General features: G+C 67.8%; 59 protein-coding genes and 2 tRNA genes (2 of these 61 running past the window's edge). 46 read left to right on the top strand and 15 right to left on the bottom strand.

Annotated features, from left to right (window positions below; translation table 11 throughout):
* The 5 genes from dusA to SNE34_RS09360 all read left to right on the top strand — a co-directional run.
* On the top strand, positions 1-619 hold the 3' portion of the coding sequence (gene dusA, locus SNE34_RS09380; RefSeq protein ID WP_332616721.1) for a tRNA dihydrouridine(20/20a) synthase DusA. Its footprint begins 410 nt before the window's first position; 619 of the gene's 1,029 nt are visible here — the last part of the coding sequence; its start codon lies off the left edge, out of view; the stop codon is at positions 617-619.
* A 34-nt stretch (positions 620-653) separates the two neighbouring features.
* Positions 654-1,565 (top strand): arginine deiminase-related protein, encoded by a 912-nt coding sequence (locus SNE34_RS09375; protein WP_332616720.1) that lies wholly within the window; start codon positions 654-656, stop codon positions 1,563-1,565.
* Between the two features lie 150 nt (positions 1,566-1,715).
* Positions 1,716-2,096 (top strand): PepSY domain-containing protein, encoded by a 381-nt coding sequence (locus SNE34_RS09370; RefSeq protein WP_332616719.1) that lies wholly within the window; start codon positions 1,716-1,718, stop codon positions 2,094-2,096.
* 76 nt (positions 2,097-2,172) lie between these two features.
* Complete coding sequence (locus SNE34_RS09365) at positions 2,173-2,856, top strand: response regulator transcription factor (RefSeq protein ID WP_332616718.1); 684 nt, start codon at positions 2,173-2,175, stop codon at positions 2,854-2,856.
* A gap of 33 nt (positions 2,857-2,889) precedes the next feature.
* Entirely contained in the window at positions 2,890-4,287 is a 1,398-nt protein-coding gene (locus SNE34_RS09360) for an ATP-binding protein (protein WP_332616717.1), read from the top strand.
* Positions 4,288-4,382: 95 nt separating this feature from the next.
* Here the strand turns inward: SNE34_RS09360 and SNE34_RS09355 are convergent, their stop codons facing one another.
* Both SNE34_RS09355 and SNE34_RS09350 read right to left on the bottom strand, forming a co-directional pair.
* Positions 4,383-5,144: a M90 family metallopeptidase gene (locus SNE34_RS09355; RefSeq protein WP_332616716.1), complete on the bottom strand. Its 762-nt coding sequence runs from the start codon at positions 5,142-5,144 to the stop codon at positions 4,383-4,385.
* Positions 5,145-5,157: 13 nt separating this feature from the next.
* Positions 5,158-5,415, bottom strand: a complete 258-nt coding sequence (locus SNE34_RS09350; RefSeq protein WP_332616715.1) for a hypothetical protein — start codon at positions 5,413-5,415, stop codon at positions 5,158-5,160.
* Between the two features lie 147 nt (positions 5,416-5,562).
* Between SNE34_RS09350 and birA the strand changes: the two genes are divergently transcribed.
* From birA to SNE34_RS09305, 9 genes are all read left to right on the top strand, one after another.
* Positions 5,563-6,573 carry a bifunctional biotin--[acetyl-CoA-carboxylase] ligase/biotin operon repressor BirA gene (gene birA, locus SNE34_RS09345; protein WP_332616714.1) on the top strand — a complete coding sequence of 337 codons (1,011 nt, stop codon included), beginning with the start codon at positions 5,563-5,565 and terminating at the stop codon, positions 6,571-6,573.
* Entirely contained in the window at positions 6,570-7,325 is a 756-nt protein-coding gene (locus tag SNE34_RS09340; protein ID WP_332616713.1) for a type III pantothenate kinase, read from the top strand. Before birA ends, SNE34_RS09340 begins: the two co-directional genes overlap by 4 nt.
* A 21-nt stretch (positions 7,326-7,346) precedes the next feature.
* Positions 7,347-8,024: an SPOR domain-containing protein gene (locus SNE34_RS09335; protein ID WP_332616712.1), complete on the top strand. Its 678-nt coding sequence runs from the start codon at positions 7,347-7,349 to the stop codon at positions 8,022-8,024.
* 12 nt (positions 8,025-8,036) lie between these two features.
* A tRNA-Thr gene (locus tag SNE34_RS09330) sits at positions 8,037-8,112 on the top strand.
* Positions 8,113-8,128: 16 nt separating this feature from the next.
* A complete protein-coding gene (gene rocF / locus SNE34_RS09325) occupies positions 8,129-9,052 on the top strand; it encodes an arginase (protein WP_332616711.1) in 924 nt (307 codons plus the stop codon).
* Between the two features lie 197 nt (positions 9,053-9,249).
* Positions 9,250-9,414, top strand: a complete 165-nt coding sequence (locus SNE34_RS09320) for an entericidin A/B family lipoprotein (RefSeq protein WP_332616710.1) — start codon at positions 9,250-9,252, stop codon at positions 9,412-9,414.
* 185 nt (positions 9,415-9,599) lie between these two features.
* Entirely contained in the window at positions 9,600-9,800 is a 201-nt protein-coding gene (locus SNE34_RS09315) for a CsbD family protein (RefSeq protein WP_332616709.1), read from the top strand.
* Positions 9,801-9,922: 122 nt separating this feature from the next.
* Complete coding sequence (locus SNE34_RS09310) at positions 9,923-11,254, top strand: tryptophan--tRNA ligase (RefSeq protein ID WP_425604495.1); 1,332 nt, start codon at positions 9,923-9,925, stop codon at positions 11,252-11,254.
* Between the two features lie 112 nt (positions 11,255-11,366).
* Complete coding sequence (locus SNE34_RS09305; protein WP_332616707.1) at positions 11,367-12,437, top strand: GGDEF domain-containing protein; 1,071 nt, start codon at positions 11,367-11,369, stop codon at positions 12,435-12,437.
* A 25-nt stretch (positions 12,438-12,462) separates the two neighbouring features.
* Here the strand turns inward: SNE34_RS09305 and SNE34_RS09300 are convergent, their stop codons facing one another.
* The 4 genes from SNE34_RS09300 to pdhA all read right to left on the bottom strand — a co-directional run bounded on the left by SNE34_RS09300 (position 12,463) and on the right by pdhA (position 16,470).
* On the bottom strand, positions 12,463-12,846 hold the full coding sequence (locus tag SNE34_RS09300; protein WP_332616706.1) for a VOC family protein: 384 nt from the start codon (positions 12,844-12,846) through the stop codon (positions 12,463-12,465).
* A gap of 48 nt (positions 12,847-12,894) precedes the next feature.
* A complete protein-coding gene (locus SNE34_RS09295) occupies positions 12,895-14,298 on the bottom strand; it encodes a dihydrolipoamide acetyltransferase family protein (RefSeq protein ID WP_332616705.1) in 1,404 nt (467 codons plus the stop codon).
* A gap of 67 nt (positions 14,299-14,365) precedes the next feature.
* Positions 14,366-15,400 (bottom strand): alpha-ketoacid dehydrogenase subunit beta, encoded by a 1,035-nt coding sequence (locus tag SNE34_RS09290; protein ID WP_332616704.1) that lies wholly within the window; start codon positions 15,398-15,400, stop codon positions 14,366-14,368.
* On the bottom strand, positions 15,397-16,470 hold the full coding sequence (gene pdhA, locus SNE34_RS09285; RefSeq protein ID WP_332616703.1) for a pyruvate dehydrogenase (acetyl-transferring) E1 component subunit alpha: 1,074 nt from the start codon (positions 16,468-16,470) through the stop codon (positions 15,397-15,399). Before pdhA ends, SNE34_RS09290 begins: the two co-directional genes overlap by 4 nt.
* A gap of 158 nt (positions 16,471-16,628) precedes the next feature.
* Here pdhA and SNE34_RS09280 point away from each other — a divergent pair, with 158 nt between their 5' ends.
* Together SNE34_RS09280 and SNE34_RS09275 are read left to right on the top strand one after the other, a co-directional pair.
* On the top strand, positions 16,629-17,492 hold the full coding sequence (locus tag SNE34_RS09280) for a tryptophan 2,3-dioxygenase (RefSeq protein ID WP_332616702.1): 864 nt from the start codon (positions 16,629-16,631) through the stop codon (positions 17,490-17,492).
* Between the two features lie 195 nt (positions 17,493-17,687).
* Complete coding sequence (locus SNE34_RS09275) at positions 17,688-19,283, top strand: peptide MFS transporter (protein WP_332616701.1); 1,596 nt, start codon at positions 17,688-17,690, stop codon at positions 19,281-19,283.
* Positions 19,284-19,371: 88 nt separating this feature from the next.
* On the opposite strand, the gene SNE34_RS09270 is transcribed toward SNE34_RS09275, so the two are convergent.
* Positions 19,372-19,854, bottom strand: coding sequence for a MarR family winged helix-turn-helix transcriptional regulator (locus tag SNE34_RS09270; protein ID WP_332616699.1), 483 nt, complete (start codon positions 19,852-19,854; stop codon positions 19,372-19,374).
* Positions 19,855-19,955: 101 nt separating this feature from the next.
* Here SNE34_RS09270 and hppD point away from each other — a divergent pair, with 101 nt between their 5' ends.
* The 6 genes from hppD (at position 19,956) to SNE34_RS09240 (ending at position 26,458) form a co-directional block, all read left to right on the top strand.
* Positions 19,956-21,065, top strand: a complete 1,110-nt coding sequence (hppD, locus tag SNE34_RS09265; RefSeq protein WP_425604494.1) for a 4-hydroxyphenylpyruvate dioxygenase — start codon at positions 19,956-19,958, stop codon at positions 21,063-21,065.
* Between the two features lie 26 nt (positions 21,066-21,091).
* Complete coding sequence (hmgA, locus tag SNE34_RS09260; protein ID WP_332616698.1) at positions 21,092-22,396, top strand: homogentisate 1,2-dioxygenase; 1,305 nt, start codon at positions 21,092-21,094, stop codon at positions 22,394-22,396.
* Positions 22,397-22,467: 71 nt separating this feature from the next.
* Positions 22,468-23,130, top strand: coding sequence for a lectin (locus tag SNE34_RS09255; RefSeq protein WP_332616697.1), 663 nt, complete (start codon positions 22,468-22,470; stop codon positions 23,128-23,130).
* Positions 23,131-23,217: 87 nt separating this feature from the next.
* Positions 23,218-24,195, top strand: coding sequence for a calcium/sodium antiporter (locus SNE34_RS09250; protein ID WP_332616696.1), 978 nt, complete (start codon positions 23,218-23,220; stop codon positions 24,193-24,195).
* Between the two features lie 147 nt (positions 24,196-24,342).
* A complete protein-coding gene (gene nhaA, locus SNE34_RS09245; RefSeq protein ID WP_332616695.1) occupies positions 24,343-25,584 on the top strand; it encodes a Na+/H+ antiporter NhaA in 1,242 nt (413 codons plus the stop codon).
* A gap of 1 nt (position 25,585) precedes the next feature.
* Positions 25,586-26,458 (top strand): NAD-dependent epimerase/dehydratase family protein, encoded by an 873-nt coding sequence (locus tag SNE34_RS09240; protein ID WP_332616694.1) that lies wholly within the window; start codon positions 25,586-25,588, stop codon positions 26,456-26,458.
* Here the strand turns inward: SNE34_RS09240 and SNE34_RS09235 are convergent.
* The 3 genes from SNE34_RS09235 to SNE34_RS09225 all read right to left on the bottom strand — a co-directional run bounded on the left by SNE34_RS09235 (position 26,455) and on the right by SNE34_RS09225 (position 28,936).
* Positions 26,455-27,342 (bottom strand): DMT family transporter, encoded by an 888-nt coding sequence (locus tag SNE34_RS09235; protein ID WP_332616693.1) that lies wholly within the window; start codon positions 27,340-27,342, stop codon positions 26,455-26,457. The two genes, SNE34_RS09240 and SNE34_RS09235, sit on opposite strands and share 4 nt — an antisense overlap.
* Positions 27,343-27,819 carry an Mpo1 family 2-hydroxy fatty acid dioxygenase gene (locus SNE34_RS09230; RefSeq protein ID WP_332616692.1) on the bottom strand — a complete coding sequence of 159 codons (477 nt, stop codon included), beginning with the start codon at positions 27,817-27,819 and terminating at the stop codon, positions 27,343-27,345. It abuts the gene before it with no gap.
* Positions 27,820-27,946: 127 nt separating this feature from the next.
* Complete coding sequence (locus SNE34_RS09225; RefSeq protein WP_425604493.1) at positions 27,947-28,936, bottom strand: phosphoribosylaminoimidazolesuccinocarboxamide synthase; 990 nt, start codon at positions 28,934-28,936, stop codon at positions 27,947-27,949.
* 148 nt (positions 28,937-29,084) lie between these two features.
* Between SNE34_RS09225 and SNE34_RS09220 the strand changes: the two genes are divergently transcribed.
* Positions 29,085-29,462, top strand: coding sequence for a J domain-containing protein (locus SNE34_RS09220; protein WP_332616691.1), 378 nt, complete (start codon positions 29,085-29,087; stop codon positions 29,460-29,462).
* Positions 29,463-29,511: 49 nt separating this feature from the next.
* Here SNE34_RS09220 and SNE34_RS09215 read toward each other — a convergent pair whose 3' ends face one another.
* The gene (locus tag SNE34_RS09215; RefSeq protein WP_332616690.1) at positions 29,512-30,360 is read right to left on the bottom strand and encodes an outer membrane protein; all 849 of its coding nucleotides are present in this window, start codon (positions 30,358-30,360) and stop codon (positions 29,512-29,514) included.
* Positions 30,361-30,606: 246 nt separating this feature from the next.
* Between SNE34_RS09215 and rpe the strand changes: the two genes are divergently transcribed.
* The 8 genes from rpe to SNE34_RS09175 all read left to right on the top strand — a co-directional run bounded on the left by rpe (position 30,607) and on the right by SNE34_RS09175 (position 38,376).
* Positions 30,607-31,281 (top strand): ribulose-phosphate 3-epimerase, encoded by a 675-nt coding sequence (gene rpe, locus SNE34_RS09210; RefSeq protein WP_332616689.1) that lies wholly within the window; start codon positions 30,607-30,609, stop codon positions 31,279-31,281.
* Between the two features lie 222 nt (positions 31,282-31,503).
* Positions 31,504-32,532, top strand: coding sequence for a lipid kinase YegS (gene yegS / locus SNE34_RS09205; RefSeq protein ID WP_332616688.1), 1,029 nt, complete (start codon positions 31,504-31,506; stop codon positions 32,530-32,532).
* A 208-nt stretch (positions 32,533-32,740) separates the two neighbouring features.
* Positions 32,741-34,177, top strand: coding sequence for an anthranilate synthase component I (gene trpE, locus SNE34_RS09200; RefSeq protein WP_332616846.1), 1,437 nt, complete (start codon positions 32,741-32,743; stop codon positions 34,175-34,177).
* A gap of 111 nt (positions 34,178-34,288) precedes the next feature.
* Entirely contained in the window at positions 34,289-34,987 is a 699-nt protein-coding gene (locus tag SNE34_RS09195; protein WP_332616687.1) for a hypothetical protein, read from the top strand.
* A 194-nt stretch (positions 34,988-35,181) separates the two neighbouring features.
* Positions 35,182-35,760 carry an anthranilate synthase component II gene (locus SNE34_RS09190; RefSeq protein ID WP_332616686.1) on the top strand — a complete coding sequence of 193 codons (579 nt, stop codon included), beginning with the start codon at positions 35,182-35,184 and terminating at the stop codon, positions 35,758-35,760.
* Between the two features lie 5 nt (positions 35,761-35,765).
* Positions 35,766-36,818, top strand: a complete 1,053-nt coding sequence (gene trpD / locus SNE34_RS09185) for an anthranilate phosphoribosyltransferase (RefSeq protein ID WP_332616685.1) — start codon at positions 35,766-35,768, stop codon at positions 36,816-36,818.
* Positions 36,815-37,606: an indole-3-glycerol phosphate synthase TrpC gene (gene trpC / locus SNE34_RS09180; protein ID WP_332616684.1), complete on the top strand. Its 792-nt coding sequence runs from the start codon at positions 36,815-36,817 to the stop codon at positions 37,604-37,606. The genes trpD and trpC overlap by 4 nt, the downstream gene beginning before the upstream one ends.
* Positions 37,603-38,376 carry a haloacid dehalogenase-like hydrolase gene (locus tag SNE34_RS09175; protein ID WP_332616683.1) on the top strand — a complete coding sequence of 258 codons (774 nt, stop codon included), beginning with the start codon at positions 37,603-37,605 and terminating at the stop codon, positions 38,374-38,376. The genes trpC and SNE34_RS09175 overlap by 4 nt, the downstream gene beginning before the upstream one ends.
* A gap of 157 nt (positions 38,377-38,533) precedes the next feature.
* On the opposite strand, the gene crp is transcribed toward SNE34_RS09175, so the two are convergent.
* Positions 38,534-39,223: a cAMP-activated global transcriptional regulator CRP gene (gene crp / locus SNE34_RS09170; protein WP_425604492.1), complete on the bottom strand. Its 690-nt coding sequence runs from the start codon at positions 39,221-39,223 to the stop codon at positions 38,534-38,536.
* A 166-nt stretch (positions 39,224-39,389) separates the two neighbouring features.
* Here crp and speD point away from each other — a divergent pair, with 166 nt between their 5' ends.
* Positions 39,390-40,181: an adenosylmethionine decarboxylase gene (speD, locus tag SNE34_RS09165; RefSeq protein ID WP_332616682.1), complete on the top strand. Its 792-nt coding sequence runs from the start codon at positions 39,390-39,392 to the stop codon at positions 40,179-40,181.
* Between the two features lie 590 nt (positions 40,182-40,771).
* Here speD and coq7 read toward each other — a convergent pair.
* A complete protein-coding gene (gene coq7 / locus SNE34_RS09160) occupies positions 40,772-41,413 on the bottom strand; it encodes a 2-polyprenyl-3-methyl-6-methoxy-1,4-benzoquinone monooxygenase (RefSeq protein ID WP_332616681.1) in 642 nt (213 codons plus the stop codon).
* A complete protein-coding gene (locus tag SNE34_RS09155) occupies positions 41,410-42,591 on the bottom strand; it encodes a (Fe-S)-binding protein (RefSeq protein WP_332616680.1) in 1,182 nt (393 codons plus the stop codon). Before SNE34_RS09155 ends, coq7 begins: the two co-directional genes overlap by 4 nt.
* A 169-nt stretch (positions 42,592-42,760) precedes the next feature.
* Here SNE34_RS09155 and rplM point away from each other — a divergent pair, with 169 nt between their 5' ends.
* From rplM to maiA, 5 genes are all read left to right on the top strand, one after another.
* Positions 42,761-43,189, top strand: a complete 429-nt coding sequence (gene rplM / locus SNE34_RS09150; RefSeq protein ID WP_332616679.1) for a 50S ribosomal protein L13 — start codon at positions 42,761-42,763, stop codon at positions 43,187-43,189.
* Between the two features lie 13 nt (positions 43,190-43,202).
* Positions 43,203-43,595, top strand: a complete 393-nt coding sequence (rpsI, locus tag SNE34_RS09145; RefSeq protein WP_332616678.1) for a 30S ribosomal protein S9 — start codon at positions 43,203-43,205, stop codon at positions 43,593-43,595.
* A 21-nt stretch (positions 43,596-43,616) separates the two neighbouring features.
* Positions 43,617-43,691 (top strand) — tRNA-Gln (locus SNE34_RS09140).
* A gap of 223 nt (positions 43,692-43,914) precedes the next feature.
* Positions 43,915-44,901 (top strand): fumarylacetoacetate hydrolase family protein, encoded by a 987-nt coding sequence (locus tag SNE34_RS09135; RefSeq protein ID WP_332616676.1) that lies wholly within the window; start codon positions 43,915-43,917, stop codon positions 44,899-44,901.
* A gap of 96 nt (positions 44,902-44,997) precedes the next feature.
* Entirely contained in the window at positions 44,998-45,660 is a 663-nt protein-coding gene (gene maiA / locus SNE34_RS09130; RefSeq protein ID WP_332616674.1) for a maleylacetoacetate isomerase, read from the top strand.
* A 4-nt stretch (positions 45,661-45,664) separates the two neighbouring features.
* Here the strand turns inward: maiA and SNE34_RS09125 are convergent, their stop codons facing one another.
* Positions 45,665-46,774, bottom strand: coding sequence for a PilT/PilU family type 4a pilus ATPase (locus SNE34_RS09125; protein WP_332616673.1), 1,110 nt, complete (start codon positions 46,772-46,774; stop codon positions 45,665-45,667).
* On the opposite strand from SNE34_RS09125, the gene SNE34_RS09120 reads away from it, so the two are divergent.
* The 9 genes from SNE34_RS09120 to wecC all read left to right on the top strand — a co-directional run.
* Entirely contained in the window at positions 46,767-47,255 is a 489-nt protein-coding gene (locus tag SNE34_RS09120) for a DUF4398 domain-containing protein (RefSeq protein ID WP_332616672.1), read from the top strand. The two genes, SNE34_RS09125 and SNE34_RS09120, sit on opposite strands and share 8 nt — an antisense overlap.
* Positions 47,252-47,869, top strand: coding sequence for a hypothetical protein (locus SNE34_RS09115; RefSeq protein WP_332616671.1), 618 nt, complete (start codon positions 47,252-47,254; stop codon positions 47,867-47,869). Before SNE34_RS09120 ends, SNE34_RS09115 begins: the two co-directional genes overlap by 4 nt.
* A 429-nt stretch (positions 47,870-48,298) precedes the next feature.
* On the top strand, positions 48,299-48,517 hold the full coding sequence (locus SNE34_RS09110; protein WP_332616670.1) for an HP1242/YdcH family protein: 219 nt from the start codon (positions 48,299-48,301) through the stop codon (positions 48,515-48,517).
* Positions 48,518-48,764: 247 nt separating this feature from the next.
* Positions 48,765-50,141, top strand: coding sequence for a pyridoxal-phosphate dependent enzyme (locus tag SNE34_RS09105; RefSeq protein ID WP_332616669.1), 1,377 nt, complete (start codon positions 48,765-48,767; stop codon positions 50,139-50,141).
* A complete protein-coding gene (locus tag SNE34_RS09100; RefSeq protein WP_332616668.1) occupies positions 50,138-51,487 on the top strand; it encodes a glycosyltransferase in 1,350 nt (449 codons plus the stop codon). The genes SNE34_RS09105 and SNE34_RS09100 overlap by 4 nt, the downstream gene beginning before the upstream one ends.
* A 91-nt stretch (positions 51,488-51,578) precedes the next feature.
* Entirely contained in the window at positions 51,579-52,757 is a 1,179-nt protein-coding gene (locus SNE34_RS09095; protein WP_332616667.1) for a cystathionine gamma-synthase, read from the top strand.
* Positions 52,758-52,815: 58 nt separating this feature from the next.
* The gene (locus SNE34_RS09090; protein ID WP_332616666.1) at positions 52,816-53,604 is read left to right on the top strand and encodes an ABC transporter permease; all 789 of its coding nucleotides are present in this window, start codon (positions 52,816-52,818) and stop codon (positions 53,602-53,604) included.
* A gap of 16 nt (positions 53,605-53,620) precedes the next feature.
* On the top strand, positions 53,621-54,364 hold the full coding sequence (locus SNE34_RS09085) for an ABC transporter ATP-binding protein (RefSeq protein ID WP_332616665.1): 744 nt from the start codon (positions 53,621-53,623) through the stop codon (positions 54,362-54,364).
* A gap of 69 nt (positions 54,365-54,433) precedes the next feature.
* Positions 54,434-54,976: the start of a UDP-N-acetyl-D-mannosamine dehydrogenase gene (gene wecC, locus SNE34_RS09080; protein WP_332616664.1), read on the top strand. Its footprint extends 720 nt past the window's final position; the window shows 543 of its 1,263 coding nt (coding positions 1-543); its start codon is at positions 54,434-54,436; the stop codon falls past the right edge of the window.

The following is a 54,976-nucleotide window of genomic DNA, read 5'->3' as shown; positions in this document are numbered from 1 at the left end:
CGGCGACGTGCCGGTCACGGTCAAGTGTCGGCTCGGGGTCGACGACGACCACGATTACGACCGCTTCTGCGCCTTCATCGACGAGGTCGCCGATGCCGGCTGCCGGATGTTCGTGGTCCACGCGCGTAACGCCTGGTTGCAGGGGCTGTCGCCGAAGGAGAACCGCGAGGTGCCGCCGCTGCGCTACGACTGGGCGTACCGGCTCAAGCGCGAGCGGCCGGACCTGCAAGTGATCGTCAACGGGGGCATCAACGACGCCAACGAGGCGACGACGCACCTGGGCCACGTCGACGGCGCGATGCTCGGCCGCGCGGCGTACCACGACCCCTACCTGCTGCATCGCCTCGATGCGCAATGGTTCGGCGGGGTGCAGCGCCCGCGCGCCGAGTTGTTGCGCGCCCTGCGCCCCTACGTCGAGGCGCAGCTCGAGCGCGGCGTGTTCCTCAAGCACATCACCCGCCACCTGCTCGGCCTGTTCGCCAACCAGCGCGGCGGCCGCGCGTTCCGCCAGGTACTCAGCGAGGGCGCGCACAAGCCCGGCGCCGATTGGGGCCTGGTCGAGCGCGCGCTGGCGGTCACCGAATCGTTCCAGTCCGACGTCGCCCCGGCGTCGCCCTGACCCTTCCCGCAATCCGGACCCGCAAGGACTGCACATGCTGACCCGCGACACCGCCACCTTCCTCGACCACGCCCGCCGCATCGACACCGACTTCGGCCCCGCGACCGCGCGCGCCGCCTTCATGGTCGCGCCCGACGGTTTCCGCCTGGCCGAGCAGTCCGCCGCCGACAACCGCTACATGGCGGAGGCCGGCAGCTTCGATGCCGCCCGCGCCTCGGCCCAGCATCGCGAGCTGCAACGCGCGTTCGCCGAGGTTATTCCGACGATCTGCTTCGCCGGCGACCCGGCAACCCCCGACGCGCTTTTCCCCAACAATGTGTTCGCCACCGCGGCCGGCCGCTACGTGGTCGGCCGCATGCGCCACCCGGTGCGCCAGCGCGAGGCGGCGCGCGACGACATCCGCGGCTTCTTCGGCGGCGTGCTCGACTACGCCGAGATCGACCTGTCGACCCAGCCGCACCCGTGCGAACTGACCGGCGCACTGGTGATCGACCGTGCCCGCGGCCTCGGCTTCGCCGGTCTGTCCGAGCGCTGCGACGAGGAAGGTGCGCGCCTGATGCACGAGGCCCTGGGCTTGCGCGCGACCCTGCTGTTCGACCTTGCCGAAGGCGAGTACCACACCAACGTGGTGCTGGCGGTGCTCGCCGGCCGCGCCGCGCTGGTCTGCACGAAGGGGTTCGCCGATCCGAAGGTGGTCGATACGATCGCCGCGCTGTATGCGCCGCACGCCGTGCTGTTGTCGCCGGCCGAGCACGCCGCGTTCGCCGGCAATGCGATCGCGCTGTCGGACGATGTGGTCTGGATGAGCGCGCACGCCGGTCGGTCGCTGACCGCGACTAGCCGCGAGGCGCTGGCCGCGGCGGGTTTCCAGGTCCGCACGGTCGAACTGGATGCGATCGAGGCCGGCGGTGGCTCGCTGCGTTGTTGCGTCGGCGAGATCTATTGAGCGGGATCCATTGAGTCGCGGGCAACGCGTTCGCGGCTGAATGGCGGCCACCGTGTGAAGAAAAAGTTCAGATCGGATTCACCGCCTGGCTCCAACAATGCCTCATCACATCGCTGACCGGCGATGCTGTCCCCGTACCTGTGAGGGCGCATGTCGACCCGCTCCACCAACCTGGCCGCGCTGATCCTGTTGGCTGCCACCGCCGCGACGGCGGGCGATGCCCTGGCCCAGCGCACCCGCGCCGACGCGCGCGAATCCAATCGCGCGCTGGCCGATCGCTCGGCCGACCGCAGCCATGCAGGGCATCGCGACGAACGTGGCGATGACCACCGCGCCTTGTCCGCCGCGGTCCGCCGGGTCGAACGACGTACCGGCGGCCAGGTGCTGAGTGCCGAGCGGGTGCCGTACGACGGCCGCGACATCAACCGGATCAAGGTGGTCGACGCCAGCGGCCGGGTCCGCGTCTATGTCGACGATCCACGCGCCCGCGCCCCGCAGGGCCGGGTGCGTACACGCGGCGACGACAACTGAACCGCCACTCTATTAGTCTGAACGACCTGAACGCTCCCCGTTCAGGGTCTGCGACCGACTCGCAATAGGAGAACCCATGCGCATCCTGCTGGTGGAAGATGAAGCCCCGCTGCGAGAGACCCTTGCCGCGCGACTGAAGCGCGAGGGCTTCGCGGTGGACGCCGCGCAAGACGGCGAGGAAGGCCTCTACATGGGCCGCGAGGTGCCATTCGACCTCGGCATCATCGACCTCGGCCTGCCGAAGATGTCCGGCATGGAACTGATCAAGGCGCTGCGCGAGGAAGGCAAGAAATTCCCGGTGCTGATCCTGACCGCGCGCTCGAGCTGGCAGGACAAGGTCGAGGGCCTGAAGCAGGGCGCCGACGACTACCTGGTCAAGCCGTTCCATGTCGAGGAACTGCTGGCCCGGCTCAACGCGCTGGTCCGCCGCGCCGCCGGCTGGAGCAAGCCGACCCTGGAATGCGGTCCGGTGATGCTCGACCTCGCCGCGCAGACCGTCAGCGTCAGCGACAGCAACGTCGACCTCACCAGCTACGAGTACAAGGTGCTCGAGTACCTGATGATGCATGCCGGCGAACTGGTGTCGAAGGCCGACCTCACCGAGCACATCTACCAGCAGGATTTCGATCGCGACTCCAACGTGCTGGAAGTGTTCATCGGCCGCCTGCGCAAGAAGCTCGACCCCGACGGCACCCTCAAGCCGATCGAGACCGTGCGTGGACGGGGGTATCGGTTTGCCATCCCGCGCAGCGGGGACTGACCCCGCCCGCCCGGTAGCAGGCAGCCGCGCGTCGTGAGTTGGGGCCAGCCGCGCTCGTTGCAGGCGCGCCAGTTGCTCGCCGCCAGCCTCGGCCTGGTCGCGTTCCTGGCGCTGGCCGGCTATGCGCTCGACCGCGCATTCCTGGAAACCGCCGAGAGCAACCTCTACCAGCGCATGCGCAGCTACGCGCTGGCGTATGCCGACGCCGACTTCGCTCGCGACGGCACGTTCATCCCGCCCTATACCCCGCCGGACCCGCGCTTCGATCGTCCCGGCAGCGGCCTGTACGCCGAAGTCGTGTTGCCCAACGGCCATTGGGACTCGGGTTCGTCGATCGGACCGGTGCTGCCGGAGTCCGAACTGTTGCCGGCCATGGTCGAGACGTTCGAGGGTCCGTTGCCGATCACCGAGATCGACGGCGAGGTCGGCCAGGCCTACCGCTATGGCCGCGGCCTGATCTGGGACCCGGACCAGAACAGCGACGTCGACGAATTCCCGTACACGATCTACATCCTCGAGGACACCACCGCGCTGAGCCGCCAGGTCGAGGTGTTCCGCGAAGCCCTGTGGCGCTACCTCGGTGGCGCCGGGCTGATCCTGCTGCTGCTGCAGGGCTTGATCCTGCGCTGGAGCCTGCGCCCGCTGCGGCGCGTGATCGACGAGCTCAAGCGGGTCCAGCGCGGCGTCATCTCGCGCATGAGCGAGCGCCACCCGCGCGAACTGGCGCCGCTGGCCGAGAGCATCAACGCCTTCATCGAGATCGAGCGCGAGAACCTCGACCAGCAACGCAATACCTTGGCCGACCTCGCCCACAGCCTGAAGACGCCGTTGGCGGTCCTGCGCGCGCGACTCGACGACGACGCCCCGGAGAATGAACTTCGCGAGGACGTCGACCTGCAGCTGCGGCGGATGAACGACCTGGTCTCGTACCAGCTCGCGCGCGCCGCCTCCAGCGGCCATGCGCTGTTCTCGGCCCCGATCGACATCGAGCCGCACGCCGAGCAACTGGTGCGCAGCCTCGAAAAGGTCTACGCCGGCAAGGGCGTGCTGTGCGAGTTCGATGTCGCCGAAGGCTCGCAATTCCTTGGCGAGCCGGGCGATCTGCAGGAGCTGCTCGGCAACCTGCTGGAGAACGCGTTCAAGTGGGCGCGCTCGCGGGTCCTGCTGACGGTCAAGCCCGGCGAGACTGCGCCGAACCGGCGGCCAGGACTGCTGCTCGCGGTCGACGACGACGGTCCCGGGGTCCCGCCGGAGAAAGTCGCGCTGATCCTGCAGCGCGGCGTGCGCGGCGACGAGCGCGTGCAGGGCCACGGCATCGGCCTGGCGATCGTGCAGGACATCGTGCGCGCCTACCGCGGGGTGCTCGACGTGCGCGCCTCCGACGAACTGGGCGGCGCGCGCTTCGAGGTGCAACTGCCGCCGCGGCTGTAACGCCGCGAGGTCCTTCGGGCTCTTGTAGGAGCGGCTTCAGCCGCGATCTGGAATCGGTGCGGGCGAACGATCTTCCGATCGCGGCTGAAGCCGCTCTACAGGAGCGGGTCCGCGAACGGGGGGTCGCCGTAGAAGCGCACCAGATGCGCCGCCACCTTCGGCATCGCCGCCCGCAACGTCGCCGGATCGCTGAAGTGGTATTCGGTCGCCACCGCGAAGAATTCCTCCGGCGCCTCGGCCGCGTACGCATCGATCGCGGTGTCGACGCCGCGGTCGACCTGCGCCGCCAGCGCATCGAAGGCCTGCTGGAAATCCCGCGCCCATTCGCGCTGCCAGGCGCGCGGCAGCGGCGGGGTGCCGTCGAGCACGCCATCGAGGACGTCGAGCTTGTGCGCGATCTCGTGCGCCGCCACGCAGAAGCCCGCGCGCGGATCCGCGCAATCGGTTTGCACGTCCGCCCACGACAGGATCACCGGCCCCGCGTCCCAGGCTTCGCCGATCAGGTCGTCGCTGCCTTCGTGCAACACGCCGGCGGCGTCGACGTGGCTGCGCTGCACCCGGAACGCGCCGGGATAGACGATCAGCTCCGACCAGCCGTGCAGGCCCTGCTCGCCGAACTCCAGCAGCGGCAGGCAGCACAGCGCGGCGAGCTGGCAACGTTGTCGTTGATCAAGCTGCAGGTCGCCAACCGGGGTAATGGTCTTGCCGTGCAGGAAGCGCGCGGTCAGCGCCTGCAGGCGGGCGTCACGCGCGGCGTCGAGCGCGGCCAGCCATGGCACCGCGGCACGGGCATCGCGCCACAGCGTGGGGTCGATCGGGTCGGGCGGACGTCGCCAGCGGCGCAGCAGGTCGAGCAAGCGCGCTGGCGCCTCAGCGGAACATGCCCGGCAGGAAGCTGTGCCAGCGCGGTGAGCCCAACCGGTTCGGCACGTCGCTGTGCACGCTCGGCTTGATCTTGGTCTCGCGCGGGGCGGTCGGGCGCGCGGCGGGCGCCGCGACCTCGACCACGTCGGCGCTGGCATGGGCATCGGGACAGGCGCCGCTGTTGGGCGAGCTCATCTTGACCTCGCGCGCAGCCACGGTCGCGCTCGTGAGGGCGAATAGCAGGCACAGGGAGAGTCGCAACATGGGACACCTCGCGCACCGGGACGGAGTCCCGGTCAACTGCCAGACTATAACGTGAAAACCGGGCGAACAAACCAGGTGAATCGGGCCATCTGCATGCTGCGACGCAACAGGGCCGGGACGGCCGAATGGCTCCCGCATAATGCGTCGATGGACGAACGCTCGCTGCTGGCCCGGCTGATCGAAGGACCCGTTTCCGGCGACGCGCTGGCGCGTTCCGATGGCACCAGCCGAGCGGCGGTGTGGAAGCGGATCGAGGCGCTGCGCGAGGCCGGCGTACCGATCGTCGCGCGTCCGGGTCGCGGCTACGCGCTGGCGCACCCGTTCAACCTGCTCGACAGCGAGGTGATCGCCGCCGGCCTGCCGCCGCCGGCCCGCGCCCGCGTGGCCAGCCTCGATGTCGCCTGGACCATCGATTCGACCAACAGCGAGTTGTTGCGCCGGCCGGCCGCGGCCGATGGCGTCGCCACCGTGCTGCTGGCCGAGCGCCAGACCGGCGGCCGTGGTCGGCGCGGGCGCGAATGGGCATCGCCACTGGCCGCGCATCTGTACCTGTCGTTGTCGCGCGGTTTCGCTGGCGGACTGGCGCGGCTTGGCGGGCTGAGCCTGGTGGCCGGCATCGCCAGCGTCGAGGCCCTGCATTCGCTGGGGTTCACCGCGGTGCGCTTGAAGTGGCCCAACGACCTGGTGGTGGCAGACGGCGACGGCGGGCTGCGCAAGCTCGGCGGCCTGCTGGTCGAGGGCGGCGGAGAGCACGCCGGGCCGGTGCGCGCGGTGCTGGGCCTGGGCCTCAACGTGCGGATGCCGGAGGGGTTCGCGGCGCGGATCGACCAGCCGTGGTGCGACCTGGCCATGCTGGCGATGGAGGCCGGCGTGGCGTTGCCGACGCGCAATGAGCTGGCCGCGACGCTGCTGGCGTGCTGGCTGCCGGCGCTGGACACGTTCGACGCCGAGGGTCTGGTTCCGTTGCTGCCGCGTTATGCCGCGCTCGATGCCCTCGCCGGACAGGCAGTCACCGTGCATGGCGCCCGTGCCGACTGCATCGGCACCGCGCTCGGCCTGGCCGCGGACGGCGCGCTGCAGATGCGCATGGATGACGGCGAGGTCCAGCAGTTCCACGCCGGCGAGGTCAGCGTACGGCGCATTGGGGCGAAGGCGTGAGCCGCTGGCTGTTCGACCTCGGCAACACCCGGCTCAAGGCCGCGCCGATCGACGACGACGGCCGGATCGGCGAGGTCGTGGCAGTCACCCATTGGAAAGCCGCCGATCACGATGCCGGGCTCGTCGCCGGACTCGCGCGGCACCTGCCTCTGCGGTTCGAGGTCGGCTATCTCGCCAGCGTTGCCGACCCGGCCTTGCGCGGCGCTGTGTTGCAATCGCTGGCGAGCCGGTGTCGGCGCATCTGCGTTGCCCGCACCAGCCGTCGCTGGAGCGGCCTGCACATTGCCTACGACGAGCCCTCGCGACTCGGCGTCGATCGCTTCCTGGCAATGTTGGCGGTGCAGGCCCGTGGTGACGGCGCCGCGCTGGTTTGCGGCGTCGGCACCGCGTTGACGGTCGACCTGGTCGAGGCCGATGGTCGTCACCGCGGCGGCCGGATCGCGCCGTCGCCGACCTTGATGCGCGAGGCACTGCACCACCGCGCCGCGCAGTTACCGGTCGCCGACGGCGAGTATCGAGAATTCGCCGACGACACCATTGACGCCCTCGCATCCGGTTGCGAGGGCGCCGCGCTCGGGCTGATCGAGCGCAGCTTCGCCCATGCCGAAGTCGAACTCGGCAGCGCCCCCGGGCTTGTCCTGCATGGCGGCGGCGCGGCCGCGTTGGCGGCGCACCTGCCACGGGCGCGGCTGGCGCCGGATCTGGTGCTGGAGGGGCTGGCCGAATGGGCGGCGCTCGACTGGCGCCGGTGAGTCGCGACTACAATCGCCCGCATGCTGATCCGCGCACTCATCGTCCTGCTGCTGGTGCTCAACCTTGGCGTCGCCCTGTGGTGGATCTCGCGCCCGTCGCCGACGCCGCCGGCCGTGCAGGCTGACTCCACGCCGGGCGTCGCGCGCCTGCAACTGCTGTCGGAAACCGCGTCCGCTCCACCGCAGGTCGCGTCGGCCGCGGCCGCGCCGGTGGTCAGCCAATGCTTCGCATTCGGGCCATTCGACGATGCTTCCATGGCCGCGCAGGCGCAATCCAGGCTGAGCGCGCAAGTCGTGCAGTTGCAGCCGCGTCGCGAATACGCCGGCACTCCGCGCAGCTGGAAAGTGATGCTGCCGCCGGCAGCCAGCATGGACGCCGCCGAAGCTGCGGCGCAGCGGGTGGCCGACGCCGGCTTCAAGGATTATTTCCTGGTCCGCGACGGTGACGACGCGCGCGCGGTGGCGCTGGGCCTGTATCGCAGCGAGACCACCGCCCGTGAACGCGTGGCCACGCTGGCCACGGCCGGCTTCGAGGCGATGCTGGAACCGGTCGGTGCCGGCCCGGCCGAACATTGGCTGGATGTCGGCGCGCCGGCGGGTTTCAACCCGGCCGCCGCGCAGGCGCTGGTCGCCGCAGCGCAAGTCGAGCCGATCGACTGCGGACGCCTATCGCCTGCCGCCACCGACGCCGCACGTTAGAATGGGCGTTTCGCCGGCTTAGCTCAGTTGGTAGAGCAACCGCCTTGTAAGCGGTAGGTCATCCGTTCAAATCGGATAGCCGGCACCAAGTCAAGGAGACGCCCATGAGCCGCATCCACCCACCTGTCTCGATCATCGGCGCACCGACCGACATCGGTGCCGGGGACCGCGGGGCGCGGCTCGGGCCGGAAGCTCTTCGCATCGCCGGGCTCGGCGAAGCACTCGCCGCCCGCGGCGTCGACGTTCTCGACCGCGGCAACCTGGAAGGCCCGCGCAATCCGTGGCAACCGCCGGTCGACGGCTACCGCCACCTGCCCGAAGTCACCGAGTGGAACCGGGTGGTGATGGAGGCGATGCACGCCGAACTGGCCGGCGGCCGGATGCCGATACTGCTCGGCGGCGACCACTGCCTCGGTCTGGGTTCGATCACCGGCGTCGCCCGTTACTGCCGCGAGGCCGGCAAGACCCTGCGCGTGCTGTGGCTCGACGCCCACGCCGACTTCAACACCAGCGACGTCACCCCCTCGGGCAACATCCACGGCATGCCGGTCTCCTGCCTGTGCGGGCTGGGTCCGCGCGAACTCACCCACCTCGGCGGCGACGCCCCGGCGATCAGCCCCGACGTGGTCCGGCAGATCGGCATCCGCTCGGTCGACGAGGGCGAGAAGAAGCTGGTCAAGCAGCACGGCCTCGACGTCTACGACATGCGCTACATCGACGAGGTCGGCATGAAGCGGGTGATGGAGGAGGCGCTGGAGGGCATGGACGACAACACCCACCTGCACGTCAGCTTCGACGTCGACTTCCTCGACCCGTCCGTCGCCCCGGGTGTCGGCACCACGGTGCCGGGCGGTCCGAACTACCGCGAGGCGCAGCTGTGCATGGAGATGATCGCCGACAGTGGGCGCATGGCCTCGCTCGACATCATGGAGCTCAACCCGATCCTCGACCGCGACAATGCCACCGCACTGGTCGCGATCGACCTGGTCGAGAGCCTGTTCGGCAAGTCGACGCTGATGCGCGACTGACTCAGGCCCGCAGCCGGGATTGCCGGCTGCTGCTGCAGGGCGCGTTAACGCGGGCGCAACGAAAGCCGGCCCGTGGGTGGCGGATGCACACGGGCTTCACGCGCCTGCACGCGATGATGCGTCCACGGTTGCGCAAGCCGCACATCGCGCAACCAACGCCGCAAGTCCCCGCGAAGTCCATGCCCAAGGAGAAACCCATGAAGCGATTGGCCTATTTGCTGCTGCTGTCCCTGTTTTCGATGGGCACCCTGACTGCCTGCAACACCATGGCCGGTGCCGGCGAAGACGTGCAGGAGGCCGGCGAAGCGCTAGAAGATGAGGCCGAAGGCCACATCGACTGCGATACGTCGGACGAGTGCTGACAGGGGCGGAGACACCGCCACGCTGTTGACGAAAGGCCGGAGCGATCCGGCCTTTTTGTTTTTCCGCGGTTTACCGAAGTCAAACTCGACTAACGCAATCGTGACCCAACTTGAATGCATCGACTGCAAGACTGGCTTCACGGTGAAACGCCGTGACTCCCCCCGTCAGAAAAGAGGATGCATAGATGAACAAGGACACCATTGCCGGCAAGTGGAACCAGGTAAAGGGCAAGGCCCAGGCCAAATGGGGCGATCTGACTGACGACGATTTCGACGTCGCCGAAGGCAACGCCGAGTACCTCTCGGGCAAGTTGCAGGAACGTTATGGCTGGAACCGCGAGCGCGCGGATCAGGAAGTCCGTGATTTCTCGCAGACCCTGAACTAGGACGCGTCTTGCCTTGCCACGCGCAAGGCGTTGAGTGATGTACCGGGCGGGTCGGCATGTGCCGACCCGCTTTGCGTTGGTCCACGGGTAAACTGCAGGGCCGCCGTCCAAGCTTCGCGTCGATGCAACCAACCCGCGTACTCACCGGTATCACCACCTCCGGCACCCCGCATCTGGGCAACTACGTCGGCGCCATCCGGCCGGCGGTGGCGACCAGCCGCGTCACCGGGGTCGAGAGCTTCTACTTCCTCGCCGACTACCACGCCCTGATCAAGGTGCAGGATCCGGCGCGGGTGCAGCGTTCGACCCTGGAGATCGCCGCGACCTGGTTGGCCTGCGGGCTGGAACCCGACAAGGTCTGGTTCTACCGCCAGTCCGACGTACCCGAGACCACCGAACTGACCTGGCTACTGACCTGCGTCGCCGGCAAGGGCATCCTCAACCGCGCGCACGCCTACAAGGCGGCGGTCGACCGGAACCGCGAGGCCGGCGAGGACGACGATGCGGCGGTGACCGCCGGGTTGTTCATGTATCCGGTACTGATGGCCGCCGACATCCTGCTGTTCAACGCCCACCAGGTGCCGGTCGGTCGCGACCAGGTCCAGCACATCGAGATGGCGCGCGACTTCGGCCAGCGCTTCAACCACCTGTATGGCGAACCGGCGGGTCGGCAGTATTTCACCCTGCCCGAGGCGGTGATCGAACAGCGCGTGGCGACCTTGCCCGGTCTCGACGGCCGCAAGATGAGCAAGAGCTACGACAACACGATCCCGTTGTTCGCACCGCGCGAGCAACTCAAGAAGTTGATCTATTCGATCGTCACCGACTCGCGCGCGCCCGGCGAGCCCAAGGATGCCGACAGCTCCCACGTGTTCCAGCTGTACCACGCGTTCGCCTCCGCGACCGAAACCGAAGCGATGCGCCAGGGGTTCCTCCAGGGCATCGGCTGGGGCGAGGCCAAGCAGGCGCTGTTCGAGCGCATCGACGCCGAGGTCGCGCCGCTGCGCGAGAAATACGAGGCGCTGATGGCCAAGCCGGCGGACATCGAAACGATCCTGCGCGACGGTGCTGCGCGGCTGCGCGAGCGCCACGCGATCCCGACCTTGCGCGCGCTGCGCGAGGCGGTCGGCCTGCGTGACCTGTCGCAGGTGGCGGTCGGCAGTGGCGGCGAGCGCGACAGCAAGCCGCCGTTGCCGGTGTTCAAGCAGTACCGCGAGAGCGACGGTCGCTTCTACTTCAAGCTGGTCGTCGGCGACCGGGTGCTGCTGCAGAGCGCGGCGTTCGACTCGCCGCGCGAGGCGGGGATGCGGATCGCGGCGATCAAGCGCGAAGGATTCGCCGACGCCGATGCCACCCTGCTGCCCGGCGGCGGCGTGACGACCGACGAAATTCGCGGCGCGCTGCAGGCCCTGGCCATTGCCGAGGCCGAAAAGCTCGCAGCGAAGACGGTCTGACCCGCCGGGGAAAGCTGAACGGGTGCCGCGAACATGCGGCATTGTGGGGGCGGTCACGAGCGCGGGGCAGCGCAATCGCTACGCTGCGGCCACGCCACCCCTCGCCACATAGATGCCCGTTTCCGCCCCCACGCCTGTCCCGCACCTGCCGACCGCCGGTGCCGCCGAGCCGGCGCGCGCCGACGACGCCGGGCATCGGTCGTCCGCCGGCAACCGGCAGGCGCTGGATGACGTGGTGCGACTGGCGGCGATCGTGTGCAACACCCCGGCGGCGGGGCTCGCGCTGGTCGAGCGCGACCGGTTCCGGTTCAAGGCCCGGGTTGGCCTCGATGTCGCCAGCGTGGCCCGGCAACACGCCCTGAGTGAACATGCGCTGCGCGAGCCCGACCGGTTGTTGCTGGTGGAGGACATCGCCGGCGACGCCCGGTTCGACGGTTTCCCGATTCGCCTGGGCGGCCGCCGTGCGCGGTTCTATGCCGGCCGTGCGGTGTGCGACACCGCCGGGCACGCGCTTGGCGCGTTGTGCGTGTACGACGTGCGGCCGCGTGGCCTCGACCCGAGCCAGCAGGAAGGGTTGGGGATCCTCGCGCGGCAGGCCCAACGCCTGCTGGAGCTCGACCGCCATGCACGCGAGCGGCAGCGCGAACTGAGCGAACACCGCAGCATGGCGCGTACGCTGGAGCATCGGGCGACCCACGACAGCCTCACCGGCCTGCTCAACCGCGACGCGCTGGCGCAACTGCGGGCCGATCCCGCCGCGCTGGCGCGGTTGCAGGCCGCGCCGTACTGCCTGATGTTGCTCGATATCGATCATTTCAAGCAGGTCAACGACCGCCACGGCCACCTGATCGGCGACCGGGCGTTGCGCGAGGTGGCGCTTACGGTGGCGGGCACGATCCGCGACACCGACGTGGCGGTGCGTTTCGGCGGCGAGGAGTTCCTGGTGGTGCTGCCGGCGACCGCGTTGGCGAACGCGGCGGAGATCGCCGAGCGCATCCGGCACAACGTCGCCACCTCGGTCCTGCCGTTCCGGTTGACGCTGTCGGCGGGGGTGGCCGCGGGGGACCCGGAGCGCGATCGTCCCGAAGAGGTATTCGCGCGCGCCGACCAGGCGCTCTACCGGGCGAAGGCGGGAGGCCGCGACCGGGTGGTCGCGGACGACACGCTGCGGCTGAACGACTAGTCGCCGGCAGGCCGGGCCCGGCTGCTCAGGTCCACGCGTTTGGCGCGGCGCGGGCGTTGTCCTCGCGCATCCGCACCACGCAGAAGCGCTGGCCGTCGGGCGCCTGCATCACCCACCAGCGTTTGACGAACGCGACCCGGGTGGCGCCGAGCGCTTCCAGCCGCGCGACCTCGGCGTCGATGTCGTCGGTCTCGATGTCGAGGTGCACGCGCGAGGGGTGCTCGACCTTCTGCACCTCGACATGCAGGTCGCCGGGCGCACCGCCGAACTCGGCGTACTGGCCGGTGCCGCCGGAGTCGGGATCGGCAATCGCGATCCCCAGCGCGGCGCTCCAGAAATTCGCGGCGGCGTCGAGATCGTCGCTGCGGCTGTCGATGATGAAACCGGCGAGTCGGCTGCGGTGGGCCATGGCGATTCTCCGGAAGCAGGGCCGCGTTGCCGGACCCTGCGGGTGAGCTCAGTTCGGGGCGGACAGGTCGTCGAGCAGCGCCTTGAGGAAGCGCGCGGCTTCGCCGCCGGTGCAGGCGCGGTGGTCGAAGGTCAGCGAGATCGGCATGCGCCGGTGCACCTCGATGCCGCCCATCACCGCGACGACGTCGTGGCTCAGCTTGCCGGCGCCGATGATCGCGACGGTCGGCGGCACCACCACCGGGGTCGCGTAGCGGCCGGCGAACATGCCGAAGTTGGACAGGCTGATGGTGTAGCCAGACAGCTCGCTGGCCGGGATCGAGCGGTCGCCGACCTGCGCGCGCAGGCGCTGGATCGCGGTGCGGGTGCCGGCCGCGTCGAGCATGTCGGCATTGCGCAGTGCCGGCACGAACAGGCCGTCGTCGGTGTCGACCGCGATGCCGATGTCGACGTGCGGGTGCATCGTGCGGACCAGCTTGTCGCCATCGAACCAGGCGTTGAGTGCCGGTACTTCCCTGCAGGCGGCGACGATCGAGCGGATCAGGCGCGCGGTGATGTCCTGCTTGCCGACCCAGGCATGCAGGTCGGCGTCGTCGCACAGGGTGGTCGGGACCACCTTGGCGTGCGCGTCGGCCATGACCCGCGCCATGTTGCGGCGCACGCCCTTGAGCTGCTCCGGCTGGCCGCTGGCGACGACGCCCGGCGGCTGCGTACGCATCGGCTTGCCACCCTGCGACAGGGTGCTGCGCTGGGCCGGGGCGGCAGCCGGGGCCGGTGCCCGGTCGGCTGCACGCGCCACGGGCGCCGCACCGGCCTGCGCCGAACCGTCGGCCGCGGCCTGCTTGACGTCGGCCATGGTCACCACGCCATCAGCGCCGGTGGCGCGCACGCGGGTCAGGTCGACCTTGAGCTTGCGCGCCAGCGCACGCACGGCCGGCATCGCCTTGACCCCGCCGACACTGCTGGCCTGCTCGCTGCGCACCGCGTCGGACGACTGCATCGCGCCGACCACGGTGCCGCTGTCCTTGCGCGGCGCGCCCTTCGCCGCTTCGCCGTCTTCCTCGATCGCGCCGCCGTCGTCGGAGGCGACCACTCGGTCGTCCGGCGCCGGGTCGTCGCTGCCCACGCCCTTCGACGGGTGGTCCTTGGCCGGTGCGCCGCCATGGTGATGGCCGGTATCCTGGCCCTCGGCGCGCTGCGGCATCGACGGGTCGACCTCGAATTCGGCCAGCATCGCGCCGGTGGTGATCACGTCGCCGGCTTCACCGGCCAGCTTCAGCACCTTGCCGGACACCGGCGAGGGCACCTCGACCACGGCCTTGGCGGTCTCCATCGAGACCAGTGCGTCATCGAGCTTGATGGTGTCGCCGACCTTGACGTTCCACTCGACGATGGTGGCGTCCGGCAGGCCTTCGCCGAGGTCCGGGAGGAAGAAACTCTTGTTGTTGCTCATGGCAGTCCTTCGTTTGCGGGGGCGCCGTGGCGCCCGGGCAGGTGCATCGGATGTCGTGGTGCTGGCGTCAGCCCGCCGCCATCGCGCGCTTGGCCGCGGCGACCACGCGATCGACGCTCGGCAGGTACTTCATCTCCAGCCGGAACAGCGGGATGTGGGTGTCGTAGCCGGTCACGCGCTCGACCGGCGCGAGCAGGTCGTACATCGACTCCTCGGCCAGCCGCGCGGCGATCTCCGCGCCGAAACCCGCGGTCTTCGGGGCCTCGTGCACGATCACGCAGCGGCCGGTCTTCGACACCGACTCGGCGATCGTCGCGAAGTCCAGCGGCCGCAGCGTGGCGACGTCGATGACCTCGGCGCTGATGCCGTCCTCGGCCAGCTTGTCAGCGGCCTCCAGCGCTTCCTTGACCTGAGCGCCCCAGGTCACCAGGGTCACGTCGTCACCGTCGCGCAGCACGTAGCAGACATCCAGCGGCAGCGCCTCGCCGTCGTCCGGCACCAGCTCCTTGTATTGCCGGTAGATGCGCTTGGGCTCGAAGAAGATCACCGGGTCCGGCTCGCGGATCGCGGCCAGCAGCAGGCCGTAGGCGCGCTGCGGCGAGGACGGCATGACCACGCGCAGGCCGGGGACGTTGGTGAAGATCGCTTCGTTGGCCTCGCTGTGGTGCTCCGGCGCGCGGATGCCGCCGCCCCAAGGCACGCGTAGCACCATCGGGCAGTGCAGCCGGCCGCGGGTGCGGTAGCGCATGCGCGCGGCGTGGCAGACGATGAAGTCGACCATCGGGTACATGAAACCGTCGAACTGCGCCTCGGCGATCGGCTTCATGCCCTGCGACGCCATGCCGACGGTGAGGCCGGCGATCGTGGTCTCGTCGAGCGGGGTGTCGATCACGCGCTCGGAGCCGAACTGCGCGTGCAGCCCGGCGGTGGCGCGGAACACGCCGCCGTTGACGCCGACGTCCTCGCCGAGCACGACCACGCTGTCGTCGACGCGCATCTCGTGCGCCATCGCCTGGGTGATCGCCTCGATCAATGTGATCGCGGCCGGCGCCTTGGCTTCGTTGGCGGCGACGGTCTGTTGCTTGCTGGCGGCCTTGTTCATGCGCGGCCCTCCCGTTCGATCGCCTGTTGGCGTTGGGCCTGCAGGTCGGCGGGCATGTCGGCGTAGAGGTGGTCGAACATTGCTTCCACGGGCTGCACCGGGGTCTCCAGGTAGGCGTTGATCTCGACGTCGACGCGCTTGCCGCATTCCTCGATCCAGGCGGTCTCTTCTTCCTCGCTCCACACGCCGGCGTCGGTCAGGTAGGTGCGCAGGCGCAGCATCGGCTCCAGCTTCCATGCGTCCTTGACCTCGGCATCGTCGCGGTAGCGGGTCGCGTCGTCGGCGGTGGTGTGGTCGTGCAGGCGGTAGGTCATGAACTCGATCACGCTGCCGCCTTCGCCATTGCGCGCGCGCTCGGTGGCGCGGCGCATCGCCTCGAGCACCGCGATCAGGTCGTTGCCATCGACCTGCAGGCAGTGCAGGCCACCGGCCAGGCCCTTCTGGGCGAGGGTCTTGGCGCCGGTCTGCGAATTGCGCGGCACCGAGATCGCCCAGCCGTTGTTGATCACGCACAGCACCAGCGGCGAGGTGAACGCGCCGGCCGAGTTGAGCGCGGCGTAGAAGTCGGTCTTCGACGAGCCGCCGTCGCCGCAGCAGGCCACCGCGATGCGGTCCTGCTTGCGCAGCTTGAACGACAGCGCCGCGCCGGCCGCCATCAGGCACTGGGTCGAGATCGGCACGCACCACGGGTAGTCGTTGGGCGCGTCGGCGAAGTCGTTGCCGCGCTCGTCGCCACCCCAGTACAGCAGCACCTCCCGCGGTTTGACCCCGCGCATGAACTGCGCGCCGTATTCGCGGTAGCTGGGGGCGAACACGTCCTCGGGCCGCATCGACGCGCCGATGCCGACGTGGGTGGCCTCGTGGCCGAGGCTGGCGGCGTAGGTGCCGAGCTTGCCGGTCCGTTGCAGCTTGATCGCCTTGCTGTCGAAGGTGCGCACGAACAGCATCTGCTTGAACAGCGGCAGCAGCGACTTGGGATCACGGAAGGCCTTGGGCAGCTCGCCAACGGGCTTGCCGTCGGGCCCGAGGCATTGGAGATATTCGATTTCGAACGATGCGGCGACCGTCATTGCACGCGTTCCTCGGTCATGCGGGTAGCCCCCGATCATACCGGCGAGCCCGGAAAAATCCGTTGCGCGATGCGGCATGAAGCGGGTTGCGCCTGCCTTGGCCGGGCGGGCCCGCGGCCCCGATGCGCTACCCTTTGCGCCCCTGCCTGGAGCGTGCGATGAGCGTCGACAACAACGAGCGTGAGCTGGAAACCGGCATCCACACCGACCTGTCGGGACGGATGAGCTACGCCGGCTACCTGCACCTGGACCGCCTGCTCGACGCCCAGCACCCGTTGTCGAACCCGGCTGAGCACGACGAGTTGCTCTTCATCGTGCAGCACCAGGTGTCCGAGTTGTGGATGAAGCTGATGATCCACGAGCTGGGTGCCGCGATCGGCCACCTGCGGGCCGACCGGCTGGGCAGCTGCCAGAAGAACTTCGCCCGCTGCAAGCAGGTGCTGCGGCAGCTGACCGAGATGTGGTCGGTGCTGGAGACGTTGACCCCGTCGGACTACATGCGTTTCCGCGACATCCTCGGGCCGTCGTCGGGGTTCCAGTCGCTGCAGTACCGCACCATCGAGTTCCTGCTGGGCAACAAGAACGCGGCGATGCTGCAGGTATTCGCCCACGACCCGGCCGCCGAGGCGTCGCTGCGCGAGGTGCTGGAGTCGCCGAGCCTGTACGACGAGGTGCTGCGCTGGCTGGCCCGCCACGGCCACGCGGTGCCGGCCCACCTGGTCGAGCGCGACTGGTCGAAGGCGCGCGGCTCCGACCCGGCGCTGCTGCCGGTGTTCGAGCGCATCTACGAGGACACCGAGACGCACTGGCAGGCCTACCACCTGCTGGAAGACCTGGTCGACCTGGAAAGCCAGTTCCAGCTGTGGCGCTTCCGCCACATGCGCACGGTGATGCGGATCATCGGCTTCAAGCGCGGCACCGGCGGCTCGTCGGGGGTCGGCTTCCTGAAGCAGGCGCTGGACCTGACGTTCTTCCCGGAACTGTTCGAGGTGCGGACCTCGGTCGGGCTGGGATCGCGCTGATCCGCCAGCTGGCGATGATGCAATGCAGCATCGGCCTGTTCATTTGACGGGCGTGTTACGCAACGGTTAAACCTACACCGTTTCGTCCGGCCCACGGGTGGGACGGTTCGCCGTAGGGCGTGACTGCGCCAGTCCGATATCCAACCAGGCGGCCCCAGGGGGCAGTCGATCACCGTTTCGGGAGTAGCAAAACCAGTGGCCACAAATCCAGCCAAAGCCGTCGAAGGCAAGACCTTCCTCGGCCATCCGCGCGGCTTGTTCGTGCTGTTTTTCGCAGAGATGTGGGAGCGCTTCTCCTACTACGGGATGCGCGCGATCCTGATCTTCTACCTGCTGCAACACTGGCTGTTTGCGGAGGAGAAGGCCTACGTCATCTACGGCGCCTACACCGCGCTGGTGTACATCACCCCGGTGATCGGCGGCTACCTGGCCGATCGCTGGCTCGGGCAGCGCAAGGCGGTGCAGTTCGGCGCGATCCTGCTGGTGATCGGCCACGGCCTGATGGCGTTCGAGGGCACGGGCGGGCAGGACTCGCCGATGCTCAACGTGTTCTGGCTGGCGCTGGCCTTCATCATCATGGGCGTGGGCTTCCTCAAGGCCAACATCTCGGTGATCGTCGGCCAGCTGTACGGCCAGGGAGATCCGCGCCGCGACCCGGCGTTCACCATCTTCTACATGGGCATCAACCTGGGCGCGTTCCTGGGTTCGATCATCGTCGGCTATCTTGGCCAGACTTGGGGCTGGGGCTGGGGCTTCGGCGCCGCCGGCGTCGGCATGTTGCTCGGCCTGATCGTGTTCGTCTGGGGCCGGCCGGCATTGCTCGGCCACGGCGAGGCGCCGGATCCGGCGGAGCTGAAGCGTCCGGTGATGGGCATCCAGCGTGAGTGGATGATCTACCTGTGGGCGCTGGTCGGCGTGGTCGTCGTCTGGTTCCTGGTCCAGTACCAGTCGATCGTCGGCGGGCTGCTTGGCTTCACCGGCGCGGCCGTGGTCGCGTACTTCCTATACACGGCGGTGTTCAGGCTCGACAGGATCGACCGCGACCGCATCCTCGCGGCGCTGTTCCTGATCGCGCTGCAGCCGCTGTTCTGGGCGCTGTTCGAGCAGGCCGGTTCGTCGCTCAACGTCTATACCGACGAGCAGGTCAACCGCAACATCTTCGGCTGGGAAGTGCCGGCCTCGATGTTCCAGTCGCTCAACGCGGCCTACATCATCCTGCTGGCGCCGGTGTTCGCATGGCTGTGGCTGTGGCTGGCGAAGCGCGGCTGGGAGCCGTCGACCCCGGCCAAGTTCGGCCTCGGCCTGATCCAGCTCGGCGCGGGCTTCCTGGTGCTGGTCGCGGGCGTGTTCGCGACCGGCAGCGGCAACCTGACCCCGGTGATCTTCATCTTCCTGATCTACCTGCTGCACACCATGGGAGAGTTGTGCCTGTCGCCGGTCGGCCTGTCGGCGATGACCAAGCTGGCGCCGGCGAAGCTGATGAGCCTGATGATGGGCACCTGGTTCCTGTCGACCGCGGGCGGCAACTTCATTGGCGGGCTGATCGCGCAGGCGACCGGCGGCCATGGCGGCGAAGTGGTCGCCGGTGGCACCCCGGTGATGGACGTCTACAGCCGGATCGGCTGGATCGCGGTCGGCGTTGGCGTGGCGGTGATCCTGGTATCGCCGTTCATCAAGAAGCTGATGCACGAGGATGTCGACAACGCGCACCACGACCGCTCGCTGGCGGGTCAACGCGAACTCGGCGAGCCGGCCGGCGCGGGCACCCGCACCGACCAGGAACTGCTGTAACACCACGCCGCGTCCGTGGCGGGCGCGGCGGTTACAACAAGAACGGCGGCCCCGATGGGTCGCCGTTTTTTTTGGGCGCCGTCCGCGGTCAGATCGGTTCGGCTTCGGCCTGCAACTCCAGCTCGTCGAGGCGGTCGAGCAGCCGGAACAGCAGTTCGCGTTCGGCGGCGTCCACGCCATCGAGCAATCGCTGTTCGAAACGCAGCGCCAGCGGCGCGACCTCGTCGTAGATCCGGTAACCGGCCTCGCTCAGTCGCAGCACCGAGCGCCGCCGGTCGTCGTCGTGCATTTCCCGCTCCAGCCGGCCAGCCTCGATCAGCCGGGCCACGGCGCGGCTGACTGCGACCTTGTCCATCGCGGTGCGCTGGGCGACTTCGTTGGCCGACAGGTCCGGATAGCGCCCCAGCACCGCCATGACCCGCCACTCGGTCACGCCGAGGGCGAAGCGCTCGACGTAGACCCGCGCGATCGCGCTGCTGACCCGGTTGCTGAGCACCGACAGCCGATAGGGCAGGAAGTGCTCGAGGTCGAGTTCGGCGTGTCGCATGGTCGGGTGATCGGCCTGGTTCATGTTGCGCTGTGCCTTGCCTATGGTTTCATGTGAAACTATAACGCTAGGGCGCGGTACCTCGTCGCCCACGCCTTCACCTTACGCCACCACCGGAGTCCCCCATGAGCGCCCAGCAGGCTTCCACAGGCATGAATCTCGGCATGCAGGTCACCACTTTCGAGAACCCGCTCGGTATCGACGGTTTCGAGTTCGTCGAGTTCGCCGCGCCGGCCGGCCAAAGTGAGCTGCTGCACGACTACTTCCGCAAGATGGGCTTCACCGCGGTGCTGCGGCACAAGACCCGGCCGATCACGGTGTACCGCCAGGGCGGGGTCAACTTCCTGGTCAACGAGGACCCCGACAGCTTCGCCGCCGACTTCGCCGCCAAGCACGGCCCGAGCGCCTGCGGCTTCGCGATCCGCTTCAAGGAGTCGTCCGACAAGGTCTGCCAGACCGTGCTCGGCAACGGCGGCGAGGCGATCGACCACAAGCCGGACACCAAGGCGGTCGACGCGCCGGTGGTCAAGGGCATCGGCGACTGCATGCTGTACCTGGTCGACAAGTACGGCGACAAGGGCAGCATCTACGACGCCGACTTCGTGCCGGTGCAGGGCGCCGACCAGGACCCGAAGGGCTTCGGTCTGACCTTCATCGACCACCTGACCCACAACCTGTACTTCGGCAACATGGCCAAGTGGTCGGAGTACTACGAGAAGCTGTTCAACTTCCGCGAGATCAAGTACTTCGACATCAAGGGCGCCAAGACCGGGCTGGTGTCGAAGGCGATGACCGCGCCGGACGGCATTGTGCGCATTCCGCTCAACGAGTCGAACGACCCCAAGAGCCAGATCAACGAGTACCTCGACGCCTACAAGGGCGAGGGCATCCAGCACATCGCCTGCTTCACCGACGACATCTACACCACGGTCGAGGCGATGCGCGCGGCCGGCATCGAGTTCCTCGACACCCCGGACACCTATTTCGAGGTGATCGATCAGCGCGTACCCGGCCACAACGAGGATGTCGCGCGCCTGCAGAAGAACAAGATCCTGCTCGACGCCGATCTGGAAACCAAGAAGCGCCTGCTGCTGCAGATCTTCACCACTAATGCGATCGGCCCGATCTTCTTCGAGATCATCCAGCGCAAGGGCAACGAAGGGTTCGGCGAGGGCAACTTCCAGGCCCTGTTCGAGTCGATCGAGCGCGACCAGATCAAGCGCGGCGTGCTCTGACCCGACTCGCACGGAAGGCTAACGGCATGGCGATCAGCAGCAACGGCTACCAATCGGGCTTCGGCAACGAGTTTGCCAGCGAGGCGATCGCCGGCACCTTGCCGGTCGGACGCAACTCGCCGCAAAAGGTCGCGCACGGGCTGTACGCGGAGCAGTTGTCGGGCACCGCGTTCACCGCGCCGCGCGGCGAGAACCGGCGCAGCTGGTTGTACCGGATCCGTCCGGCGGCGATGCACGGGGCGTTCGAGCCTTATGCGCAGCCGCGCCTGCACAACGACTTCGAGGCCGGTCCGGTCACCCCGGATCAGTTGCGCTGGAACCCGCTGCCGATGCCGGGTGTCGATGCGCCGACCGATTTCGTCGACGGCCTGCTGACCATGGCCGGCAACGGCGGCCCGGCGGCGATGACCGGCATGGGCGTGCACATGTACGCCGCCAACAAGTCGATGGACGGGCGGTTCTTCTACGACGCCGACGGCGAACTGCTGATCGTGCCGCAGCATGGCCGCCTGCATGTCGCGACGGAACTGGGCGTGCTCGAGATCGAGCCGCAGGAGATCGCGGTGATCCCGCGCGGCATGCGCTTCCGGGTCGAACTGCCGGACGGCGAGGCGCGCGGCTACGTCTGCGAAAACTTCGGCGCGCTGCTGCGGCTGCCCGACCTCGGTCCGATCGGCAGCAACGGGCTGGCCAATCCGCGCGACTTCCTCGCCCCGCAGGCGGCGTACGAGGACATCGAAGGCGAGTTCGAGCTGATCGCCAAGTTCCAGGGCCACCTGTGGCGCGCCGACATCGGCCACTCGCCGCTCGACGTGGTCGGCTGGCACGGCAACTACGCGCCATACAAGTACGACTTGCGCCGCTTCAACGCGATCGGTTCGATCAGCTTCGACCATCCCGATCCGTCGATCTTCCTGGTGCTGACCTCTCCCAGCGACACCGCCGGCGTCGGTAACATGGATTTCGCGATCTTTCCGCCGCGCTGGCTGGTGGCTCAGGACACATTCCGGCCGCCGTGGTTCCACCGCAACATCGCCAGCGAGTTCATGGGACTGATCCACGGCGCCTACGACGCCAAGGCCGAGGGCTTCGTGCCGGGCGGCTGCTCGCTGCACAACTGCATGACCGGCCACGGTCCGGACGCGGCGACCTTCGACAAGGCCAGCAGTGCGGACCTGTCGATGCCCGACGTGGTCCGCGACACCATGGCCTTCATGTTCGAGGCGCGGGCGGTGATCCGGCCGACCGTGCAGGCGCTGCAGGCATCGCATCGCCAGCGCGACTACCAGGCGTGCTGGGCGGGCCTGCGCCGGAACTTCGCTGCACCCTAAAGGGGCAGCACTTCGCATCGCATTCACGGTGTCCCGGTAGCCTGCGACGTCCACCGCAGCGGGAAACTCCGATGAAGCTTGCATTGCCGACGTTGACCCTTGGCATCCTCCTGGCCATCGCCGCCTGTGCCGACCGCGGTGCCGAGGACGTGGCCGAGTCGGCGACTCCGTCGCCCGACCTCGAGCAGCCGCCCCGTGACGCTTCGCCGGACGACACACCGACAGGCACCCCGACGCCGGACACCAGCGCCGGCGCCCCCGAGCCCGGCGACGGCCCGGCCAGCTACAACGGCTTCGCCGACGCCGAGTTCGGCATGGACGCCGAGCAGGTGCGCGCGGTCTGGGACGGCGAGCTCGACGGCGGCCCCGGCGACGGGCCCGGCGCCGAGAGCGCGAGCTGCTTCCATCTCAGTCCGGCGGGTCAGTGGAGCATGGGCCACTTCGCGCTGATGTTCGGCGACGGCGGGTTCGCCCGTTACTCGGTCGCCAACGACGAGATGACCGCGCCTGGCGGCGGCCGGCGCGGAATGGACGACGCCGAGATCGTGCAGCTGTACGGCGACGGCAATGTCGAACGCCAGCCACACAAGTACAGCGACGGCGAGTACCTGCGCATCCACGATCCCGCCGGCAGCGATGCGGTGCTGATCTTCGAGACCGATGCCGAGGGCACCGTCACCGAATGGCGCGTGGGCCTGCCGCCGCACGTCGACTACGTCGAGGGCTGCGCCTGATCCACGCCGCCGACGGTTGGGCGGGCGCGAGGCGGCGAGCGTTGACTTCGGCATAGAATCGAGCCATCCAACCACGGAAACCTCGCCATGCTCGAAGCCGCCGGCTTGTTCGCCCTGGGACTGCTGCTGCTCGCGTTGGGCGGCGACTCGATCGTCAAGGGTTCGGCCGGCCTGGCCCAGCGCCTGGGCGCCTCGCCGTTCGTGGCCGGGCTGGTATTGGTGGCGTTCGCCACCTCGTTGCCGGAAATCGCGGTCAATGTCCACGCGATTGCGCTCGGCCAACCCGACCTCGCGCTGGGCAATGCGGTCGGCAGCAACGTGGTCAACTTCGGCCTGACCCTGGGGGCCGCCGCGCTGGCGGCGCCGCTGTTGGTGCGCTGGCGCAGCCTCGGCCCGTTGCTGCTGGTGCTGGTGCTGGGCACGTTGGCGGTCATCGTGCTCGGTCTCGACGGTACGCTGGGGCGCCTGGAAGGCCTCGGCCTGCTGCTGGCGTTCGTGGTGGCAATGGCATTCGCGTTTGCGCGCAGTCGTCGCGAAGCGCCCGAGCTGCAGGCCGAGATGGCGGCGCTCGCGCGTACCAGCAGCGATCTCGCGCTCAACCTGGTCCGTTTCGCGATCGCCGCCGCGCTGCTGTATTTCGGCTCGCGACTGGTGGTGGCCAACGCCCTGCCCCTTGGCGACTGGCTGGGTCTGTCGACGCTGCTGACTGGCCTGATCCCGGTCGCGATTGGTACCGCGCTACCGGAGATCGCCGCCGCGGTGGTCGCCGCCCGGCGCGGGCAGGGCGACCTGGTGGTCGGCCATGTAGTCGGGTCCAGCGTCTTCAACCTGCTGGTGATCGTCGGCGCGATGGCGCTGTGGCAGCCGCTGGTGCTGCCGGGATTGCTGCTGCGCTATGCATTGCCGGCGGCTCTCGCATTCGCGCTGGTGATCTACCCGATGCTGCGCGGCGACCTGCGGGTCGGCCGCGGCGAAGGCGCGATCCTGCTGGCAGGTTTCGTCGTATGGCTGGCAGTCGAGCTGTGGCTGGTCGGCAGCGCTGGCACCGTGGCCACCGTCGGCTGAGCCCGGAAGCCGACGAAATCCTGTAGGAGCGACGTAAGTCGCGATTGGAGAGTCGGCCGGCCATCCGGTTCCGATCGCGACTTACGTCGCTCCTACGGGAGCGTTGCGCGCAGAAGGTGCGGCCAGTGCGGTTGATACACTGGCCCGATGACCGATTCCCGCGCCGCATCGCCCACGCCCCGCCGCCCACTGTCCCTGCGCGCCTTGCGCGCGATGACCGAATTCCTGCGCCTCGAGGCCGCCGGCGGCATCCTGCTGATCGGCGCGGCGGTGCTGGCGATGATCGCCGCCAATTCGCCGCTCGAGGAGTTCTATGACAGCTTCCTGGAGATGCCGGTCCAGGTGCGCGTCGGCGACTTGAATATCGCCAAGCCGGCATTGTTGTGGATCAACGACGGCCTGATGGCGATCTTCTTCCTGCTGGTCGCGCTGGAGATCAAGCGCGAGGCGCTGACCGGCCAACTGGCCGGCCGCGCGCGGCTGATCCTGCCGTTGGTCTGCGCGTTCTGCGGCGTGCTCGTGCCGGCGTTGATCTTCACCGCACTCAACCACGACAACAGCGAGGCGATGCGCGGCTGGGCGGTGCCGACCGCGACCGACATCGCGTTCGCGCTCGGCGTGCTGGCGTTGCTGGGTTCGCGCGCGCCGGTCGGGATGAAGCTGCTGCTGTCGACGATCGCGGTGGTCGACGACCTGATCGCGATCGTCATCATCGCGGTGTTCTATTCGCATGGCATGTCGGTGACCGCGCTGGCCTGGGCCGGCGCCGCGCTGGCGTTGATGTGGTTGCTCAATCGCCGCGGCGTGACCGCGCTGACGCCGTACCTGCTGCTGGGGGTGTTCCTGTGGGTGTGCGTGCTGAAGTCCGGCGTGCACGCGACCCTCGCCGGCGTCGCCACCGGGCTGATGATCCCGCACGTCGACCCGAACAACGCGATCCACGACGAGGTCGAGCATTCACCACTGGAACACCTCGAGCACGCCCTGCATCCGTGGGTCGCTTACGCGATCCTGCCGGTGTTCGCTTTCGCCAATGCAGGCCTCGCGCTCGGCGGGCTGAGCCTGGGGTCGGCATTTGCGGCGGTGCCGCTGGGCATCATCCTAGGGCTGGTGATCGGCAAGCCGATCGGCATCGTCGGCGCCGCGGTCGGCATGCGCGCGCTGGGCTGGGCGAAGTTCCCCGACGGCATGGACATGCGCGCGATGATCGGCCTCGGCCTGTTGTGCGGCGTCGGCTTCACCATGAGCCTGTTCATCGCCTCGCTGGGCTACCGCGACCCGGTCAATTACGAGGGCGCGGTGCTCGGCGTGCTGTGCGCCTCGGTGATCGCGGCAGTCGTGGGCTACGGCTGGCTGCGGATGGTGTTGCCGCGTGATGCGCGGCGCTGACATGCGCAGGGCATTGGTGTTCGGTGGTACAGGTCAGGTCGGACAGTCGGTAATCGATCGTTTGCGCACGGACGGCTGGCGGGTCACCGCGTTGTCGCGCCGCGCGCAACCCGACGTAGAAGGGCTGTGCTGGCTGCGTGGCGATTTCGACGCGATGCCACCAATGCCGGGGGCATTCGACGCGATCATCAGTTGCGGACCGCTCGACCGTTTCGGACGCTGGTATGCGCAGACCGACGTGACCACGCCCCGGGTGGTCGCTTTCGGCTCGACCAGTATCGAGACAAAACAGGTGTCGGCCGATGCGATCGAGCGTGACCTGGTGCGACGCTTGGGCGAAGGCGAGGCAAACGTGTTCAGAACCGCACGGTCGCGTGCGGTCGCGGCTACGCTGCTGCGGCCGACATTGGTTTATGGCGTCGGTCGCGATGCCAGTCTGACCCGTATCGCGCAACTGGCGCGACGCTGGCGCCGTTTTCCATTGCCGCGCGGCGCCAACGGCCTGCGTCAGCCGGTGCATGTCGATGACCTCGCCGACGCCGTCCTTGCCTGTCTGGAGCAGCCGGCCAGCTTCGGTCGCGCCTATGCGCTGCCGGGTGGCGAGACGCTGCCGTACCGGGAGATGGTCGCGCGCGTGCTGTCCGCGCTGCAGCCGCCGGCGCAGTTGCTCGAGTTACCCCCAACGCTGTTCAGAGCGGTCCTGCGCATCGCCCAGGCCAGCGGCCGCGCGCAGGGGCTCGGTGGCGCGGCCGTGGCACGCATGCACGACGACCTGGTGTTCGATGCCGAATCCGCGCAGGCCGACTTCGGCTACGCGCCGCGCCGGTTCCAGCCCCGTGCCGACATGTTCGAAGCGCCGCGGAACGACGCCTAGATTTCCTTGGCCAACGGCATCGTCCGCGCTTTTGCGAGCGCGCGCAGGGCCACGCCGAGCACGCCGCCGAGCACCATCGCGCCGCCGAGGAACAACCGGGGGCCCGGGCGGTCACCCCAGAACGCGATGCCGAGCCCGACCGCGAGCACCGGCACCAACAGCAGCCATGGGGTGACCTGGGCGACCGGGTGCTTCTGCACCAGCACGTAGTACAGACCGTGGCCGAGCAGCGAGGAAACGAATGCCGCGTAGGCCACCCCGACCCAGGCCACCCAGCTGGCGGAGGCCAGCGCCGGGATCGCGCCCGGCTCCAGCACCATGCTGATCGCCAGCAGCGGCAGCACCGCGATCGTCGCGGTCCAGCCCTGCATGCTGTAGGCATCGATCCCGCGCAGGCCCTTCATCAGCACCGTGCCGATCGCCAGGAACAGCGCCGCCAGCAGCATCATCGCCAGTGCCAGCGGGTCGTCGAGCACCAGTGGGTCGAAGCCAAGCACCAGCACCCCGCCAAAGCTGACCGCGATTGCCAGGCCGGTGCGCCAGGCGAATTTCTCGCCGAGTGCGAACCACGCAAGCACCGCGGTCATCGGGATGTAGCTCTGGATCACGATCGCCGGCGACGACAAATCGCCGGCCATCTTCAGCGCGACGAAGCTCAGGCCGAAATGCAGCACGCCGACGCACAGGCAGACCGCCAGCAGGCGTGGCCACTGGTCCGGCGGTGGCCGCTTGAGCCAGAACAGCAGCGGCAGGCCGAGCGCGACGAAGCGCAATGCGGTGAACAGGAACGGCGGGATCTCGCGCAACGCGTAGGCCGAGGTCAGGAAATTGCCGGCCCAGGCCACGCAGATCAGCAGCACCAGCAGGATGTCGCGCGGTGACATCTAGTAGGACCAGCCGAGCTTGCGGTACAGCTTCGCCAGCACCCAGGCCGGGCCGATCAGCAGGTAGGTCAGGTCGGTCAGGAAGCTCGGCTTGCGGCCCTCGATCTTGTGGCCGACGAACTGGCCGATCCAGGCCACCACGAACACCGCGACCGCCGACCACAGCAGGGTCGTGCGGCCGAACGCGTTGAACACCGCGAAGCTCAGCAGCGCCATCAGCACGAACATCGCCAGCATGCCCAGGCCCAGCGCGCGTGAGTGGCGGTAGTAGAACAGGGTCGCGCCGAACATCGCTGCCGCTGCCCAGAAACCGGGTCGGAACAGCGTGCCCGGCGCCGGGATGCACCACAGCAGGGCGACGATGCTCCAGACGATCGCCGGCACGCAGACGACGTGGATCAGCTGGTTGGTCGCGTTGCGATGATCGCCGGAGTAGCTGGCGAACCAACGGTCGATCGGGCGGGTAGTCGCGGACATTTCATTTTCCTCCCGATGCAGGGCCGTGCGGCGTATTGTAGGAGCGGCTTCAGCCGCGATCTGAAACCGTCGCGGGCGCACGATTCCAGATCGCGGCTGAAGCCGCTCCTACAAAAACGGTCAAGCCTCAGTCTATTGCAATGCCCGCCAACCGGTGCAGCGCCTCGGCATAACGCGCCCGCGTCCGCTCGATCACCTCGGCCGGCAGCTTCGGCCCGGGCGCGGTCTTGTCCCAGTCCAGCGTCTCCAGGTAGTCGCGGACGATCTGCTTGTCGTAGCTCGGCGGGCTGCTGCCGACCTGGTACTCGTCGGCCGGCCAGTAACGCGAGGAGTCCGGCGTCAGCATCTCGTCCATCACGTACAGGCGGCCGTCGGCGTCGGTGCCGAACTCGAACTTGGTGTCGGCCAGCAGGATCCCGCGTTCGGCCGCATAGTCGGCGGCGAAGCGGTACAGCCGCAGGGTCGCGTCGCGCACCGCCTCGGCCAGTTCGGCGCCGCACAGCCGCACCGCGGTGTCGAAGTCGATGTTCTCGTCGTGGTCGCCGACCGCGGCCTTGGTCGACGGGGTGAAGATCGGCTCGGCCAGCTTCTCGGCCTGGCGCAGGCCGTCGGGCAGGGCGATGCCGCTGATCCGGCCGGTGCGCTGGTAATCCTTCCAGCCGCTGCCGATCACGTAGCCGCGGGCGATGCATTCGATCGGCACCGGCTTGAGCCGCTTGGTCACCACCGCGCGGCGGGCGTACAGCGCGGGGTCGACCCCGGCCGGGAGCACGTCGGCGACGTCGATCCCGGTCAGGTGGTTGGCAACGATGTGGCTGGTCTTGCCGAACCAGAAGTTGCTGATCTGGCACAGCATCTCGCCCTTGCCCGGGATCGGGTCGGGCAGGACCACGTCGAACGCGCTGAGGCGGTCGGTCGCGACCATCAACAAGTAGTCGCCGTTCGGCGTGCCAGCGGGCAGGCGGTCGGCAGGCAGGTCGAACACGTCACGGACCTTGCCGCGGTGGCGCAGGGGCAGGCCGGGCAGGTCGGATTCGGAGAGCGAGGCTCGAAGCACGGTGTTGGACAACGTCGGATCCTTGATGGTCACGGTCCCCGTCGCCGCGGTGCGTCGCATGAATCCACGCGCGCGTGCGCGACGGGGCCGGGCAGTGTACGACGACGCGACGACGGCTGCAGGTAGACTGGCCGCCTGACGCCGGGCGTCGGCGCCACGGTTCGCCGGGCCGGATCCGGACCCGGGAAACCGCAATGGCGCGAGGCCGATGAATCGCTGGTACGGCAAGCTGATCGGGGTGGTGCTCGGCATCGCGCTGCTGCGGTTCAACCCGCTGTTCGGCGCGTTGGTCGGGCTGCTGATCGGCCATGCCTTCGATAGTGGCTGGTTCAGCGGTGCGCGGGGTCGTCCGAAGGGCCGCGCCGCGGACGAGCGAGCGCCGCGCGAAGACCCGTACGCCGTGCTCGGGGTCGGCCCCGAGGCCAGCGATGCCGAAATCGAACGCGCCTACCGGCGGCTGATCTCGCGGCACCACCCGGACCGGGTGGGTGGCGACGCCAGCGAGCCGCGTCGGCAGGCCGCGACCCGCGCCGGCGAGATCAACCGCGCCTACAAGCGGATCAAGACCTTGCGCGGTCGGCGTTGACACCACAGCCGCTGCCGGGCCGAAGTCCGGCCCGCAGCGGCTCCCCAACTCAGAACCGGTAGGTCGCGGTCAGCCGCAGGCTGTCGAGATCGAAGTCCTCGTCGCCGCGGCGGAAGTCGGTGCCGTCGGGATTGACCAGTACGAACGGGTTGGTCGCCGGCACCGGGCCTTGCGCGCGCACGCGGAATTCATCGTCGGTCAGGCGGGTGTGCATGTATTCGATACCGATTGCGAGATGGTCGTTGGCCAGGTACTCGTAACCGATGCCGTACTGTTCGCCGTCCGCGTCGCTTTCGCCGGTGTTGGTGAAAGTGTTGGACCCGTTGGTAGTGCTGAAGCTGTTCTCGATGGACGCCTGCGCATAGCCGGCGGTGACGTAGAGCAGGTTGTCGGGGATGCTGCCGCCACCGAACGCCATGCCGACACGACCGCGGACGGCGAACAGGTCGTCGATCTTCCGCAACATGGTGTAGCTGGCCGGCGTGGTGCTGAATCCGGTCACGCCATCCCGGGCTTCGTTCCAGCCGTAGTCGCCGACCAGGCCGACCACGAAGCCGCCGATCTGCCAGTCGAAGCCGGCACGCAGGCCGACGTCGGCGCCGGCCGTGTTGTCGTTGCAACCATCGGCGGGAGTGCTGCCGCGCGCGGTGCCGTCGCAGAACCCGGGTGAGAACGCGTCGGCGCCAGCGCCAGTGCGCACGGTGTCGTCGAAACCAGAGTCCAGGTTGGTGTCGAACCGGATGCGATCACCTTCGTCGTCCGGATCGAACCCGGCGCCGGCATAACCGCCGACGTAGCCACCGGTCCAGGTGTCGTCGGCGGTCGACTGCGCCAATGCGGGGGACATGCCGAGGACGAGCGCGGCGAACACGGTTGCTCGGGGGAAGTGCGAAATCATGGTGTCGCTCCTCTGGATTGGGGGATTCTCGTTCCGGTTGCACGTGCGATGCCGTGATTCGAGCGTGGGCGAATGTCCACGATCGCTGGGCGGGCATCACCCGGCGATACGGCCATCCTCCACATTCGGATGCAGCGGCCCCCTGACCGCGCCCTCACAATGCTGAGCCCGGCGTCAAAAGGCGGCGAGCTTTCCCCGTTCATGCGGGAAGGCCACAATGCTCCCCTGTCCGAGCGAGCCCGCGCCATGCAACCGACCGTCATCGCCCCGTCGATCCTCTCCGCCGACTTCGCCCGCCTCGGCGAGGAAGTCGACAACGTCATCAAAGCCGGCGCCGACTGGGTCCATTTTGACGTCATGGACAACCACTACGTGCCGAACCTGACCATCGGCCCGCTGGTCTGCGAGGCGTTGAGGAAACACGGGGTCACCGCGCCGATCGACGTGCACCTGATGGTCGAGCCGGTTGACCGCATCGTCCCGGACTTCGCCAAGGCCGGCGCCAGCTTGATCAGCTTCCACCCCGAGGCCAGCCGCCACGTCCACCGCACCGTGCAGCTGATCAAGTCGCACGGCTGCCAGGCCGGGTTGGTGCTTAACCCGGGCACGCCGGTGGAGGTGCTCGACTACGTGCTCGACGAGCTCGACATGGTGCTGCTGATGTCGGTCAACCCGGGTTTCGGCGGGCAGGCGTTCATTCCGTCCACGCTCGACAAGCTGCGCCGCGTGCGCGAGCGGATCGACGCCAGCGGCCGGGCGATCCGGCTGGAGATCGACGGCGGGGTCAAGGCCGACAACATCGCCGAGATCGCCGCCGCCGGCGCCGACACCTTCGTCGCCGGCTCGGCGATCTTCAACGCCGACGACTATGCCGACGTGGTGTCGCGGATGAAGGCGGCCGTGGCCGGCGTGCGCGGCTGAGATCCGCGGGTCGCACAAAAAAAGAAGACCGATGTCCAGGGGCGGCCATCGGTCTCCAGCAATGATTGGAGGCAATCCCGCCTCCGCCAGTCGTCCCTGTTATGGCCTTCCATGCTCCGCCCATTGCATGACGCCCCGATGACAGAGCGCGGTGGCGCCGGGCCGGCGGCAGCCCCTGTTTGCCGGTCGCCGTTTTCACGACGACATTGCTAGCCTGTCGCGATGAGTAAACCCAAACCCGTGCCGGACCAGCCCCGCTGGCGCCTGATCCTCAACGGCAAGTCCGCCGGCGACGAACTGCTGCGCGCAGCGGTCGCGACGATGCGCGAGCAGGGGATCGCGCTCAGCGTCCGGGTGACGTGGGAGGACGGCGATGCCGAACGCTACGTCGCCGAGGCGATCGCCGATGGCGTCGACACCGTGATCGCGGCCGGCGGTGACGGCACATTGAGCGAAGTGGCGACCACGCTTGCCCAGCGCGACGAGGACGCCGACACATTGCCGAGCCTGGCACTGGTGCCGATGGGCACGGCCAACGACTTCGCCAGCGCCGCGCAGATCCCGGTGGAACCGGATGCGGCGCTGGGCCTGGTACGCACCGCGACCGCGCAACCGATCGACCTGTTGCGGATCGACAGCCAGCACGACATCCACTGGTGCGCCAACCTCGCCAGCGGCGGGTTCGGCACCCAGGTCACGGTCGAGACCGACGAGGGCCTGAAGAAGATGCTCGGCGGCTTGGCCTACATGATCACCGGCATCGCCAAACTCGGCCGGATCGATCCGATCCAGGCCCGGATCAGCGCGACCACGGCGACCGGCGAGGCGTTCGAATGGCAGGGCGGCTTCATCGCCCTGGGCATCGGCAACGGTCGCCAGGCCGGCGGCGGCCAGGCGCTGTGCCCCGGTGCGGTGATCGACGACGACCTGCTCGACCTGACCATCGTTCCCGAACTCGAGGGTGAGGTCGCAGGCACCCTCGGCACGCTGGTGGCGGACGGCAAGGACGCTGCGCTTGAGCGCGTGGCCGTGCGCCGTCAGCTGCCGTGGGTCGAGATCGAAGCACCCGAGCCGCTGACCCTCAACCTCGACGGCGAGCCGGTCCAGTCGACCCGCTTCCACATCGATTGCGTCGCCCGGCGCGTGCGCATGCACCTGCCGCCGGGCTGTCCGTTGCTGCGTCCGCCCGCCAATCCGTTGCCGGCGGAAGACGCGGCGCCGGAACCGCCGCCCGGGCTGGTCATCGCGTAAACTGCGCCGATGAATTTCCGGGCGAACCTGTTGTCCCGCGATGCCGGTTCCTGCAACGCCGACGCGGGTTGGCGATGGTGGCTTGCCGCTGCCGTCACCGCCCCGTCGCCCCTTGAGGAAATGCCGCGTGTCCACGCCCGACCACCAGTCCGAACGCTTCGCCCAGCAGGCCGCTGACGGCCACACCCGGATCCCGGTGGTGCGCGAGGTGTTCTCCGACCTCGACACCCCGTTGTCGGTCTACCTGAAACTCGCCGACGGCCCGCACACCTACCTGTTCGAATCGGTCGAGGGTGGCGAGCGCTTCGGCCGTTACTCGATCATCGGCCTGCCGGCGCGCCGCGTGTACGCGTTCGCCGGCCACACCCTGTATGTCACCGAGCACGGCGAGCTGGTCGAGGCGCGCGAGGTCGCCGATCCGTTCGCCGAGGTCGAACGCCTGCGCACGCAGTTCTCGGTGCCGAAGATCGACGGGCTGCCGGGCTTCACCGGCGGCTTGGTCGGCTGGTTCGGTTTCGAGTGCATCCAGTACATCGAGCCCCGGCTGGCCGGACCCGGTCCCGATGGTGAGCTCAAGCCCGACGAGCTCGGCACCCCAGACATCCTGCTGATGCTCAGCGAGGAAGTCGCAGTATTCGACAACCTCAAGGGCCGGCTGTACCTGATCGTCCACGCCGACCCGGCCGAGCCGCAGGCCTACGCCAAGGCCAATCGCCGGCTCGACCAGCTCGTCCATCGTCTGCGCAACAGCGGCGCGAGCTACCCCGAAACGCTCGACCCGAACGGCCTGGACGAGGCCGATTTCGTCTCCGGTTTCACCCGCGAGGGTTTCATCAAGGCGGTCGAGCAGTCGAAGGAATACATCCGCGCCGGCGACATCTTCCAGGTCGTGCTGAGCCAGCGCCTCAGTGTGCCGTTCAAGGCTCGCCCGGTCGACGTCTACCGCGCCCTGCGCGCGCTGAACCCGTCGCCGTACATGTACTTCCTCGACGTCGGCGAGATGCAGGTGGTCGGCTCATCGCCGGAGATCCTGGTCCGGCTCGAGCACGACGAGGCCGGGCGCGGCACCGTCACCGTGCGGCCGATCGCCGGTACCCGCCCGCGCGGCGCGACCCCCGCGGAGGACGCCGCGCTCGAGGCCGAACTGCTAGCCGACCCGAAGGAACGCGCCGAACACCTGATGCTGATCGACCTCGGCCGCAACGACGTCGGCCGGGTCAGCGAACCGGGCACGGTCGAGGTCGGCGAGCAATTCGTGATCGAGCGCTACAGCCATGTCATGCACATCGTCAGCGAGGTCACCGGCACCTTGAAGCCCGGCCTCAGCTACGCCGACGTGCTGCGCGCGACGTTCCCGGCCGGCACCGTCAGCGGCGCCCCGAAGATCCGCGCGCTGGAGGTCATTCGCGAACTCGAGCCGATCAAGCGCAACGTCTACGCCGGCAGCATCGGCTACCTCGGCTGGCACGGCGACGCCGACACCGCGATCGCGATCCGCACCGCGGTGATCCAGGACGGCCGCCTGCACGTGCAGGCCGGCGCCGGGATCGTCTACGACTCCGACCCGGCGAAGGAATGGGAAGAGACGATGAACAAGGGTCGTGCCCTGTTCAGGGCCGTGACGGAGGCTGCACGAGGCCTGTAGCCGCCTGTCGCGGTGGCCGCCGCGCGCAACCCTCAACGTCATATTCACAGAGGGGCGGGTTCACTCGAACCACGACGGTCGCAGGCGCCCAGGCGCCGGGGAAGGTCACCGATGCAGCTCGTTCACGACAAGCACGTGCACACCCGATTCTCCAACGGTTGCCCGCAAACGCTCGAACTGGTCTGCCCGCATTGCCTGAAGGAGTCGAGCTTCCTGCCGAAGTCGTGGCACGAGCACGGGCGCCAGGTCGCCGTCGCCGAAGCGCCGTGTTCGCGCTGCGAGGACAACGTGCTGTTCCTGCAATTGCTCGAGGACAGCAACGGCATCCACAAGGCCGCCGAGTTGTACCTGCACCCCCCGTCCACCGCCCGCGACAGCGTGCATGGCCTCGAGCATCTGGCGGCATTGTCGGGTCCACTCGGGCGCACCTACGAGTCGGCGTTGAAGCTGTACAACCAGACCGAGTGGGGCGCGTCGGCGCTGATGGTGCGACACCTGCTGGAAGGCCTGGCCACCCGCCTGCTGCCCGACGACAAGCGCGATCTGTCACTGCCGCGGCAACTGGACGCGCTGGCCGAGGTCGACCTGGCCGCACCACTGCGCGACATCGCCGGCCTGCTTGCCCCTGACGGCAGTTTCGGCCGCGAGTTCGCCGACGAAGCCGCGATCGACCAGGCCACCGCAGGGCAACTGCTGGAGTTGACCGAATATCTGATCGCCTACCTGGTGGTGTTGCCCGGGGCGATGGCCGAACTCAAGAGCCGGATCGCGACCGCACCGGTGCCCCTGCGACGCAGCAATACCGGCTGACCCAGCGCCCTCGATGGCGGCTGACCGCGCCTGGTGCCGGGAAGGTCCCGGCAATGGTGCCGGCCGCAACCGCCGGGTATCCTGTTGCGCGCCTATCCAGCTTCCCCGGGCACCCGCCACGGCTGCCTGCGCGGGCTCTCGACTCCCAACGAAGTCAGGTCAGGCCTCTTTCCCCCCAAGAGGTTTCCGGCAGCATGTTGCTGATGATCGACAATTACGACAGCTTCACCTGGAACCTCGTGCAGTACCTGCAGACGCTGGGCGCCGAGGTCAAGGTGGTCCGCAACGACGAGTTGTCGGTGGCCCAGGTCGAGGCGCTGCAGCCTTCGCATATCGTGATCTCGCCGGGGCCGTGCACGCCCAACGAGGCCGGGATCTCGGTCGCGGTGATCGAGCGGCTCGGCTCGCGGGTGCCGGTGCTGGGCGTGTGCCTGGGCCACCAGGGCATCGGCCAGGCCTACGGCGGCGACGTGGTCCGGGCCAAGACGATCATGCACGGCAAGACCTCGAAGATTCGTCATGAAGGGCAGGGCGTGTTCACCGACCTGCCGGACGCATTCGAGGCGACCCGCTACCACTCGCTGGTGGTGTCGCGCGAGACCCTGCCGGCGTGCCTGGAAATCACCGCCTGGAGCGACCACGAGGACGGCTCGTTCGACGAGATCATGGGCCTGCGCCACCGCGAGCACCCGGTCGAGGGCGTGCAGTTCCATCCCGAGTCGATCCTGACCGAGCATGGCCACGCCATGTTGAAGAATTTCCTGGAGCGTTGAGCGTAATGCCGATCACCCCGCAAGAAGCCCTGCAGCGCACGATCGAGCACCGCGAGATCTTCCATGACGAGATGGTCGAGCTGATGCGCATGATCATGCGCGGCGAGGTCAGCGCGCTGATGACCGCGGCGATCATCACCGGCCTGCGGGTCAAGAAGGAGACCGTCGGCGAGATCGCCGGCGCGGCGCGGGTGATGCGCGAGTTCGCGCGGCCGGTCGAGGTCGCCGACCGCAGCCACCTGGTCGACATCGTCGGCACCGGCGGCGATGGCGCCAACACGTTCAACATTTCCACCGCGAGCAGTTTCGTGATCGCCGCCGCCGGCGGCCGGGTCGCCAAGCACGGTGGCCGCAGCGTGTCGTCCAAGTCCGGTAGCGCCGATGCGTTCGAGGCGCTCGGCGCGGCGATCGAGCTGCAGCCCGAACAGGTCGCGCGCTGCATCGAGCGCACCGGCATCGGCTTCATGTACGCCCCGCTGCACCACCCGGCGATGAAGGTGGTCGCGCCGGTGCGCCGCGAGATGGGGGTGCGCACGCTGTTCAACATCCTCGGCCCGCTGACCAACCCGGCCAACGCACCGAGCATCCTGATGGGCGTGTTCCATCCCGACCTGGTCGGCATCCAGGTCCGGGTGCTGCAGGAGATGGGCGCGCAGCGCGCGCTGGTGGTGTGGGGCCGCGACGGCATGGACGAGTTGTCGCTCGGCGCCGGTTCGCTGGTCGGCGAGTTGCGCGACGGCCAGGTGCGCGAGTACGAGGTGCATCCGGAGGATTACGGGATTGCGATGGCCGCCAGTCGCAACCTGCAGGTCGCCAACCCGGCCGAGTCGATCGCGATGCTGCGCGAGGCGCTGGACGACGTCGACGGCCTGCCGCGCGAGATCGTCGCGTTCAACGCCGGTGCGGCGCTGTACGTGGCGGGCGTGGCGGAGAGCATCGGCGATGGCATCGAACGCGCGCGCAAGGCGATCACGTCCGGCGCGGCGCGGGCCAAGCTCGAAGAGTTCGTGGCGGTGACCCGGGAGCTCGCGGGAGAACCGGCGGAGGCCGGCCGATGAGCGACATCCTCGCCACCATCCTCGCGCGCAAGCACGAGGAAATCCGCCAGCGCAGCCAGATCCGTGCGCTCGACAGCGTCCGCGCGCGCGCCGCCAGCCAGCCGCCGGCGCGCGGCTTCGTCGAAGCGATCCGCCGCAAGCACGCCGCCGGCGAGGCCGCGGTGATCGCCGAGGTCAAGAAGGCCAGCCCGTCGAAGGGCCTGATCCGCAAGGACTTCGACCCGGCCGCGATCGCCCGCAGCTACGAGGCCGGCGGCGCGGCGTGCCTGTCCGTGCTTACCGATGTCGACTTCTTCCAGGGCAGCAACCGCTATCTCGGCGAGGCCCGCGAGGCCTGCGCACTGCCGGTGCTGCGCAAGGACTTCATCGTCGACCCTTACCAGGTTTACGAGGCACGGATGATCGGCGCCGACTGCATCCTGCTGATCGTCGCCGCGCTGGAGGACGGGCCGCTGGTGGAGATGGCCAACCTCGCCCACGAGCTCGGCATGGACGTGCTGGTCGAGGTCCACGACATCGACGAACTGGAGCGCGCGCTGCAGGCCGACTGCGAGCTGATCGGGGTCAACAACCGTAACCTGCGCACCTTCGAGGTGTCGCTCGACACCTCCCTGCAACTGCGCGACGCGGTGCCGCCGGACCGCACCATGGTCACCGAGAGCGGCATCGCCAGCCGCGACGACGTGGCGCGGCTGCGCGGCGCCGGCATCCACACGTTCCTGATCGGCGAGTCGTTCATGCGCGAGCGCGAGCCGGGTGCGGCGCTGCAGCGGATGTTCGCGCCGTGAGTGTCGCCGGTCCCGCGGCACGACAGGCCTATCCCGGCAATCGCGAAGGCGCGCCGCTGGTGGTGTTCGACTTCGACCACACCCTGTATGACGGCGACTCCGGTGGCCACCTGTTCGCCTGGCTGATCCGGCGCGTCTGGTGGCGAACTCTGCTGGCGCTGCTGATCGCCCCGCTGTTCGGGCCGATGGTGGCGTTCCTGCCGACCCGCCGGGTCGGCATCTCCGGTTTCGTCTGGGCCGGCACGATCGGCTTCCACCGCCGCCGCGACCTCGATGCGCTGATCGACCGCTACGTCGCGCGCCATGCCGACCAGATCAAGCCACGGCTGCTGCCGGTCGCGCTGGAGGTGCTGCACCGCCATCGCCAGGCCGGCGACCAGGTGGTGATCGCCACCGGCGCGCCGCCGGAACTGGCGCGGGCGATCCTCGCCTTCGTCGCCCACGAGGACGTGCCGGTGGTCGGCACCCAGGTCGGGCCGCGATTCGGCGCGGTGGTCGCCACCCGCCACTGCCACAACGAAATGAAGATGACGATGCTGCGCGACGCCGGGTTCACCGCGCCGGTCGCCATCGCCTATTCCGACAGCAGCGCCGACCTGCCGCTGCTCAAGGCCGCGAAGAAACCCGTGGTGGTGAACCCCAAGGCCGCGCGGGTCGAGGTGTTCCGCGAGGTCCTGCCGGCCGGCACCCCTATCTTGAACTGGGGCTGCGTAGACCGGGCGGGTACGCCGGCGACCCTGTCCCCCAAGGGGACTTCCTTCGGGGCGTAGGAGCGGCTTCAGCCGCGATCTGGAGTCGGCACGGGCGAACGGTTTCAGATCGCGGCTGAAGCCGCTCCTACAAAATCCCCGGGCAGGTCAGGATCAGCGCCTGCCCAAACAAAACGGGCGACCCACAGGCCGCCCGTTCGGGTCACGCGTCCGCGATTCAGCGGGTGCCGTACAGCACCACGGTCTTGCCGCGCGCGTGCAGCTTGCCGTCGGCCTGCAGCTTCTTCAGCACCCGGCCGGCCATCTCGCGCGAGCAGCCGACCAGTCGCGACAGCTCCTGCCGGGACACCCGCAACTGGGTGCCGTCGGGGTGGCTCATCGCCTCCGGTTCCTTCGCCAGGTCGTGCAGGGCGCGGACGATACGGTCGGTGACGTCGAGGAACGCCAGGCGGCCGGCCTTGCGGCTGGTGTCGAGCAGGCGCCGGGAAATCTGTGCGCCGATCGAATACAGCAGCTTCGGCGCGTCGGTCGCCAGCCGCGACTGCAGCAGGTCGTAGAAGCGCTCGTGTCCGATCTCGGCCAGCTCGCACGGGGTGCGAGTGCGCAGGATCACCTCGCGCTGGTCGCTTTCGATGAACAGGCCGAGCTCGCCGACGAACTCGCCGGGACCGAAATAGCCCAGCACCAGTTCGCGGCCGTCCTCTTCCTCGGTGATGATGCTGACCGAGCCGGAAACCACGTAATACAGGGTGCTGGCCGGATCGCCGGGGCGAAACACGTCAGTGCGCGACGGGTAGCGGCGGCGGTGGCAGTGAGCCAGGAAACGTTCGATTACCGCGCCGTCTGGCAGCAGTGGGCTGTTGGTTCTACGCAGGGCAGTCAAGGGAGCTACCAGGTTGGCGGACATGGGCATGTTGCTCGAGGCATCCGCCGAGCTTAGGTCGAACTGGCGTCGCGTGGCAAATCCTGCCGCTGCGGGACAGCTTGCCGGGCGGCTCCCGTGGCCCGGGCATTTTCCCCGGGGCGTCGATTGCCGCATAATCGCCCCCTTATCCGCCGTACCGGGAACCGCCGTGGTCAAGCCGTTGCCGCGCCTGAAGTTGCAGGGGTTCAATAACCTCACCAAGGCGCTCTCGTTCAACATCTACGATGTCTGCTACGCCGCCTCCGAGGAGGAGCGTCGGCGCTACATCGAGTACATCGACGAGGCCTACAACGCCGATCGTTTGACCCAGATCCTGACGGACGTGGCGGACATCATCGGCGCCAACATCCTCAACATCGCGCGCCAGGACTACGACCCGCAGGGCGCGTCGGTCACGATCCTGATCTCCGAGGAGCCGGTGGTCGACAAGCGCGACGCCAAGGGCGTGATCTCCGATGCGGTGGTCGCGCACATGGACAAGTCGCACATCACCGTCCACACCTATCCGGAGACCCATCCGGACAACGGCATCGCGACCTTCCGCGCCGACATCGACGTGGCGACCTGCGGGGTGATCTCGCCGCTGAAGGCGTTGAACTACCTGATCGAGAGCCTGGAATCGGACATCGTGGTGATGGACTACCGGGTGCGCGGCTTCACCCGCGACGTGAAGGGCAAGAAGCACTACATCGACCACAAGATCAACTCGATCCAGGACTACCTGGCCAAGAACATCCGTTCGCGCTACGAGATGATCGACGTCAACGTCTACCAGGAAAACATCTATCACACCAAGATGCACCTGAAGGACTTCGACCTGGACCGCTACCTGTTCGAGGAGAAGGCGCGCAACCTGTCGTTCAAGGAGCGCCTGAAGATCGAGGCGCGGCTCAAGCGCGAGATCGAGGAGCTTTACCACGGGCGCAATCTGGCCGACTGATCGGGTCGTGGGGTGCTGCGGGAAGGCCGGCTTGATGTCGGCCTTTTCTGTTTTTGGGAGTTGGCGGAACTGCGTTTGGTGTTGGCTTGATGGCAACGGCAACGGCAACGGCAACGGCTGGTGGGATTCGCGGCTTCGGGTGGGGCGCCGCCCTGTCCGGGCATTGCTACTCGGTTCGGGCGGCCATCCATGGCCGCACTCATCGCCGTGCGCCATCCATGGCGCACTCTCCGCAATACCCGGACAGGACGCCGCGTCGCGCGTGCAGGGCGCGGATTCTTGGTGGCGCATCCGTCGTCTTTTCTTCCATGGCGTATGCACGGGCTTCTGTAGGAGCGGCTTCAGCCGCGATCGGACAATTTCTCGCCCGCGCCGACTCCAGATCGCGGCTAAAGCCGCTCCTACAAAAAGCGCCGACGTTCGCTCAGCGCCGATGTAGGAGCGACGTAAGTCGCGACCCGCCGAACCCGTGAGGCGATGTACAGGTCGCGACTCACGTCGCTCCTACCCGAAGCCAACGAAGCCGCCGGCCGCCTCCTGCTTCGCGCACGTGGCCGAAGCAATCACGCCACTACAACCGCCCTGAGGCTTCAGACCCGATAAGCCACGGTCTTCATCACCTTCGAAGCCGCAGCCATCAATGTCGGAATCGGCGGCGGCAGGACCCGCGCGCCGGCGGATTCGGCATTGGCGGCATGACGCGCCTCGTCGGCCTTCATCACCCCGAGGATCGCGCGGCTGCGGGCGTCGGCCGACGGCAGCGATTCCAGGTGCTCGTCGATGTGGGCCTCGACCTGGCGTTCGGTCTCGACCACGAAGCCGAGGTTCCAGCCGTCGCCGCGCAGGCCGGCGAGGGCGCCGATCGCGTAGCTGCCGGCGTACCACAGCGGGTTGAGCAGGCTGGGGCGGCTGTCGAGCTCGCGCAGGCGCTGGTGGCACCAGGCCAGGTGATCGGTCTCTTCCTGCGCGGCGTCGAGCAGGTGGGCGCGGGTCGCCTCGTCGCGGGCGACCGCGGCCTGGCCGCAGTACAGCGCCTGGGCGCAGACTTCGCCGACGTGGTTGATCCGCATCAGGCCGGCCGAATGGCGGCGTTCGTCATCCTCCAGCACGATCTCGGCCTGGCCGGCGGCGGGGTTCGGGCGCAGAGCCGGCGGCGCGCCGAGCACGGTTTCGATGGCGCGCTGGGCGTCGCCCAACAGTCGGTCCAGCGGGGACAGGGTGCGAGCGGTCATGACGTCGATTCTACGGTTTGGTGGTGAGCTGGCGGTGCAGGTGCGAGCGCGTCGGCGAGAAATTCCAGCGGATGCCGCACCGGCAGCGCGGCGCTATTGGCCAAGTGCAGGCGGCAACTGAGATTGGCGCTGAGCAACTCGGTGGCACCGCTGCCGGCGAGTTGCTCGATCAATGGCTGCCGGTAGTCGGCCGCGCGGCCGGGCTCGGTGAGCATCTGCAGGCCGGCCGCGCCACAGCAGCCGAAACCGTCGTCGAGTTCGATCACCTCCAGTCCCGGGACCTGCGCCAGCAGCCGGCGCAGCGCCGGTACCGACCGCACCACGTTGCGCTGGGTACAGGGCAAGTGGACAGCGATGCGCTCGCGGCGCTCGGCGAAGTGCAACTGCGCGCGGTGGGCGTCGAGGAACTCCAGTGCGTCGATAGTCGCCGTGCCGACCCCGGTGGCAACGGCCTCGTGGCAGCCGCTGGCCAGCGTGAGTACGCGCGCGTGCCCGGCGAACGCGATGCGGTTGGCGGCGGCCAGCCGGTCGGCGCGGGCACTGTCGCCGGCATGCGCATGCGCGCTGCCGCAACAGCCTTGTCCGACGGGGATCGCCAACTCGACCGCCAAAGCCGCGCACAACCGAGTCAACGCCGCGCGCGCCGCACCTTCATAGGGGCCGGCGATGCAGCCAACGAACAGCGCCGCCGTGCTCGCGGTGACTCCGGTGGCGGGAGCCGGCCGCACCGGCGTGGCCGCCGGCGGGCGCGGCAACAGGCGCCAGCTCGCCGGCAACAGTGGGTGGCCGAAGCGATACAGGCCCAGCAGGCCGGCGAGCAGGCGCGGCCGCGCGAGAAGCGCCTCGGCGACCTGCTGGCGCCAGCGCGCCGGACACCGCGCGCGTTGCCGGCCTCGTGCCTCGACCAGCAAGGCGCCATACTCCACCCCGGCCGGGCACACCGCCTCGCAACTGCGGCAGCCCAGGCAGTGGTCGAGATGGGCGTCGCCAATGGCGGTCGGCTCGATGGCGTCGAGCGCCCAGGCCCGGGTCAGCGCGATCCGGCCGCGCGGCGACTCCGCTTCCAGGCGCTCGCGGCCATAGGTCGGGCAAGCCGGCAGGCACAGCCCGCATTGCACGCAACGGTCGGCCAGCGCCACCAGTGGATCGGTGGGGAGCGTGCGCGTGGCAGGGAGCATGCATCGATGCTAACATGGGCGGTTCAGTGAGCTTGCGGCGCACCGCAAGTCCCGCTATCATTCCGCCTCTTTCGTTTCCGAATACCAAAACGCGTGGCGAAATTCCGGCAGCGGCCCTCGGGGCGCAACCACGGAATCAGCCCGGCTAGGTACCCAAAGAAGATCAGTCATGAAGACATTCACCGCCAAGAACGAGACCGTCCAGCGTGACTGGTACCTGGTCGACGCCTCCGGCAAGACCCTGGGCCGCCTGGCCGCCGAGCTCGCCCACCGCCTGCGTGGCAAGCACAAGCCGGTGTTCACCCCGCACGTCGATACCGGCGATTACCTGGTCGTGATCAACGCCGAGAAGATCGTGGTCACCGGTAACAAGCTGGCCGACAAGAAGTACCACCGGTTCACCGGCTATATCGGCAACCTGAAGACCGAGACCCTGGGCCAGGCGCTTGAGCGCCACCCCGAGCGCGTCATCGAGACCGCCGTCAAGGGCATGCTGCCGAAGAATCCGCTCGGCCGCGCCATGTACCGCAAGCTCAAGGTCTACGCCGGCGCCGAGCACCCGCACGCCGCCCAGCAGCCGCAGCCGCTCGATATCTAAGGTCACTACGCATATGGCAATCCAGCAGAACTACGGCACCGGCCGCCGCAAGTCCTCCACCGCTCGCGTGTACCTGCGCAAGGGCGAGGGCAACATCACCATCAACAAGCGTTCGATCGAGGAGTTCTTCGGCCGCGAGACCGCGCGCATGATCGTGCGCCAGCCGCTCGAGCTGACCAAGTCGACCGACAAGTTCGACGTCAACGTCACCGTCGCCGGCGGCGGCACCACCGGCCAAGCCGGTGCGATCCGCCTGGGCATCGCCCGCGCGCTGGTCGAGTACGACGAGTCGCTGAAGGGCGAACTGCGCAAGGCCGGTTTCGTTACCCGCGATGCCCGCGAGGTCGAGCGCAAGAAGGTCGGCCTGCACAAGGCGCGTCGTGCAACCCAGTTCTCCAAGCGCTAATATTTGTCCGCCAAGTTCCATAGCCCCGTCGCCAAGCGGTAAGGCACCTGACTCTGACTCAGGCATTCGGTGGTTCGAATCCATCCGGGGCTGCCAAGACGCAAACGAAAAAGCCCGCCTCACGGCGGGCTTTTTCGTGTCCGTGGCGATGATCCGATTTTGGTAGGAGCGGCTTCAGCCGCGATCGGGAGTCGGCGCGGGCGAACGGTTACCGATCGCGGCTGAAGCGCTCCTACAGGAGCTTCGGGTTACCGCGCTCGTAGCGAACCGTTACAATTGAAACCATCGCGTTTAGACGCTGGAATCAGGAGGTTGTTCGATGAAGCTGGGCTCTCTCAAGGAAGGTGGCCGCGACGGCACCCTGATCGTGGTGTCGCGGGACCTCACCCGTGCGGTGCGTGCGACCGGCATCGCCGATACCCTGCAGCGCGCGCTGGAGGATTGGTCGAACATCGCGCCGCGGCTCAATACGCTGTCCGACGCGCTCAACGAAGGCAAGGCCGACGGTGCGTTCGACCTCGACGTGGCGGCTCTCGCAGCGCCGTTGCCGCGTGCCTACGAGTTCGTCGATGGCAGCGCCTACCTCCCGCACGTCGAGCGTGTGCGCCGCGCCCGTGGCGCCGAGGTGCCCGAGAGCTTCTACACCGATCCGCTGATGTACCAGGCGGTCAGCGCCGGCTTCCTCGGCCCGCGCGACCCGGTCCGGGTGCCGAGCGAAGACTACGGCATCGACCTCGAGGCCGAGCTGGTGGTGGTCACCGACGACGTGCCCATGGCGCTCACTCCCGAGCAGGCCGCCGGCCACATCCAGCTGATCGGCCTGGTCAACGACGTATCGCTGCGCAAGCTGATCCCGGGCGAGCTGGCCAAGGGCTTCGGTTTCGTCCAGTCCAAGCCGCGCTCGGGCCTGAGCCCGGTGTTCGTGACGCCCGACGAACTGGGCGATGTCTGGCGCGACAGCAAGGTCCACCTGCCACTGCTGACCCACGTCAACGGCAAATGGTTCGGCGCCCCGGAGGCCGGGGTCGACATGCAGTTCAACTTCGCCCAGCTGGTCGCGCACGTCACCAAGACGCGGCCGCTGTCGGCCGGCACCATCGTCGGCTCGGGCACGATCGCCAACGAGGACACCAGTCTGGGGGCCTCGTGTTTCGCCGAGTTGCGCACGGTCGAGACCCTGCGCGACGGCAAGCCGTCGACGCCGTTCATGAGTTTCGGCGACACCGTCCGCATCGAGATGCTCGACAAGGCCGGCAACAGCATCTTCGGCGCGATCGAGCAGCGCATCGAGCGCCACGACGCCTGACCGGCGGTGGCGCCGCGCCGGCGGATGGTCGTTCGCCGGCGCTTGCATCGGATACCGTGCTCAGGGGGAGCGCAGATGGCAGAAGGAAGGTCGCGGGTGGATCAATTGCAGCTGTATTCGTACTGGCGCTCCAGCGCCGCCTATCGCGTGCGGATCGGCCTGAACCTCAAGGGCCTGGCCTACGAGACGATCCCGGTGCACCTGGTGCGCGACGGCGGCGAACAGCATGCCGAAGGCTATCGCGAGATCAACCCGCAGGAACTGGTGCCGGTACTCAAGCACGGCGACCGGATGCTGCGGCAGTCGGTCGCGATCCTCGAGTACCTCGACGAAACCTGGCCCGAGCCGGCGCTGCTGCCGGCGACCAGTCGCGACCGCCAGCGCGTGCGCGCGATTGCCCAGGCGGTGGCCTGCGATATCCATCCGCTCAACAACCTGCGGGTGCTGCAGTACTTCGACAATACCTGGAACGTCCCGCAGCCCGAGCGCGACGAGTGGGTGCGGCACTGGATCGTCGGCGGCTTCGCCGCGATCGAGGCGATGCTCAACGACCACCCCTCGACCGGCGAGTTCTGCGAAGGCAACATCCCCGGTCTTGCCGACTGCTGCCTGGTGCCGCAGGTCTACAACGCCCGCCGGTTCGGGGTCGACGTCGCGCAGTTCCCGACGATTGCCAGGATCGACAAGGCCTGCCTGGCGCTGCGGGCGTTCGACGGCGCGCGCCCGGAACTTCAACCGGACGCGCCGCAACCCAACTGAGTCGCTATTGCTCGGCGTTGAACACGTCCGCGTAGGGATCGTGTTCGGCATCGGCGCCTTCCGACAGGCGGAACTTCAGTGCCAGGCCGTCGCGCGAGTCGGCCGCCTGCAGCGCCTCCTCCATCCCGATCCGGCCTTCCTTTTGCAGCCGGAACAGGCACTGGTCGAAGGTCTCCATGCCTTCCTCCAGCGTCTCCTCCATCGCGTGCTTGATCTCGTGGACCTGGCCGCGGCGCATCAGGTCGCGGATGTGCGGGGTGTTGATCAGCACTTCGGCGGCCGGCAGCCGGCGGCCGTCGGTGCCGATCACCAGGCGCTGCGAGATCACCGCCTTCAGGTTCAGCGCCAAATTCATCAGCACGTTCTTGTGCGCGCCCTCGGGGAAGAAGTTGAGGATGCGCTCCAGGGTCTGGTCGGCGTTGTTGGAGTGCAGTGTCGCCAGGCACAGGTGGCCGGTCTCGGCGAACGCGATCGCTGCCTCCATCGTGGTCTGGTCGAGGATCTCGCCGATCAGGATCACGTCCGGCGCCTCGCGCATCGCGTTCTTCAGCGCGTTGTGGAAGGTGTGGGTGTCGAGCCCGACCTCGCGCTGGTTGACGATCGAGCGCTTGTGTCGGTGCAGGTACTCGATCGGGTCCTCGATGGTGAGGATGTGCCCTGCGATGTGGCTGTTGCGGTGGTCGATCATCGACGCCAGCGTGGTCGACTTGCCCGAACCGGTCGAACCGACGATCAGTACCAGCCCGCGCGGGGCCATGATGATGTTCTTCAGCACCTGCGGCAGCTGCAGTTCCTCGATCGACGGGATCACGCTGCGGATCGCGCGGATCACCATGCCGACCTCGCCGCGCTGCTTGAACACGTTGATGCGGAAGCGCCCAGTGTCGGGCAGCGCGTAGGCGATGTTCAGCTCCAGGTCGCGCTCGAACTGCGGCACCTGGCCCTCGTCCATCAGCGAGTAGGCGATTTTCTTGACCATGCCCGCCGGCAGCCCGGTGTTGCCCAGCGGGTGCAGCCTGCCCTCGATCTTGATATAGACCGGCGCGCCGGTGGACAGGAACATGTCCGACGCGTTCTTCTCCGTCATCAGCTTCAGGAAATAGCCGATGTCCATGCACACACCCCTCGTTGAATCCGGCGTACGGTTGCCATTGCAAGCGCGGCGCCAGCCTGACCACAATGGCCGTGCGAAAAACTTCCGACACGGCTCCCCTATGCATCGCAGCTTCGCACAAATCCGTAACTTTCTACTGGGCACAGGTCTCGCTTGCGCGATCAGCGCGTGCGCCACCCTGCCGCCGCCGACCGCCGAGCTGAACAACGCCCAGCAGGCGGTCGTGCGGGCCACCGGGGCCGATGCCGACCAGTATGCCAGCGCCGAAATCGCCACCGCCCGCGGGGCCCTGACCCGGGCCCAGGCGGCGATGGCGGAGGGTCGCGAGGACGATGCCCGCAATCTCGCGAAGGCCGCCTGGGCCGACGCCGACCTGGCCCACGCGCTCAGCCGCGAAGCGCTGGCGACCGCGGAACTGGCCCAGCGCCGCGCCGAGGTCGAGCACCTGCAAAAGCGCCTGCAAGGGGAGGGGAGCCGATGACACCGTATTCGACCGCAAGGGTGGCGATGCTCGCCGCCGCGATCGCCGTCGCGCTGCTGACGGCGGCGCCGGCCCGGGCACAGCAGGATGAAAGCGCGGCCGCCCGGCTCTCACAGCAACTCGTCGCCCTGGATGCCGACAGCCAGACCGCCAGCCTGGCCGCCTACGAGCGCCTGCAGGCGCGTCAGGCCGTCGAGGCGCTGGCCAACGCCCGCAGCCGTGACCGCGATGCCGCCTACTATGTCGCCGAGCGGCGGGTCCGGATCGCCGAGATCGCGGCCCGTACCGAGGCGATGCAGCGCCGGATCGACCAGCTCGAGCGCGAGCGCAGCGAACTGATCGTCGAGGCCAGCCGCCGCGATGCCGCCCAGGCCCGCGCCGAGGCCGAGCGTCTGCGGATCCAGGCCCGGATCCAGGCCGAGGAAGCCGCCCGCCTGCGCCAGCAGACCGTGACCGATGCCGAGGCGATGCAGGACATCGAGGCCGCGCTGCAGAACGTTGCCGGCGCCCAGGCCGCCAAGCTCAAGGCTGCCCGCGAGCGCGAGGCCGAGCTGGCACGTCAGGAAGCGGAGCTGCTCAAGCAGGTCGAGGCGGCATCCGACGACGATCAATAGCGGCACCGCAGGCGGTCCGCTCGTCCGGAAATCGGAGGTTCATCCGGCCGTCGGTTTCGTGAACAGGGCCCGCCACCGGCCCCGCAAGGGTCCCGTCCAACAGGCCGGACGACCGGCCATCGGCCTCTCCCGCGCGACCCTTGTGGCCCCCCGGACCGAGGAGTAGGGTCAAATCTCCAAGCGGCGGTTTTCCGCTTGGCGATGAGCCGGACCGACCATGCACAACCCCGTTCCACTCGATCCACCCGGGCAGGAATCCGCCGCCGAACCGCGCGCGGCCGCCCTGCGGGGGATCGGGAAAAACGGCATCGCCCCGGATGTTCCGCGCCGCCGGCCCCTGCCTGGCATTGCCGTTGCCATCAATGATTACCCCATGAACGCCTCGACCGCCCGGCCGAGGCGTTCTCATTCGTGCTGAAGGAGGCTTTCATGTTCGACGAACAACCGCAGCCGGAAATCGAAGCACTGATCAAGGCCAACCCCGAGTTCAAGCAGCTCTACCAGCGCCACAAGACCCTCGACAAGAAGGTGATGGATGCCGAACTCGGGGTGCTGCCGATCGACGACACCACGCTGTCACGGATGAAGCGCGAGAAACTCGCGGCCAAGGATCGCCTCACCCGGATGTACGACACCCAGCCGCACTGACCGGCTGCGGCCACACTGAAGTCCGCCGCGGGCGGTGGCGACGATCCTCGTCCGACCGCCATCGCCCGCCCATGCGACTGATTCATGTAGGAGCGACGTAAGTCGCGACCTGTACATCGCGCCACCGGTTCGGCGGGTCGCGACTTACGTCGCCCCTACAGAAAGCCGTCGCCCCCGCGGCCTCCTCCGCACCATCCCGTAGAATCCCGTATCCGCCGCGATCCGCCGGCGCCAGCCGCGTGCCTGAATGTCCATCTCCGCCTCCGTACTCGACCTGATCGGCGACACCCCGATCGTCAAGGCCCAGCATCTCGACACCGGGGTCTGCGAGCTGTATTTCAAGCTCGAATCGCAGAACCCCGGCGGTTCGATCAAGGACCGCATCGGCCTGAAGATGATCGAGGCCGCCGAGTCGCGCGGCGACATCAGGCCCGGCGACACCCTGGTCGAGGGCACCGCCGGCAACACCGGCCTCGGCCTGGCGCTGGTCGCCCAGCAGAAGGGCTACAAACTGGTGCTGGTGGTCCCGGACAAGATGAGCCGGGAGAAGATCTTCAACCTCAAGGCGATGGGCGCACAGGTCGTGTTGACGCGCTCGGACGTCGCCAAGGGCCACCCGGATTACTACCAGGACCTCGCCGAGCGCCTCGCCCGCGAGACCCCGGGTGCCTACTTCATCAACCAGTTCGGCAACCCCGACAACCCGGCCGCGCACGAGCACGGCACCGGCCCGGAGATCCTCGCCCAGATGGCCGAGGTCGGCGGCGTCGACGCCATCGTGTTCGGCTGCGGCAGCTCCGGCACCATGACCGGGCTGTCGCGCTGCTTCGCCGAACAATCCCCGCACACCGAACTGATCCTGGCCGACCCGGTCGGTTCGATCCTGACCGAGTACATCAACCAGGGCACCCTCAGCGACAAGTCGGCCAGCTGGATGGTCGAGGGGATCGGCGAGGACTTCCTGCCGTCGATCTCCGACTTCACCCGGGTGAAAAAGGCCTATGCGATTTCCGACAAGGAAAGCTTCCTGACCGCGCGCATGCTGCTGGAGAAGGAAGGCATCCTCGGCGGCTCCTCCACCGGCACCCTGCTGGCCGCCGCGCTGAAATACTGCGCCGAACAGACCACCCCGAAGAAGGTGCTGGTGTTCGTCTGCGACACCGGCAACAAGTACCTGTCGAAGATGTACAACGACTACTGGATGGTCGACAACGGCTTCCTCGAGCGCGAGCAGGCCGGCAACCTCGGCGACCTGATCCTGCGCCCGTTCTCGCTGCGCGACACTGTCGTGGTCGGCCAGGGCGACCTGCTGGTGACCGCCTACCAGCGCATGAAGCTGTACGACGTCAGCCAACTGCCGGTGATGCAGGACGACGAACTGGTCGGCATCGTCGACGAGTCCGACATCCTGATGCACGTCTACGGCGACGAAGGCCGATTCCGCGACCCGGTGGCGACGGCGATGGTCAGCAAGCTCGACAAGGTCGACGTGCGCGCCCCGATCGAGGCGCTGCTGCCGGTGTTTGACCGCGGCCACGTCGCCATCGTCACCGACGGCGAGAAGTTCCTCGGCCTGATCACACGCATCGACCTGCTGAACTACCTGCGCCGGCGGGTGGAGTGAGCCTGACGGCCGACAGCGGTTCCGTGACCCGAAAGCTCCGTGTTCTGCTCATCGCATATGAGTTCCCGCCTAACGCTTCTGCTCAATCGCTGCGCTGGGCTTATCTGGCGGGACGGTTGGCGGAGTTTGGACACGAAGTGCACGTAATGGCGCCGGCTATTGCCGGTGCTGCCGAGGGGTTGCCGCCGCTTGGGCCTCAGGTCAAGGTGCATCGTGTCTGGCCGGGGCCCGTTCGGTCGTTGATTGGTTGGCTTGAGCGACGCAGGCCGGCGCACGCCCCCGACGGGGCGGGCACCTCGACAAGTGTCACCGCCCCTTCGAGCGCGGCGGTCCGTTCGCTGGCGCCCCCGAGACTGAACTGGAAAGGTCGGTTGCTGCACAAGTGCCTGCGCACGATAGGTTGGAGCGTTTTTCCCGACGTTCGAGGCGAATGGTACCTACCGGGTCGCCTCGCGCTCTCGCGGCTGCTTCGCGAGGTGCGCCCGGATGTCGTGGTTTCCTCCCACGAACCGGCCATTACCCTGCAACTAGGCCTGCATGCCAAACGAAAGGGCTTTCGTTGGGTTGTCGACATGGCCGATCCCGTCCTCGCTCCATACACGCCGCTTCGCTGGCGCCGGCATGCACGCGATCTGGAGGCACGGGTCATGCGTGACGCGGATCAGGTTCTGATGACGACCCAATCCGCAATCGAGCTCCTGCGGGAGAGGCATGGGGATACCGGCGCCCCCATGTCCGTGGCGACGCAAGGTTTTGATGAGGAACTTTCTGCAGACCGGTTGCCCAAGAGGCGTGACGGAGACCTGAAGCTACTTTACGCAGGGAGCTTTTACAGCTTCCGAGACCCGAGGGTACTGATCGAGGCGATCCTTGACGTGCCCAATACCTCCCTTTGGATTGCCTCGGGCAATGTTCCTGACTGGGTGATTGCGTGTGCCAAAGAGTTTCCGCGTAAGTTGATCCTGTTGGGAGCCGTGCCTCATCGCCATCTTCTGCGGCTCCAGCGCCAGACGGACATTTTGGTCAACCTCGCGAACGCGGATCCATGTCAGGTGCCCGGAAAGTTGTACGAGTACTTCGGAGCAGGTCGACCGATCCTCCACTTGTCCGTAGCCGAAAGCGACTCGTCGGGTGATCTGCTGCGGGTGCTGAAGCGGGGTTGGGCACGCCGTGGCGACCGTGCTGAGGTCGTACGCGTTCTATCCGAACTCGTCGATATGCACCGAGAAGGTCGCCTGGAAGCAGGGCTCGATCTTACGCTGGAGCGGGTTCGGGGTTGGACGTGGACCGCCACGGCGCGTCAGGTGGAGAGCGTCCTTCTTCAGACAGTCAATGCGGGATCGTGAACGGCCTCGAGATGAAGGACTGGCCTCGACAAGTCCGCTAGAATGTCAGGTTCGCCTCGACACACAACTCACGCGTCGAACCGGGAGAACCATGCTTAACTCCAACAAGGGTGCCCCCCCTCACGGCCTCGGCACCCTCGCCATCCATGCCGGCCAGTCGCCCGACCCCAGCACCGGTGCGGTGATGACGCCGATCTACCAGACCTCGACCTACGTGCAGTCGAGCCCGGGCGTGCACCAGGGCTTCGAGTACACCCGCAGCCATAACCCGACCCGGTTCGCCTACGAACGCTGTGTCGCCGCGCTGGAAGGCGGCAGCCGCGGGTTCGCGTTCGCCTCGGGCATGGCCGCGACCTCGACCATCCTCGAGCTGCTGGACTCCGGCAGACACGTCATCGCGATGGACGACGTCTACGGCGGCACCTACCGCCTGTTCGAGCGCGTCCGCCGCCGCAGTGCCGGGCTGGACTTCAGCTGGGTCGACCTCAGCGACGCCGCCGCGTTCGAGGCCGCGATCCGGCCCGAGACCAGGATGGTCTGGATCGAGACCCCGACCAACCCGCTGCTGAAGCTGGTCGACATCGCCCAGATCGCCGCGATCGCCCGCAAGCGCGGCCTGATCGTTGTGGTCGACAACACCTTCAGCTCGCCGATCCTGCAGCGCCCGATCGAGTACGGCGCCGACATTGTCATGCACTCTGCGACCAAGTACCTCAACGGCCACTCCGACATGGTTGGTGGCATGGTCGTGGTCGGCGACGACGCCGAACTGGCCGAGCAGGTGGCGTTCCTGCAGAACTCCATCGGCGGCGTGCAGGGGCCGTTTGACAGCTTCCTGGCCCTGCGCGGGCTGAAGACGCTGCATCTGCGGATGAAGGCGCATTGCGAGAACGCGCAGGCGCTGGCGGAGTGGCTGGAAGGCCATCCGGCGATCGAGAAGGTCATCTACCCAGGCCTGAAGTCGCACCCGCAGCATGAGCTGGCCGGACGGCAGATGGACGGTTTCGGCGGGATGGTGTCGATCCTGCTCAAGGGCGGCGTGGAGGCTGCGAAGCGGTTCTGCGAGCGCACGGAGCTGTTTGCGTTGGCCGAGTCCCTGGGCGGTGTCGAGAGCCTGGTCAACCATCCGGCGATCATGACTCACGCGTCGGTGCCGGTGGAGCGTAGGGAGGCTCTGGGAGTGAATGACAATCTGGTGCGTCTATCGGTTGGCGTTGAAAATCAGGCGGATCTGCGTAGTGACATTGAATCGGCGTTGATTGCGCGATGATTGAAGTTCGGAAATTTCATTTCGCGCCTGCTCACCGCACCCGCTGGGATGTCCTGTCGTGAAGGGCGTATTGCGCGACATGCGCAGCAGTATCCATCACCGTGAATTCTGGGCTTATGCGGTGTGGCTGGACATAGCTACCCGCTACCGACGCACCCGGCTGGGTGTCGGCTGGTTGCTACTGCCGCCGCTCGCCTATGTGCTCGGAATCGGATATCTGTACTCCCACATGATGGGAGGCAGCCCTGGGACGTTTATTCCCCATCTTGGATTTGGTTACATCCTGTGGCGGTTGTCTATTCAGACGATGACCGAATCAGCAGACGTCTTTGCCATGCATCAAGCGTTCATCATGGACGGCCGGACCCGGTTCACGGATTTCATTCTGCGTACGTTCGCCAAGTCGTTTTTATTTTTCATGGTGGGGCTCCTGGTCGTGGTGACTATCGTACTGATGGTGTCACCGACAAACCCTGCCTGGCTGCTGACGTTGGCGTTCACGTTGCCGGTGCTATTCCTCAACATACTGTGGATGTCAATCATCATCAGCTTGTTCGGGGCGCGTTTTCCTGACACCAAGGAAATGATTGGCACCATTCTTATCTTTGGGTTTCTGCTTACCCCTATCTTGTGGGATGCCTCCATGGTTCCGCCGGAGACCATTCGTGGTTTGGTGATGCGGTTCAACCCGTTTTTTCACTTGATCGAGTTCGTGCGCGCCCCGGCTTTGGGTGCAATGCCGGAAGCTACGACGTTGTACGCCATCGGCGCGATGTCGGTGTTCGGCTGGGTAATGGCTGCGTTCCTGTACCGGCGTTATGCACGGTTCGTGCCGCTATGGATTTGAAGGTGAGGTTTTTCCGATGACGGCGCATTTGCGGGCGACTGGCGTTGGTCTGTGCGTGCCACATTACGTACAACGTGCGCGCAATCACAAGTCGTGGTTCGGTACGTTGCTTGGCGCATCCACAGCGCGGCCCGAACGGGTCTTCCGCACCATCCTTGAGGACGTATCGTTCGAAGCAACCGAAGGTGATCGGGTCGCGTTGATCGGACGTAATGGTGCCGGCAAGTCCAGCTTGCTCCGTGTGTTGACGGGTGCTTATCCGCCAACCACGGGTCGGCTTGAAGTGGAAGGGCGGCGCCAGGCACTGCTTAACATTTCGTTGGGCTTCAGCGGCGAAGCGACCGTCGAGGAGAATATCCTGTTGCGCGGTACTGCGATGGGCCTGCCGGCAGACCGAATTCGCGAACTCACGCGCGATATTCTGGAGTTCTCCGGCCTGAATGACGCGGCGCAGCATCGACTGCGCACTCTGTCGGCCGGCCAACGCATGCGTCTCGGCTTTGCGGTATCGACGGCAGCCGAAGGCGACATAATGCTACTGGATGAATGGCTGGGTGCCGGCGATATGCAGTTCATCCGGAAAGCCAGGGCGCGAATGAACGATCGCGTCAAGGGCAGTAGGATCGTGATTCTCGCCACTCACAACCTCGAAATCGCGCGCCGGGTCTGCAACAAGGGCGTGGTGCTGGAGAACGGTCGGGTGGCGTTCGCCGGCGGCGTGATCGAGTCGATCCTGGAATATCGAAAACTGTGCCGTTGACGCCCGGGTACGGAAAGCGCCCGAACCCATGCTGTCGCTTTATTATTATTGGACTATTGGAATTGCCCCATGCAGAGTCATGATACTCAAGATGTCAATACCTTATCCGTCATCGGGCTTGGTTACATAGGGCTGCCGACCGCCGCTATGTTCGCCTCCACCGGCCTGGATACGGTTGGCGTTGACGTAAGCCGACGGGCAGTGGATGCAATCAACTGCGGCAAGGCCCATATCGAGGAAGGCAATCTCGACGAGCTTGTCGAACGATGCGTCCAGACCGGCCACCTGAGAGCGGTGATGAAACCGGTGGCTGCCGATGCGTTCATCATCGCAGTGCCGACTCCCGTGGGTAAGGATGAGGGGCACAGTCCCGACGTGTCCTACATCCAGGCTGCCGGGCTTGCCATCGCCGCAGTCTTGAAGCGTGGCGACTTGATAATCCTGGAATCCACCTCGCCGGTGGGTACCACTGGCATGTTGGCTGAACTGCTTGCCCAAGCCAGGCCCGACCTGAGCTTCCCGCAGACGGCAGGTGAGCAGGCCGACGTGTGTCTCGCATACTGCCCTGAGCGGATCATTCCCGGCCAGATGCTGCGGGAACTGGTCGAGAAT

The organism is Novilysobacter erysipheiresistens (assembly GCF_036663935.1).
Taxonomy (GTDB): domain Bacteria; phylum Pseudomonadota; class Gammaproteobacteria; order Xanthomonadales; family Xanthomonadaceae; genus Novilysobacter; species Novilysobacter erysipheiresistens.
This window is presented reverse-complemented; position numbering and strand designations above follow the sequence as displayed.

Excerpts from the sequence above, each read along its gene's own strand:
- SNE34_RS09375 (WP_332616720.1), top strand. The coding sequence starts at position 654 with ATGCTGACCCGCGACACCGCCACCTTCCTCGACCACGCCCGCCGCATC.
- SNE34_RS09370 (WP_332616719.1), top strand. The coding sequence starts at position 1,716 with ATGTCGACCCGCTCCACCAACCTGGCCGCGCTGATCCTGTTGGCTGCC.
- SNE34_RS09365 (WP_332616718.1), top strand. The coding sequence starts at position 2,173 with ATGCGCATCCTGCTGGTGGAAGATGAAGCCCCGCTGCGAGAGACCCTT.
- SNE34_RS09350 (WP_332616715.1), bottom strand. The coding sequence starts at position 5,415 with ATGTTGCGACTCTCCCTGTGCCTGCTATTCGCCCTCACGAGCGCGACC.
- birA (WP_332616714.1), top strand. The coding sequence starts at position 5,563 with ATGGACGAACGCTCGCTGCTGGCCCGGCTGATCGAAGGACCCGTTTCC.
- SNE34_RS09335 (WP_332616712.1), top strand. The coding sequence starts at position 7,347 with ATGCTGATCCGCGCACTCATCGTCCTGCTGCTGGTGCTCAACCTTGGC.
- rocF (WP_332616711.1), top strand. The coding sequence starts at position 8,129 with ATGAGCCGCATCCACCCACCTGTCTCGATCATCGGCGCACCGACCGAC.
- SNE34_RS09320 (WP_332616710.1), top strand. The coding sequence starts at position 9,250 with ATGAAGCGATTGGCCTATTTGCTGCTGCTGTCCCTGTTTTCGATGGGC.
- SNE34_RS09315 (WP_332616709.1), top strand. The coding sequence starts at position 9,600 with ATGAACAAGGACACCATTGCCGGCAAGTGGAACCAGGTAAAGGGCAAG.
- SNE34_RS09310 (WP_425604495.1), top strand. The coding sequence starts at position 9,923 with ATGCAACCAACCCGCGTACTCACCGGTATCACCACCTCCGGCACCCCG.
- SNE34_RS09305 (WP_332616707.1), top strand. The coding sequence starts at position 11,367 with ATGCCCGTTTCCGCCCCCACGCCTGTCCCGCACCTGCCGACCGCCGGT.
- SNE34_RS09300 (WP_332616706.1), bottom strand. The coding sequence starts at position 12,846 with ATGGCCCACCGCAGCCGACTCGCCGGTTTCATCATCGACAGCCGCAGC.
- SNE34_RS09295 (WP_332616705.1), bottom strand. The coding sequence starts at position 14,298 with ATGAGCAACAACAAGAGTTTCTTCCTCCCGGACCTCGGCGAAGGCCTG.
- SNE34_RS09290 (WP_332616704.1), bottom strand. The coding sequence starts at position 15,400 with ATGAACAAGGCCGCCAGCAAGCAACAGACCGTCGCCGCCAACGAAGCC.
- pdhA (WP_332616703.1), bottom strand. The coding sequence starts at position 16,470 with ATGACGGTCGCCGCATCGTTCGAAATCGAATATCTCCAATGCCTCGGG.
- SNE34_RS09280 (WP_332616702.1), top strand. The coding sequence starts at position 16,629 with ATGAGCGTCGACAACAACGAGCGTGAGCTGGAAACCGGCATCCACACC.
- SNE34_RS09270 (WP_332616699.1), bottom strand. The coding sequence starts at position 19,854 with ATGAACCAGGCCGATCACCCGACCATGCGACACGCCGAACTCGACCTC.
- hppD (WP_425604494.1), top strand. The coding sequence starts at position 19,956 with ATGAGCGCCCAGCAGGCTTCCACAGGCATGAATCTCGGCATGCAGGTC.
- hmgA (WP_332616698.1), top strand. The coding sequence starts at position 21,092 with ATGGCGATCAGCAGCAACGGCTACCAATCGGGCTTCGGCAACGAGTTT.
- SNE34_RS09255 (WP_332616697.1), top strand. The coding sequence starts at position 22,468 with ATGAAGCTTGCATTGCCGACGTTGACCCTTGGCATCCTCCTGGCCATC.
- SNE34_RS09250 (WP_332616696.1), top strand. The coding sequence starts at position 23,218 with ATGCTCGAAGCCGCCGGCTTGTTCGCCCTGGGACTGCTGCTGCTCGCG.
- nhaA (WP_332616695.1), top strand. The coding sequence starts at position 24,343 with ATGACCGATTCCCGCGCCGCATCGCCCACGCCCCGCCGCCCACTGTCC.
- SNE34_RS09240 (WP_332616694.1), top strand. The coding sequence starts at position 25,586 with ATGCGCAGGGCATTGGTGTTCGGTGGTACAGGTCAGGTCGGACAGTCG.
- SNE34_RS09235 (WP_332616693.1), bottom strand. The coding sequence starts at position 27,342 with ATGTCACCGCGCGACATCCTGCTGGTGCTGCTGATCTGCGTGGCCTGG.
- SNE34_RS09230 (WP_332616692.1), bottom strand. The coding sequence starts at position 27,819 with ATGTCCGCGACTACCCGCCCGATCGACCGTTGGTTCGCCAGCTACTCC.
- SNE34_RS09225 (WP_425604493.1), bottom strand. The coding sequence starts at position 28,936 with ATGCGACGCACCGCGGCGACGGGGACCGTGACCATCAAGGATCCGACG.
- SNE34_RS09220 (WP_332616691.1), top strand. The coding sequence starts at position 29,085 with ATGAATCGCTGGTACGGCAAGCTGATCGGGGTGGTGCTCGGCATCGCG.
- SNE34_RS09215 (WP_332616690.1), bottom strand. The coding sequence starts at position 30,360 with ATGATTTCGCACTTCCCCCGAGCAACCGTGTTCGCCGCGCTCGTCCTC.
- rpe (WP_332616689.1), top strand. The coding sequence starts at position 30,607 with ATGCAACCGACCGTCATCGCCCCGTCGATCCTCTCCGCCGACTTCGCC.
- yegS (WP_332616688.1), top strand. The coding sequence starts at position 31,504 with ATGAGTAAACCCAAACCCGTGCCGGACCAGCCCCGCTGGCGCCTGATC.
- SNE34_RS09195 (WP_332616687.1), top strand. The coding sequence starts at position 34,289 with ATGCAGCTCGTTCACGACAAGCACGTGCACACCCGATTCTCCAACGGT.
- SNE34_RS09190 (WP_332616686.1), top strand. The coding sequence starts at position 35,182 with ATGTTGCTGATGATCGACAATTACGACAGCTTCACCTGGAACCTCGTG.
- trpD (WP_332616685.1), top strand. The coding sequence starts at position 35,766 with ATGCCGATCACCCCGCAAGAAGCCCTGCAGCGCACGATCGAGCACCGC.
- trpC (WP_332616684.1), top strand. The coding sequence starts at position 36,815 with ATGAGCGACATCCTCGCCACCATCCTCGCGCGCAAGCACGAGGAAATC.
- crp (WP_425604492.1), bottom strand. The coding sequence starts at position 39,223 with ATGTCCGCCAACCTGGTAGCTCCCTTGACTGCCCTGCGTAGAACCAAC.
- coq7 (WP_332616681.1), bottom strand. The coding sequence starts at position 41,413 with ATGACCGCTCGCACCCTGTCCCCGCTGGACCGACTGTTGGGCGACGCC.
- SNE34_RS09155 (WP_332616680.1), bottom strand. The coding sequence starts at position 42,591 with ATGCTCCCTGCCACGCGCACGCTCCCCACCGATCCACTGGTGGCGCTG.
- rplM (WP_332616679.1), top strand. The coding sequence starts at position 42,761 with ATGAAGACATTCACCGCCAAGAACGAGACCGTCCAGCGTGACTGGTAC.
- rpsI (WP_332616678.1), top strand. The coding sequence starts at position 43,203 with ATGGCAATCCAGCAGAACTACGGCACCGGCCGCCGCAAGTCCTCCACC.
- SNE34_RS09135 (WP_332616676.1), top strand. The coding sequence starts at position 43,915 with ATGAAGCTGGGCTCTCTCAAGGAAGGTGGCCGCGACGGCACCCTGATC.
- SNE34_RS09120 (WP_332616672.1), top strand. The coding sequence starts at position 46,767 with ATGTCCATGCACACACCCCTCGTTGAATCCGGCGTACGGTTGCCATTG.
- SNE34_RS09125 (WP_332616673.1), bottom strand. The coding sequence starts at position 46,774 with ATGGACATCGGCTATTTCCTGAAGCTGATGACGGAGAAGAACGCGTCG.
- SNE34_RS09115 (WP_332616671.1), top strand. The coding sequence starts at position 47,252 with ATGACACCGTATTCGACCGCAAGGGTGGCGATGCTCGCCGCCGCGATC.
- SNE34_RS09110 (WP_332616670.1), top strand. The coding sequence starts at position 48,299 with ATGTTCGACGAACAACCGCAGCCGGAAATCGAAGCACTGATCAAGGCC.
- SNE34_RS09105 (WP_332616669.1), top strand. The coding sequence starts at position 48,765 with ATGTCCATCTCCGCCTCCGTACTCGACCTGATCGGCGACACCCCGATC.
- SNE34_RS09095 (WP_332616667.1), top strand. The coding sequence starts at position 51,579 with ATGCTTAACTCCAACAAGGGTGCCCCCCCTCACGGCCTCGGCACCCTC.
- SNE34_RS09085 (WP_332616665.1), top strand. The coding sequence starts at position 53,621 with ATGACGGCGCATTTGCGGGCGACTGGCGTTGGTCTGTGCGTGCCACAT.